This window comes from Rhodococcus sp. IEGM 1351 (genome assembly GCF_030056875.1).
Taxonomy (GTDB): Bacteria; Actinomycetota; Actinomycetes; order Mycobacteriales; family Mycobacteriaceae; genus Rhodococcus_F; species Rhodococcus_F opacus.
Genome location: NZ_JASHKU010000005.1, coordinates 282,806 through 340,476, shown reverse-complemented (window position 1 = coordinate 340,476; position 57,671 = coordinate 282,806). Strand labels below are relative to the sequence as shown.

51 protein-coding genes and 1 pseudogene (2 of these 52 running past the window's edge) are annotated in these 57,671 nt (G+C 68.8%); 30 read left to right on the top strand and 22 right to left on the bottom strand.

The window, feature by feature from the left end:
• Positions 1-55: the 3' portion of a serine/threonine-protein kinase PknD gene (locus tag QM806_RS11625; protein WP_133985957.1), read on the top strand. 1,751 nt of this gene lie to the left of the window's left edge; only the last 55 of its 1,806 coding nucleotides appear in the window; the start codon falls outside the window, past its left edge; it ends in the stop codon at positions 53-55.
• Between the two features lie 10 nt (positions 56-65).
• On the opposite strand, the gene QM806_RS11620 is transcribed toward QM806_RS11625, so the two are convergent.
• Both QM806_RS11620 and QM806_RS11615 read right to left on the bottom strand, forming a co-directional pair.
• The gene (locus tag QM806_RS11620; RefSeq protein WP_054245890.1) at positions 66-401 is read right to left on the bottom strand and encodes a WhiB family transcriptional regulator; all 336 of its coding nucleotides are present in this window, start codon (positions 399-401) and stop codon (positions 66-68) included.
• Entirely contained in the window at positions 386-1,390 is a 1,005-nt protein-coding gene (locus QM806_RS11615; protein ID WP_005562100.1) for an ROK family glucokinase, read from the bottom strand. Before QM806_RS11615 ends, QM806_RS11620 begins: the two co-directional genes overlap by 16 nt.
• Positions 1,391-1,619: 229 nt before the next feature.
• Here QM806_RS11615 and QM806_RS11610 point away from each other — a divergent pair, with 229 nt between their 5' ends.
• The gene (locus QM806_RS11610; RefSeq protein ID WP_005253435.1) at positions 1,620-2,702 is read left to right on the top strand and encodes an ABC transporter ATP-binding protein; all 1,083 of its coding nucleotides are present in this window, start codon (positions 1,620-1,622) and stop codon (positions 2,700-2,702) included.
• A gap of 2 nt (positions 2,703-2,704) precedes the next feature.
• On the opposite strand, the gene QM806_RS11605 is transcribed toward QM806_RS11610, so the two are convergent.
• Entirely contained in the window at positions 2,705-3,721 is a 1,017-nt protein-coding gene (locus tag QM806_RS11605) for a LacI family DNA-binding transcriptional regulator (RefSeq protein ID WP_039951819.1), read from the bottom strand.
• Positions 3,722-3,904: 183 nt separating this feature from the next.
• Between QM806_RS11605 and QM806_RS11600 the strand changes: the two genes are divergently transcribed.
• Genes QM806_RS11600 through QM806_RS11585 form a run of 4 tightly spaced genes read left to right on the top strand, consistent with a single transcriptional unit; the run spans position 3,905 to position 8,793 of the window.
• A complete protein-coding gene (locus QM806_RS11600) occupies positions 3,905-5,590 on the top strand; it encodes a glycoside hydrolase family 13 protein (RefSeq protein ID WP_283291421.1) in 1,686 nt (561 codons plus the stop codon).
• Positions 5,587-6,852: an ABC transporter substrate-binding protein gene (locus QM806_RS11595; RefSeq protein WP_169692777.1), complete on the top strand. Its 1,266-nt coding sequence runs from the start codon at positions 5,587-5,589 to the stop codon at positions 6,850-6,852. The genes QM806_RS11600 and QM806_RS11595 overlap by 4 nt, the downstream gene beginning before the upstream one ends.
• A gap of 12 nt (positions 6,853-6,864) precedes the next feature.
• Positions 6,865-7,902: a carbohydrate ABC transporter permease gene (locus QM806_RS11590; protein WP_005253431.1), complete on the top strand. Its 1,038-nt coding sequence runs from the start codon at positions 6,865-6,867 to the stop codon at positions 7,900-7,902.
• 3 nt (positions 7,903-7,905) lie between these two features.
• Positions 7,906-8,793 (top strand): carbohydrate ABC transporter permease, encoded by an 888-nt coding sequence (locus tag QM806_RS11585; protein WP_054245886.1) that lies wholly within the window; start codon positions 7,906-7,908, stop codon positions 8,791-8,793.
• A 52-nt stretch (positions 8,794-8,845) separates the two neighbouring features.
• Here QM806_RS11585 and QM806_RS11580 read toward each other — a convergent pair whose 3' ends face one another.
• On the bottom strand, positions 8,846-9,904 hold the full coding sequence (locus QM806_RS11580; protein ID WP_212635900.1) for an AraC family transcriptional regulator: 1,059 nt from the start codon (positions 9,902-9,904) through the stop codon (positions 8,846-8,848).
• A 91-nt stretch (positions 9,905-9,995) separates the two neighbouring features.
• Here QM806_RS11580 and QM806_RS11575 point away from each other — a divergent pair, with 91 nt between their 5' ends.
• The 3 genes and pseudogenes from QM806_RS11575 to QM806_RS11565 all read left to right on the top strand — a co-directional run.
• Positions 9,996-11,456: a flavin-containing monooxygenase gene (locus QM806_RS11575; RefSeq protein ID WP_210461441.1), complete on the top strand. Its 1,461-nt coding sequence runs from the start codon at positions 9,996-9,998 to the stop codon at positions 11,454-11,456.
• The gene (locus QM806_RS11570; RefSeq protein WP_283291417.1) at positions 11,453-12,382 is read left to right on the top strand and encodes an alpha/beta hydrolase fold domain-containing protein; all 930 of its coding nucleotides are present in this window, start codon (positions 11,453-11,455) and stop codon (positions 12,380-12,382) included. Before QM806_RS11575 ends, QM806_RS11570 begins: the two co-directional genes overlap by 4 nt.
• Positions 12,379-12,989, top strand: a pseudogene (locus tag QM806_RS11565) (SDR family oxidoreductase); the annotation flags it as partial. The gene QM806_RS11570 and the pseudogene QM806_RS11565, both read left to right, overlap by 4 nt.
• 42 nt (positions 12,990-13,031) lie before the next feature.
• Here QM806_RS11565 and QM806_RS11560 read toward each other — a convergent pair.
• Both QM806_RS11560 and QM806_RS11555 read right to left on the bottom strand, forming a co-directional pair.
• Positions 13,032-13,361 carry an SHOCT domain-containing protein gene (locus QM806_RS11560; RefSeq protein ID WP_005565517.1) on the bottom strand — a complete coding sequence of 110 codons (330 nt, stop codon included), beginning with the start codon at positions 13,359-13,361 and terminating at the stop codon, positions 13,032-13,034.
• Between the two features lie 16 nt (positions 13,362-13,377).
• Positions 13,378-13,827 carry a DUF6325 family protein gene (locus QM806_RS11555; RefSeq protein WP_005565516.1) on the bottom strand — a complete coding sequence of 150 codons (450 nt, stop codon included), beginning with the start codon at positions 13,825-13,827 and terminating at the stop codon, positions 13,378-13,380.
• A gap of 438 nt (positions 13,828-14,265) precedes the next feature.
• Here QM806_RS11555 and QM806_RS11550 point away from each other — a divergent pair, with 438 nt between their 5' ends.
• From QM806_RS11550 to QM806_RS11530, 5 genes are all read left to right on the top strand, one after another.
• A complete protein-coding gene (locus tag QM806_RS11550) occupies positions 14,266-15,480 on the top strand; it encodes a low temperature requirement protein A (RefSeq protein WP_043789114.1) in 1,215 nt (404 codons plus the stop codon).
• A gap of 116 nt (positions 15,481-15,596) precedes the next feature.
• Complete coding sequence (locus QM806_RS11545) at positions 15,597-16,847, top strand: molybdopterin-dependent oxidoreductase (protein WP_064081039.1); 1,251 nt, start codon at positions 15,597-15,599, stop codon at positions 16,845-16,847.
• A gap of 1 nt (position 16,848) precedes the next feature.
• Positions 16,849-17,361, top strand: a complete 513-nt coding sequence (locus tag QM806_RS11540) for a hypothetical protein (protein WP_005567868.1) — start codon at positions 16,849-16,851, stop codon at positions 17,359-17,361.
• Between the two features lie 29 nt (positions 17,362-17,390).
• Positions 17,391-18,017: a methyltransferase domain-containing protein gene (locus QM806_RS11535; RefSeq protein WP_005567866.1), complete on the top strand. Its 627-nt coding sequence runs from the start codon at positions 17,391-17,393 to the stop codon at positions 18,015-18,017.
• An 89-nt stretch (positions 18,018-18,106) separates the two neighbouring features.
• Positions 18,107-18,775: a hypothetical protein gene (locus tag QM806_RS11530; RefSeq protein ID WP_043790333.1), complete on the top strand. Its 669-nt coding sequence runs from the start codon at positions 18,107-18,109 to the stop codon at positions 18,773-18,775.
• A 38-nt stretch (positions 18,776-18,813) separates the two neighbouring features.
• Here the strand turns inward: QM806_RS11530 and QM806_RS11525 are convergent, their stop codons facing one another.
• A complete protein-coding gene (locus tag QM806_RS11525) occupies positions 18,814-20,226 on the bottom strand; it encodes a hypothetical protein (RefSeq protein ID WP_182623499.1) in 1,413 nt (470 codons plus the stop codon).
• A gap of 20 nt (positions 20,227-20,246) precedes the next feature.
• On the opposite strand from QM806_RS11525, the gene QM806_RS11520 reads away from it, so the two are divergent.
• The 7 genes from QM806_RS11520 (at position 20,247) to QM806_RS11490 (ending at position 25,437) form a co-directional block, all read left to right on the top strand.
• A complete protein-coding gene (locus tag QM806_RS11520; protein WP_005567860.1) occupies positions 20,247-21,053 on the top strand; it encodes an S-methyl-5'-thioadenosine phosphorylase in 807 nt (268 codons plus the stop codon).
• The gene (locus QM806_RS11515) at positions 21,050-22,117 is read left to right on the top strand and encodes an NAD-dependent epimerase/dehydratase family protein (protein WP_283291410.1); all 1,068 of its coding nucleotides are present in this window, start codon (positions 21,050-21,052) and stop codon (positions 22,115-22,117) included. The genes QM806_RS11520 and QM806_RS11515 overlap by 4 nt, the downstream gene beginning before the upstream one ends.
• Positions 22,110-22,784 carry a glycosyltransferase family 2 protein gene (locus QM806_RS11510; protein WP_043790326.1) on the top strand — a complete coding sequence of 225 codons (675 nt, stop codon included), beginning with the start codon at positions 22,110-22,112 and terminating at the stop codon, positions 22,782-22,784. Before QM806_RS11515 ends, QM806_RS11510 begins: the two co-directional genes overlap by 8 nt.
• Positions 22,781-23,455: a TIGR04282 family arsenosugar biosynthesis glycosyltransferase gene (locus QM806_RS11505; protein ID WP_005567855.1), complete on the top strand. Its 675-nt coding sequence runs from the start codon at positions 22,781-22,783 to the stop codon at positions 23,453-23,455. The genes QM806_RS11510 and QM806_RS11505 overlap by 4 nt, the downstream gene beginning before the upstream one ends.
• A gap of 50 nt (positions 23,456-23,505) precedes the next feature.
• On the top strand, positions 23,506-23,736 hold the full coding sequence (locus QM806_RS11500) for a TetR family transcriptional regulator (protein ID WP_269591127.1): 231 nt from the start codon (positions 23,506-23,508) through the stop codon (positions 23,734-23,736).
• Positions 23,737-23,975: 239 nt separating this feature from the next.
• Positions 23,976-24,209: a hypothetical protein gene (locus tag QM806_RS11495; protein ID WP_242322301.1), complete on the top strand. Its 234-nt coding sequence runs from the start codon at positions 23,976-23,978 to the stop codon at positions 24,207-24,209.
• Positions 24,210-24,279: 70 nt separating this feature from the next.
• Entirely contained in the window at positions 24,280-25,437 is a 1,158-nt protein-coding gene (locus QM806_RS11490) for an alpha/beta fold hydrolase (RefSeq protein WP_133985952.1), read from the top strand.
• On the opposite strand, the gene QM806_RS11485 is transcribed toward QM806_RS11490, so the two are convergent.
• Positions 25,406-26,305, bottom strand: a complete 900-nt coding sequence (locus tag QM806_RS11485; protein ID WP_122975627.1) for a phosphatase PAP2 family protein — start codon at positions 26,303-26,305, stop codon at positions 25,406-25,408. The two genes, QM806_RS11490 and QM806_RS11485, sit on opposite strands and share 32 nt — an antisense overlap.
• 140 nt (positions 26,306-26,445) lie before the next feature.
• Complete coding sequence (locus QM806_RS11480; RefSeq protein WP_043790319.1) at positions 26,446-27,231, bottom strand: crotonase/enoyl-CoA hydratase family protein; 786 nt, start codon at positions 27,229-27,231, stop codon at positions 26,446-26,448.
• A gap of 79 nt (positions 27,232-27,310) precedes the next feature.
• Between QM806_RS11480 and QM806_RS11475 the strand changes: the two genes are divergently transcribed.
• The 3 genes from QM806_RS11475 to QM806_RS11465 are packed head-to-tail and all read left to right on the top strand — an operon-like array spanning position 27,311 to position 30,584.
• Entirely contained in the window at positions 27,311-27,922 is a 612-nt protein-coding gene (locus tag QM806_RS11475) for a TetR/AcrR family transcriptional regulator (protein ID WP_005567845.1), read from the top strand.
• A complete protein-coding gene (locus QM806_RS11470; protein ID WP_054247989.1) occupies positions 27,919-29,556 on the top strand; it encodes an acyl-CoA dehydrogenase family protein in 1,638 nt (545 codons plus the stop codon). Before QM806_RS11475 ends, QM806_RS11470 begins: the two co-directional genes overlap by 4 nt.
• Positions 29,553-30,584: a crotonase/enoyl-CoA hydratase family protein gene (locus QM806_RS11465; protein WP_283291401.1), complete on the top strand. Its 1,032-nt coding sequence runs from the start codon at positions 29,553-29,555 to the stop codon at positions 30,582-30,584. Before QM806_RS11470 ends, QM806_RS11465 begins: the two co-directional genes overlap by 4 nt.
• Here the strand turns inward: QM806_RS11465 and QM806_RS11460 are convergent.
• Genes QM806_RS11460 through QM806_RS11445 form a run of 4 tightly spaced genes read right to left on the bottom strand, consistent with a single transcriptional unit; the run spans position 30,551 to position 33,332 of the window.
• Complete coding sequence (locus QM806_RS11460; protein ID WP_064079895.1) at positions 30,551-31,240, bottom strand: cation diffusion facilitator family transporter; 690 nt, start codon at positions 31,238-31,240, stop codon at positions 30,551-30,553. The two genes, QM806_RS11465 and QM806_RS11460, sit on opposite strands and share 34 nt — an antisense overlap.
• Positions 31,240-31,569: an ArsR/SmtB family transcription factor gene (locus tag QM806_RS11455; RefSeq protein ID WP_005253404.1), complete on the bottom strand. Its 330-nt coding sequence runs from the start codon at positions 31,567-31,569 to the stop codon at positions 31,240-31,242. Before QM806_RS11455 ends, QM806_RS11460 begins: the two co-directional genes overlap by 1 nt.
• A 57-nt stretch (positions 31,570-31,626) precedes the next feature.
• On the bottom strand, positions 31,627-32,886 hold the full coding sequence (locus QM806_RS11450; protein WP_283291399.1) for an RNA polymerase sigma factor: 1,260 nt from the start codon (positions 32,884-32,886) through the stop codon (positions 31,627-31,629).
• A 5-nt stretch (positions 32,887-32,891) separates the two neighbouring features.
• Positions 32,892-33,332: a YciI family protein gene (locus QM806_RS11445; protein WP_005253402.1), complete on the bottom strand. Its 441-nt coding sequence runs from the start codon at positions 33,330-33,332 to the stop codon at positions 32,892-32,894.
• Positions 33,333-33,552: 220 nt separating this feature from the next.
• Here QM806_RS11445 and QM806_RS11440 point away from each other — a divergent pair, with 220 nt between their 5' ends.
• On the top strand, positions 33,553-35,376 hold the full coding sequence (locus tag QM806_RS11440) for an NAD(P)/FAD-dependent oxidoreductase (protein ID WP_005567837.1): 1,824 nt from the start codon (positions 33,553-33,555) through the stop codon (positions 35,374-35,376).
• A 61-nt stretch (positions 35,377-35,437) separates the two neighbouring features.
• Here the strand turns inward: QM806_RS11440 and QM806_RS11435 are convergent, their stop codons facing one another.
• Positions 35,438-36,835 carry a wax ester/triacylglycerol synthase family O-acyltransferase gene (locus QM806_RS11435; RefSeq protein WP_005567835.1) on the bottom strand — a complete coding sequence of 466 codons (1,398 nt, stop codon included), beginning with the start codon at positions 36,833-36,835 and terminating at the stop codon, positions 35,438-35,440.
• A gap of 435 nt (positions 36,836-37,270) precedes the next feature.
• Here QM806_RS11435 and QM806_RS11430 point away from each other — a divergent pair, with 435 nt between their 5' ends.
• Entirely contained in the window at positions 37,271-38,179 is a 909-nt protein-coding gene (locus QM806_RS11430) for a glycosyltransferase family 2 protein (RefSeq protein WP_005567833.1), read from the top strand.
• Between the two features lie 62 nt (positions 38,180-38,241).
• Here QM806_RS11430 and QM806_RS11425 read toward each other — a convergent pair whose 3' ends face one another.
• Both QM806_RS11425 and QM806_RS11420 read right to left on the bottom strand, forming a co-directional pair.
• Complete coding sequence (locus tag QM806_RS11425) at positions 38,242-38,676, bottom strand: SRPBCC family protein (RefSeq protein ID WP_005567831.1); 435 nt, start codon at positions 38,674-38,676, stop codon at positions 38,242-38,244.
• A 9-nt stretch (positions 38,677-38,685) separates the two neighbouring features.
• Positions 38,686-38,985, bottom strand: a complete 300-nt coding sequence (locus QM806_RS11420; RefSeq protein ID WP_005248611.1) for a DUF4193 domain-containing protein — start codon at positions 38,983-38,985, stop codon at positions 38,686-38,688.
• Between the two features lie 467 nt (positions 38,986-39,452).
• On the opposite strand from QM806_RS11420, the gene QM806_RS11415 reads away from it, so the two are divergent.
• A complete protein-coding gene (locus tag QM806_RS11415; protein ID WP_283291396.1) occupies positions 39,453-39,833 on the top strand; it encodes an ABC transporter substrate-binding protein in 381 nt (126 codons plus the stop codon).
• Positions 39,834-39,841: 8 nt separating this feature from the next.
• On the opposite strand, the gene QM806_RS11410 is transcribed toward QM806_RS11415, so the two are convergent.
• The gene (locus QM806_RS11410; protein WP_283291394.1) at positions 39,842-42,226 is read right to left on the bottom strand and encodes a glutamate--cysteine ligase; all 2,385 of its coding nucleotides are present in this window, start codon (positions 42,224-42,226) and stop codon (positions 39,842-39,844) included.
• Between the two features lie 15 nt (positions 42,227-42,241).
• A complete protein-coding gene (locus QM806_RS11405; protein WP_009477291.1) occupies positions 42,242-42,433 on the bottom strand; it encodes a hypothetical protein in 192 nt (63 codons plus the stop codon).
• A gap of 111 nt (positions 42,434-42,544) precedes the next feature.
• On the opposite strand from QM806_RS11405, the gene QM806_RS11400 reads away from it, so the two are divergent.
• Positions 42,545-43,555, top strand: a complete 1,011-nt coding sequence (locus tag QM806_RS11400) for an LLM class flavin-dependent oxidoreductase (RefSeq protein WP_265146926.1) — start codon at positions 42,545-42,547, stop codon at positions 43,553-43,555.
• 18 nt (positions 43,556-43,573) lie between these two features.
• Here the strand turns inward: QM806_RS11400 and ggt are convergent, their stop codons facing one another.
• The 3 genes from ggt to QM806_RS11385 form a co-directional block, all read right to left on the bottom strand.
• On the bottom strand, positions 43,574-45,544 hold the full coding sequence (ggt, locus tag QM806_RS11395) for a gamma-glutamyltransferase (RefSeq protein WP_043790318.1): 1,971 nt from the start codon (positions 45,542-45,544) through the stop codon (positions 43,574-43,576).
• 37 nt (positions 45,545-45,581) lie between these two features.
• Positions 45,582-47,147 carry an FUSC family protein gene (locus tag QM806_RS11390; protein WP_283291390.1) on the bottom strand — a complete coding sequence of 522 codons (1,566 nt, stop codon included), beginning with the start codon at positions 47,145-47,147 and terminating at the stop codon, positions 45,582-45,584.
• Between the two features lie 125 nt (positions 47,148-47,272).
• Positions 47,273-47,710, bottom strand: a complete 438-nt coding sequence (locus QM806_RS11385) for a DoxX family membrane protein (protein ID WP_005253393.1) — start codon at positions 47,708-47,710, stop codon at positions 47,273-47,275.
• Positions 47,711-47,795: 85 nt separating this feature from the next.
• On the opposite strand from QM806_RS11385, the gene QM806_RS11380 reads away from it, so the two are divergent.
• A complete protein-coding gene (locus QM806_RS11380; protein WP_005574586.1) occupies positions 47,796-48,482 on the top strand; it encodes a helix-turn-helix transcriptional regulator in 687 nt (228 codons plus the stop codon).
• Between the two features lie 28 nt (positions 48,483-48,510).
• Here QM806_RS11380 and QM806_RS11375 read toward each other — a convergent pair whose 3' ends face one another.
• Positions 48,511-49,302, bottom strand: a complete 792-nt coding sequence (locus QM806_RS11375) for a putative protein N(5)-glutamine methyltransferase (protein ID WP_043793935.1) — start codon at positions 49,300-49,302, stop codon at positions 48,511-48,513.
• A gap of 349 nt (positions 49,303-49,651) precedes the next feature.
• On the opposite strand from QM806_RS11375, the gene QM806_RS11370 reads away from it, so the two are divergent.
• Positions 49,652-57,671, top strand: partial view of a type I polyketide synthase gene (locus QM806_RS11370; protein ID WP_283291386.1) — the 5' portion only. The gene runs 2,564 nt beyond the window's last position; 8,020 of the gene's 10,584 nt are visible here — the first part of the coding sequence; it begins with the start codon at positions 49,652-49,654; its stop codon lies beyond the right edge, outside the window.

Here is a 57,671-nt window from a genome sequence, read left to right as displayed (position 1 = left end):
GTACGTCGCGGACACCGACAACAGCAGAGTGGTCATGCTCCCGGCGGGCAGCTGACCGCAAGTGCTCAGGCCTGGCGCACCAGATCGAAGCCGAAGGATTCCGCCACGGCCTCGTCCACCCGGCCCTGGTGATTGGCGAGGAGTTCTTCGCGCTCGTTCGCGGAGAGTCCACCCCAGATGCCGTACGGTTCACCGACACTGAGCGCGTGCTCGCGGCACTGCACCAGCACGGGGCATCCGCGGCAGATCATCTTGGCGCGGAAGTCCCGCATCTCGCGTGCCCGGCCACGTTCGCGGTCGGGGTGGAAGAATGTGGACGACTCGTAGCCGCGGCATGCGGCGTCCCTCTGCCAGTCCCACACCTCGGCGACCGGAATGGGAAGACTCAACCGATTGGACATTGCACTCCTCCAGATACTCGTGAGCCGTTGTGTGCGAGCCCGAGAACTCGTTCCCGGGCCAGATCGGCGGCGCCGACGATGCCGACGTTCGCGCCGAGTTCAGCCAGTCGCACCTCGGCGACCGGTCGGTGTGCGCGTCCGGTGAGACGGTTCTCGAACGCGGCGGCGGCGGGACCGCGCAGCAGTTCGCCCGCCTCGCACACGCCCCCGCCGATGATGAACAGGTCGGGATCGAAGAACGCGGCGATGTCCGCCATGCCGTGCCCCAGCCAGGAACCGATCACCCGAAAACACTCGAGTGCGGCGGGGTCGCCCTCCTGCGCGGCCGCGGTGATGTGCAGGCCGGTGATGGCGTCCGCCCTTCCGCCGGCGCGGGCGAGGAGATCGGCGGCGAAACCGGGCGAGACGTTCGCGAGATCCTGCGCTTCGCGGACCAGCGCCCGCCCACTGGCGTAACGCTCCCAGCAGCCGTGGTTACCGCAACCGCAGCGGCGACCGTGCGGTTCGACGTTGAGATGCCCGAATTCCGCTGCCACACCGAACTTGCCGCGATGGAGAACGCCGTCGACGACGATGCCGCCGCCGATGCCGGTTCCGACCGTGAGCACGACGACGGTCTGCCCCGTCCGTCCGGCCCCGAAGCGCGCCTCGCCCCATGCCGCGGCGTTGGCGTCGTTCTCGACCACCGTCGGCAGTCCGCAGGAGGCCTGGACGACCTCGCCCAGGGGCTCGTTGCGCCAGGCCAGGTTCGGGGCGAAGAGCACGGTGCTGAGATCGGCGGCCACGAAGCCGGCCGCGCCGATACCGACCGCTTGCACGGGGTGCGTGTCCGCCAGTTCGCGAACGAGTTCGGCGATCGCGTTCTCGACCCCCCGCGCATCGTGGGACGGGGTGTCACGACGCACCATCCGGTGGATGACTCCGTCGGTGTCGACCACGCCGGCTGCGATCTTCGTGCCACCCACGTCGATGCCAATTGTCAGAGCCATGTCTCGTGTCCTCTTCAAATCTGCGAGTGAGGGGTGTCACGCTGACAGTAGAGGACCTTTGGATTTTCATCAATACACACTTCCGTCTTTTCGAGAACAAAGCCCGGTCATCTCCAAGTGGACAAGCACTGTGATCTAGGCCATAGTTCTTCCTCGTCGGCGTCTGCCGACACACCCCTAACACTCGGATCGTCCGGCACGTTCCTGCCGGTGGAGGGATTCATTTCTCATGGCAACAATCACCTATGACGGCGCGACCAGGCTCTTTCCCGGCTCGGACGTCCCGGCGGTCGATCAACTCGACCTGCATATCGAGGACGGCGAATTCCTCGTCCTCGTCGGCCCGTCCGGCTGCGGCAAATCCACCTCGCTGCGGATGCTCGCCGGACTCGAGGACGTCGACGGCGGCCAGATCCTGATCGGCGGCCGCGACGTCACGCACGCCGAACCCAAGGACCGCGACATCGCGATGGTCTTCCAGAACTACGCGCTCTACCCACACATGACCGTCGCGGAGAACATGGGCTTCGCCCTCAAACTCGCCGGCACCGACAAGACCGAGATCCGCACGCGCGTCGGGGAGGCCGCCGACATGCTCGACCTCGGCGACTACCTGGACCGCAAACCCAAGGCCCTCTCCGGCGGCCAGCGGCAGCGAGTCGCGATGGGCCGCGCCATCGTCCGGCAACCCCAGGTGTTCCTGATGGACGAGCCGCTGTCGAACCTCGACGCGAAACTGCGGGTGCAGACCCGCACCCAGATCGCCCAGCTCCAGCGCCGCCTCGGCACCACCACCGTCTACGTCACCCACGACCAGGTCGAGGCCATGACGATGGGCGACCGGGTCGCCGTCCTCAAGGGCGGGGTGCTGCAGCAGTGCGCGTCCCCGCGCGAGCTCTACCGCCGGCCCGCGAACGTCTTCGTCGCCGGTTTCATGGGTTCACCGTCGATGAACCTGTTCACCGTCCCCGTCACCGACGGCGGGGTGCGGATCGGCGACCAGCTGGTCCCCGTCCCCCGCGACGTCCTGACCGCGACGGGCGGGCGCGAGGTGATCTTCGGGATCCGGCCCGAGCACGTCGAGATCGCCGACTCCGGCGGGCTGAAACTCGAGATCGACGTCGTCGAGGAACTCGGCTCCGAGGCCTTCGTGTTCGGCCGCACCACCGTGGGCGGGCGGACCGAGAACCTGGTCGCGCGGGTCGACTGGCGCAACCCACCCGAGAAGGGCCAGGTCGTGCACGTCCGCGTCGACGAGGCCCATGCGCACCTCTTCGCCACCGACACGGCGGGCGAGCGCCTGGTGCGCTGACGTCAGAGTTCCGGAGGACGGGCGGTCGAGCCCCTGACCACCAGGTGGGTCGGGAGCACGACCGCCCGTTCCGCCGGTTCCCTGCCGCTGAGCAGTTCCACGACCGCCCGGCCGGCCGCCGCCCCCTGCTCTCCGACCGGCTGCCGGACCGTGGTCAGGTCGGCCAGCTCGGCCGTCGGGTGATCGTCGATCCCGATCACCGACATCCCGGCCGGAACGGGGATACCCGCACGTCGCAGCGTGCGCAACGCTCCGACGGCGACCTCGTCGGAATGACAGAACACCGCGGTGGGCACCTCGGCGCGGCTGAGCAGTAGTTCCATGCCGCGCTCGCCGCCCTCGATTCCCCAGGGAACGGTGACGGTGCAGTCGTCGTCGAGTCCGGCGTCGGCGAGGGCGGCGTGGAAACCCGCCACCCGGGCGATGTCGCCCTCCCAGTACTGGCCTTCCGGGTCCACAGTGCGGATCATGCCGATCCGGGTGTGGCCGATCCTGATCAGGTGCCCGACGGCCTGGCGCGCGGCCAGTTCGTCGTCGATCCGGACGGACGGGAACTCGCCGGCGTGCGCGCCGATGACGACCACGGTCACATCCATCTCCTCGAGCCGCGCCCGCTCCGGCCCGGTCAGAGGAAACGCCACGGCGATGACGGCATCGACCTTGCGGCGCAAGGGAAGCCGTTCGAAGAACGATTCGCGCTGGGACGACTCCTCGAGGCAGTACAGCAGCACGTCCAGATCCGCGGCGCGGAGTTCGTGTTCGATGCCGGCGAGAATCCGCGAATAGAACCAGGCGTCGATCCACGGCACCACGACGGCCACCCGCCCGGTCGCGCCCCCCGACAGCTTCGACGCCTCGGGTGAGATGACGTACGCCAACTCGTCCGCGACCCTCTGGATTCGCAGTCGCGTCGCTTCGGAGACACCCCGCTCGCCGCGCAACGCACGCGAGACGGTGGCGATCGAGACTCCGGTGCGGCGCGCGACGTCGGCCATGTTGACGGACTGCTTGGGGATCACGTTCCCACAGTAAGCGAGCAACGCAAATATTTGCGTAGATTCCTCACAGAATCCATGCCGCTGTAGTGCGCAAAAGAAATCACCCTGCCCGAGTTGACAGCCACCTGTGACGTGCCTCACGCTATTTACGCAAACGTTTACGCATCACATTCCCCCATCCCATCCCCGCACCGAGGAGATTCGATGACCCAGTCCGCGGAGTCGACCGCAACCACCGTCGCGAGCCGGCACCCCGAAGCCTGGTGGAAGACAGCCGTCGTCTACCAGGTCTACATCCGCAGCTTCGCCGACGGGAACGGCGACGGCGTCGGCGACCTCACCGGTCTGCGTTCCAAGCTGCCCTACCTCGCCGACCTCGGCATCGACGCCGTATGGATCAATCCCTGGTACCCGTCGCCGATGGCGGACGCCGGCTACGACGTGGCCGACTTCCGCGACATCGAGCCGTCGTACGGCACGCTCGCGGAGGGTGAGGCGTTCATCGCCGAGGCCCACGAACTGGGAATCCGCGTGATTCTCGACATCGTGCCCAACCACACCTCCAGCGAGCACCGCTGGTTCGAGGCCGCCCTCCGCGACGAGCCCGGAGCCCGCGACCGCTACATCTTCCGCCCCGGCCGCGGCCCGGCAGGCGACGAGCCGCCCAACGACTGGCAGAGCGCGTTCGGCGGTCCCGCATGGAGCCGCCTGGACACCGGCGAGTGGTACCTGCACCTGTTCGCCCCCGCCCAGCCCGACCTCAACTGGGAGCACCCCGAGGTCCGTACGGAGTTCGAGGACATCCTGCGCTTCTGGTTCGACAAGGGCGTCGACGGCTTCCGGATCGACGTCGCCCACGGCCTGGCCAAGGACCCCGCACTCCCCGATGCCGGTGAGCGCCTTCCCGGTTCGCAGCACACCGACCCCCACCCCGCGTGGGATCAGGATGCCGTCCACGAGGTGTACCGGGGCTGGCGCGCCGTTGCCAACGCCTACGCCGACCGCGTCTTCGTCGCCGAGGCCTGGGTGCCCGGCAACGACCGCCTGGCCCGCTACCTGCGCCCCGACGAGCTGCACACCGCGTTCCAGTTCGACTTCCTGCGCGCCCCGTGGCGTTCCGCGAGCATCCGCGCCGTGATCGACGACGCGCTCGAACAGGCGGCCACCGTCGGGGCACCCGCCACGTGGGTGCTCTCCAACCACGACGTTCCCCGCACCGTCACCCGCTACTCCCGCTCACAGCCCGACCACCTGGTCGAAACCGACTGGGAGCGCGCCCGCTGGGCGCTCGAGGAGCCGAACCACGAACTCGGCAGGCGTCGTGCCCGCGCCGCCGCCCTGCTGCAGCTGGCGTTGCCGGGCACCGCATACATCTACCAGGGTGAGGAACTCGGACTGGAAGAGGTCGAGGACCTTCCCGACGAGGCCCGTCAGGATCCGACGTGGTTCCAGACCGGCTTCACCGACTGCGGCCGGGACGGCTGCCGGGTTCCGATCCCGTGGTCGAACGACGCGGTGCCGTACGGCTTCTCCCCGTTCGACGCGGAGGAGAACACATGGCTTCCGCAGCCGGAACACTGGGCCCCGCACACCGCGGAAGCGCAGGCCGGCCACCCCGAGTCGTTCCTCACGCTGTACCGCGAGGCGCTGGAACTGCGCCGCGACTTCTTCGACACCCCGCATGCCGTCGAGTGGCTCGACACACCCCGCGACGTGCTCGCGTTCGCCCGCGGCGCGGTGCAGTGCTGGGTGAACACCGGTACCGAACCGGTCGCACTCCCCGAAGGACTGACCGTCGTGCTCGGTTCGGTCGCCGGCATCACCGGCGGAGTTCTCCCGTCCGACGCTGCCGTGTGGCTGTCGGAACCGGGCGCGGGTGAATCACGATGAAGCGCGTCGCCGCCTGCGCGGTGGCCGTCGGCGTCCTGTTCGCGGCGACGTCCTGCGCCGATCAGGGCATCGACGCCGCCGCGCAGGCGGAGAAGGAGAACCTCGACGGCCGCGGGCCCATCACCTACGTGCAGGGCAAGGACAACTCCAACGTCGTCCGGCCGCTGATCGACGAGTGGAACGCCACCCACCCCGGGGAGGAGGTGACGTTCAAGGAGCAGTCCGACCAGGCGGACCAGCAGCACGAGGACCTGGTGCAGCACTTCCAGTCCCGCGACTCCGGATACGACGTCACCGTCGTCGACGTCGTGTGGACCGCCGAATTCGCGGCCCGCGGGTGGCTGCAACCACTCGAAGGTCCGATGGCGATCGACACGTCCGGCCTGCTACCCGCGACGGTCGAGGGGGCCACGTACGGGGACGTCCTGTACGCGGCTCCGCAGACCAGTGACGGTGCCCTGCTCTACTACCGCACCGACCTGATGGATCATCCGCCCGCCACCTGGGACGAGCTCATCGGCGCGTGCGGGACGGCGCGGCACGCCGGAATCGGCTGCTACGCCGGACAGTACGCCAAGTATGAGGGGCTGACCGTCAACGCGTCCGAGGCCATCAACACGGCAGGCGGGTCGATCCTCGGCCCGGACGGCGTGACCCCGACGATGAATACCCCGGAAGCCAAGGCGGGGCTGCAATCGCTCGTCGACGCCTACCGTTCGGGTGCGATCCCCCGCGAGTCCGTCACGTTCCAGGAGGAACAGGCACGGCAGGCATTCCAGAGCGGCGATCTGCTGTTCATGCGCAACTGGCCGTACGCGTACAGCCTGATGGACGGACAGGGCAGTTCCGCGGTGTCGGGCAAGTTCGGGGTGGTGCCGCTGCCGGGGAAGAGCGGACCCGGTCACTCGACTCTCGGCGGGCACAGCGCCGCGATCAACGTGTACTCCGAGCACAAGGCCACCGCCTCGGACTTCCTGAAGTTCTTCCTGGAGAAGAAGTCGCAGGCGTTCTTCCTCTCGCAGGGATCGCTCGCCCCCGTGCGCGCGGACGTCTACGACGACCCGGAACTGGTCGAGCAGTACCCGTACCTCCCCACGTTGAAGACGTCGATCGAGAACGCCGTGACCCGGCCGGTCACCCCGTTCTATCCCGAGGTCACCCGGGCCGTGCAGAACAACGCCTACGCCGCGATCAAAGGCGAGAAGACGGTGGACCAGGCCGCCGCCGACATCCAGTCCGCGATCGCCGCGGCCGGGTCCTAGAGGAGACAGCCGATGACCGTTCACGAACTCTCACTCGAGAAGACAGCCGCTCCCCCACACCGAGGCGGCGCGAGATCCGGCGAACCGGTGCCGGCGCGACCGCCGAAGGGGCGCAGCAGGGCGGCGATGTTCCTGATCCTGCCGACCATGATCCTGCTGGGCATCGTCGTTCTGTACCCGGTGGTCAGCGCCATGGTGATGTCGCTGTTCAAGGACCCGACGATCGATCCCGCCACCGGCAAGTTCGTCGACCAGGGTTTCGCGGGACTGTCGAACTACACGCACTGGCTGTTCCAGCGGTGCACCGACACGACCGGAGCATCCGTGTCCTGCCCCGGCGGCACGCTGGGATCGCTGTTCTGGCAGTCGGTGTGGGTCACCGTGTTCTTCACCGTCGTCACGGTCGCCATCGAGGTCGCGCTGGGACTGTGGTTCGCCACCATCATGAACCGGGCGTTCCGCGGTCGGGCACTGCTACGTACCAGCATCCTCGTGGCGTGGGCCATCCCGACCGCCGTCACCGCGAAGTTGTGGTACTTCGTCTTCGCGTACGACGGCATCGCCAACAAGTTGCTCGGCACGGAGATCCTGTGGACCGGTGACACGTGGCCTGCCCGGTTCGCCGTCGTGATCGCCGACGCCTGGAAGACGACACCGTTCGTGGCGTTGCTGATCCTCGCCGGACTGCAGATGGTGCCCGCCGAGGTGTACGAGGCGGCGCGAATGGACGGCGCGAATGTCTGGCAGCGGTTCCGGTCGATCACGTTGCCGCTCATCAAGCCGGCCATTCTGGTGGCGGTCCTCTTCCGGGTGCTCGACGTCCTGCGGATCTACGACCTCCCGGCGATCCTCACCGGCGGCGGTGGCGGCGATGGCACGGCCACCACCACCCTGTCGATCCTGGTGATCGACCAGATGCGCCAGGGTTTCAACAGCGCGTCCGCCCTCTCCACGATCACGTTCCTGTTCATCTTCGCCGTCGCCTACGTACTGGTGAAGGTGATGGGCGTCAACGTGATCGACACCCAAGAGCAGCAGCGAAAGGCCTGATCCATGTCCACAGCAGTCGTCACACCGGGGATGTCCCGGCCCGCGGTGGTACACCGGCGCCGGGGACCGTCGCTCGCATCCATCCGCACCTACCTCGGCCTGGCGGTGATCGTCGTCTGGGGTCTGGCCCCCGTCTATTGGATGGTGGTCACCGCCTTCCGCCACTCCGACTACACGTTCGACACCACGCCGTGGCCCACCCACGTCACGCTGGAGAATTTCGCGAGCGTGTTCTCGACGGAGGCGGGCAACCACTTCGCCAGGGCGCTCGTCAACAGCACGATCATCGGCGCCGTGACCACCGCGATCGGCCTGATCGTCGGCATCGGCACCGCGTACGCACTGGCGCGACTGCAGTTCCGGGGAAAGCACGTCGTCCTCGGAATCATCCTGGCGGCGTCGATGTTCCCGGGTGTCGCCGTCCTGACGCCCCTGTTCCAGCTGTTCACGTCGATGGGCTGGTTCGGCACGTACCAGGCTTTGATCATCCCGAACATCTCGTTCGTGCTGCCCCTCACCATCTACACCCTCACGGCGTTCTTCAAGGAGTTGCCGTGGGAACTCGAGGAGGCAGCCCGGATCGACGGGGCCAGCAGGCGGCAGGCATTCCGAATGGTGTTGCTGCCCTTGGCCGCACCCGGACTGTTCACCACCGCGATCCTCGCGTTCATCGCGTCGTGGAACGAGTACCTGATCTCCAGTCAGCTGTCCAACGACGTGACCCAGCCGGCCACCGTCGCCATCGCGCAGTTCGCGGGTAGCAAGCCGCACGAGGAGCCGTTCACGTCCGTGATGGCAGCGGGAACGGTCGTGACCATCCCGCTCGTCATCATCGTGCTGCTGTTGCAGCGCCGCATCGTGTCCGGCCTGACCGCCGGTGGCGTCAAGTAATGCGGCTCCGCCGCCCGTGAGTACTTGTTAACCGCCCGACGTTAACAAGTACTCACGGGTGCAGGTCGGCCCGGTACTGCCTCGGCGTCTTCCCGAACCACCGCCTGCAGGAACGGTTGAGGGTGCTCTGTTCGGTGTAGCCGAGCAGTCCGGCGATCTGGCCGAGATGAAATCCCGGTTCGGCGAGGTATCTCGCCGCCTGGTCGCGACGCTCCCGTTCGATGAGGTCCTGGCATCGCACACCCTCCTCGGCCAGACGTCGTTGCAGCGTGCGCGGATGCATCGACAGTTGGTCGGCGATGGCCTCGGCGCTGCAATGACCGGTGGGCAGCAGGCGCCGGGCCAGCTCCGACACCCGTTCGGACAGCGCCGCGGTGCTCGGCAGGTAGTGGGATTCCAGGTATTTCGTGGCAATGCGCCGGGTCTCCGGATCTGCGCTGTCGATCCGCCGGTCCGCCAGGGCGCGGGGCAGTTCGAACCCGCACCACGACTGTCCGAACAGGACGGGGCAGTCCAGCGCATCCCGGTAGGCGGCGTCCGACCCGAGTTGGTCGTGCACGAACGAGATCATCGAGGGACGCGCGTCCGGTCCGCCCAGCAGCCGCAGGATGCGGACGCCGTTGGCCATGGCCAGCTCGTACCCCTGAGGCAGATAGGGCATGGACGGTTCCGTCATCTCGTAGACGAACCGGACGTCACCCCCTGCGGTGCGCGGCCGGACGGTCAGCTTCAGGGCGGGCGAATGCACGTAGAAGTAGCGGGCAATCGCCTCGAACGCGCCGTGCACGGTCTGCGCGTTCCGCGCGATCACGGCGACGGGCCCGAGGATGTCCAAGCCCTGCCAATGTGAGAGCCGAAGCCCGAAGTCCGGGCAGCCCAGGTCGGCGGCGCCGGCCTCCAGCACGTGCACGACCGCCTCGAACGACACGAACGCGTCCTCCTCGCGCTCGACTCCCGGTGGGATGTGGAAGCGCGCGAGGAACGATTCCGGGTCGGCGCCCAGCTCCCGGATCAGGTCGCCGCATCCCCAGAGGTTCGTGGCCCGGATCAGACTTCCCACGGGATCAACTCCCCTCTCGCCGGAAGCGGTGTCGGGAAATGCTAAAAGCATGTCCGGAAGTGTCAAGACCTGTGACGTGGCCCACAGTCATTCTGTTTGTACCCCATCCTGCAAACCCAGCAGGCAGAAGCGCGAGGAAGCCATGAGCACGACACATTTCGACGTTCTGATCATCGGTGCCGGACTGTCCGGCATCGGAACGGCCTGCCAGGTGGCAGCCGAGTTCCCCCACAAGACCATCGCCGTGCTGGAGCGCCGCGAGCAGCTGGGCGGGACGTGGGATCTGTTCCGCTACCCCGGTATTCGGTCCGACTCCGACATGTTCACGTTCGGCTACAAGTTCCGGCCGTGGCACGACTCGAAGGTGCTCGCGGATGGTGCGTCGATCCGCCAGTACATCGCCGATACCGCGCGGGAGTTCGGCGTCCAGGACAAGATTCGTTACGGCCTGAAGATCGTCGAGGCCGACTGGTCGACGGCCGAGGAACGCTGGACCGTGACGGCCCTGCACGAGGCAACCGGCGACATTCGCACCTTCACCTGCGGGTACCTGGTCAGCTGCACCGGCTACTACGACTACGACGCCGGCCACCTGCCGGACTTCCCGGGTACGGACCGGTTCCAGGGCCGGTGCGTCCACCCACAGCAGTGGCCGGAGGACCTCGACTACACCGGTAAGAAGGTCGTCGTGATCGGAAGCGGCGCCACCGCCGTTACCCTGGTCCCGTCGATGGCCGGCGATGCAGAGCACGTGACCATGCTGCAACGCTCACCGTCGTACATCTTCTCGATACCCGCACTCGACAAGATCTCCGAGGTACTGGGCCGATTCCTCCCCGCCAAGTGGGTGTACGCGTTCGGACGCAAGCGCAACATCGCCCTCCAGCGCGGGCTCTACCTGGCATGCCGGCGGTGGCCCCGGCAGATGCGGCGATTCCTGCTCTGGCAGGTTCGACGACGCCTCGGCCCAGGATTCGACATGAGCCACTTCACGCCGAACTACATGCCGTGGGACGAGCGCCTCTGCGCGGTGCCGGACGCGGACCTCTTCACCGCGCTGTCGTCCGGCGACGCGTCGATCGTCACCGACCACATCGACACGTTCACCGAGAAGGGCATCCTGCTGAAGTCGGGACGGGAACTGGAGGCGGACGTCGTCGTCACCGCCACCGGCCTGAAGATCCAGATGCTCGGCGGAATGGAACTGTCCGTGGACGGGCAGCCCCGCCCGCTGCACGGGCAGATGACCTACAAAGGGGTGCTCGTCGAGGGAATCCCGAACCTGGCCTGGGTTTTCGGCTACACCAACGCGCCGTGGACCCTGAAGTCCGACATCGCAGGCGCCTACCTGTGCCGGCTGCTCCGGTACATGGACGAGAGCGGTCACACCGTCGCGACGCCCCGCGACGTGGAGAACTCCGCGATGGACATCGGCATGCTCGACCAGTTGCAGTCCGGGTACGTGCAGCGCGGCAAGGATGTCATGCCCCGCCAGGGGTCCAAGGAGCCGTGGAAGGTTCTCATGCACTACGAGAAGGACTCCACGATGCTCCTCGAAGACCCGGTTCACGACGGGCTCCTGCAGTTCGGGGCGCCGGCATGAGGAACATCGACCGAGGTGTCATCCGGACCTGTCTGCGCAGCGCACGACCGCTGTTTGCGTCCCACCGCGTGCCCGTCGGGACGAAGCGCCTCATGGTCGAGATGGTGACGGCCGCCGCGCGCCCGCCTCGCGGCACCCGGTTCGAGCGCGACACGGTCGCCGGTGTCCCCGTCGTCCGGGTGCGGCCGGCGCACGCCACCGGCGGGACGCTGATCTACCTCCACGGCGGCGGATACGCCCTCGGGAGCGCGAAGGGGTACCGCGGCCTGGTCGCGCACCTCGCCGCGGCCGCCGGGACGGCCGCGGTGATCCCCGCCTACTCACGCTCACCGGAATCCCGCTACCCGATTGCGCTCGAGGAAATGGTCGCGGTCTACTCCCGGCTACTCGACGACGGACTCGACCCGAACACCACCGTCGTCGCGGGTGATTCCGCCGGCGGCGGACTGACGCTGGCGCTCGCGATGACATTGCGTGACCGTGGCCTCCCGGCCCCGGCCGCGCTCGGCCTGATCTGCCCGTGGGCCGACCTCGCGATCGACGTCGACAGGACGCGCCCGGTGCTGCGCGATCCCCTCATCCTGCCGTCCATGACGGCGGAATGGGCCCCGCGCTATGCCGGACAGCACGATCCGCGATCGCCGGGGATCTCCCCGGTGTACGGCGACATGGCGGGTCTGCCGCCGATCGTCGTGCACACCGCCGGCGACGATCCGATCTCCGTCGACGCGGAGAAGATCGAAGCAGCCGTCGCCGCCGCGGGGGGCGTCCTCGACCATCTCCGGTTCGACGACCTCTGGCACGACTTCCACCTCCAGGTCAGCATCCTCGCCGAGGCACGCCAGGCGGTCACCGACCTCGGCGCAGCCCTGCGCCGGCACGTCCTGAAGATTCACCCCGACACAGCACAGGTTGCATCCACATGAGTACGTTCGACGGCAAAGTCGCCGTCATCACCGGAGCAGATCCGGCATCGGCCGGGCCCTCGCCCTCGATCTCGCGAACTACGGCGCCAAGCTCGACGTCGCCGAACGGGAAGCAGTGCTTGCCTACGCGGACGACGTCGTCGCACACTTCGGCACGGTCCACCAGATCTACAACAACGCCGGCATCGCCTACAACGGCAGCGTCGAGAAGTCCGAGTTCAAGGACATCGAGCGGATCATGGACATCGACTTCTGGGGCGTCGTCAACGGGACCAAAGCCTTTCTGCCGCATCTGATCGCGTCCGGCGACGGACACGTCGTCAACATCTCGAGCCTGTGCGGGCTGATCGCAGTGCCCGGCCAGAGCGCCTACAACGCCGCGAAGTTCGCCGTCCGCGGCTTCACCGAGTCGCTGCGTCAGGAGATGCTGATCGCCAAGCACCCCGTCCAGGTGACGTGCGTGCATCCCGGTGGCATCAAGACCGCCGTCGCCCGGAACGCCACTGTCGCCGAGGACGAGGACGCGCAGACCTTCGCGGAGTTCTTCGACAAGCGGCTCGCCCTCCACACCCCGGAGATGGCCGCGACGACGATTCTCGACGGAGTACCTTCCATGCCGTGGATGAAGTAGGAGACTGCCGCGGTCGTCCTAGGACGCCAGGATCTTCGCCTTCTCGGCGTTGAATTCGGCTTCGGTGAGCACACCTTGCGCTCGGAGTTCTCCGAGATCCTTCAGAGCGGCGATCCGGTCGACGCTCCCTCCTCCCGAGGAGGGGGTGGGGGCGGCCTGCGGCGGGGGTGCCTCGGCGTAGGCCGGGGCCTCGTTCTGCGGTGCTTGCGGTTGCTGCTGCGGTTGCTGCTGCGGTTGCTCTTTCGCCGCCCACCGCTGGCCCTGACGTCGAGACACTCGATTCGACACGGACGTCGCGGTTCCGGCGATGACAGCGGTGCGGGCGATCCCGCGGAGAAGTCCAGGCATGGTGTTGTCCTCGGTATCAGTTTCTGGCTTCGAGAGCGTCGAGTGACGCCAGGATGCCCTGTACAGGGATGCGGCCCGACGCCACGAGTTGCGCTCCGGTGCGACGCAGGGCGGTTGCGAGCGGTGCGGCCCAAGTGTTCTCGTAGACCAGTACCGCAGCCGAAGCACCTGGCTCGAGCACGGATCCGGCGTCGGCGATGTCCGTCAGGTCGAGTAGGCCGGTCGAGGCCTCGGCGAAGAGCGACACATCTATATCGCCCACGAGTCCGACGTCGACGACGTCGATCGCCACGACGGAGCCGTCCGTTTCCTTGCGAAGGAAGACCAGGTCGAGCACTCGCACGGTGCCCTGCTCGACGAGTTCGCGGAGGATCGCCAACGCTGATCCGTCCGGTCGTCGGTCGGCAGGGAACTCCACCACGAGATAATCGATGGGTCCGCTATCCTCCGGATCGATATCGTTCACCGGAAACCTCTCTTCGTGCATGCCAACCGGATCCGCAGATGCCACCCCGGATCCGGGCTCGGTCACGGTAGTCCGGGATCTCCCACGAGAATTCCGGCCATCGTCCGAGCATAAACCGGTTCGAGGCCCTCTCACGGGCTTTCCGTGATCCCACCGTGGTGGGTTCACCCGACACACAATTGGCCGCGGCCCTGGAGGAGGCGTCGGTCCCCGACACCACCGCCCAGGGCGTCCTCGACATCAATTCCGGCGCGCGACTCGAGGCGCTCCGGGGGCGTACGCCGTCACCGCACTGCTCGTCACCACGGCGTTGTTCTCAACCGCGCGGATCCCCCGCACCCCGTCGGTACGCCCGAACGAAAGGCTGCGGCCGCCCCCACGGGTCGCCGCCGTTCGTAGGACTTTCCCGCGTCGCTGTCCGGTGGCAGCATTCTCCCCGTGACTTTTGCTCATCGTTTGCGTCCCCGTCTCGTCGAAGAGCGAGCGTCGGTATCGCCGCTCGAGCTGTTCTTCGACCTCGTCTTCGTCTTCGCGCTCACCCGCGTCACCGACCTGATGGCCGAGGACCCCACCGGGGTGAACCTGCTGCGCGGCGCACTGGTGATGGCCGTCCTGTGGTGGAGCTGGGTGGGGTACGCCTGGCTCTGCAACCTCGTGCGCGCCGACGAGGGCATCGTGCGGGTGGTGATGTTCGGCGCGATGGGCGCCATGTTCATCACGGCCCTGACGATCCCCGAGGCGTTCGACGACCTGGCCGGCGGACTCGACGGCCCCGTCATCTTCGCCCTCGGGTACTTCGTCGTCCGCCTGCTGCACCTGGTGATGTTCTGGGTGATCAGCCGCACCGACCCCCAGCTGCGCGGTCAGGTGCTGCGCTTCGCACCGAGCATGATCACCGGCACCGTGTTCCTGCTCATCGCGTCGCAACTCACCGGCACCGCGCAGACGGTGATGTGGATCCTCGCCCTCGCCGGCGACTACCTCGGCACACTGATCGGCGGCACCGACTGGCGGTTGCGGTCGGTGAGCCACTTCGCCGAACGGCACGGCCTCATCATCATCGTCGCGCTCGGCGAGTCGATCGTGTCGATCGGCATCGGTGTGGCGAGCCTGCCGATCTCCTGGGCGATCATCGTCGCCTCGCTGCTGGGACTGGCAGTGTCGGGGCTGCTGTGGTGGTCGTACTTCGACGTGACGTCGCTGGCCGTCGAGCACGCCTTCGAGGAGGCGACCGGTGCGCGTCAGATCAGGATCGCCCGGAACTGCTACAGCTTCCTGCACCTGCCGATGGTGATCGGGATCGTGATGCTGTCGCTCGGCCTGAAGAAGATCCTGTCGTACGTCGGCGACGGCAACCATCACCGGCTCACCGACCCGCTGTACGGCTGGCCGCTGATCGCACTGTTCGGCGGCGCGGCGCTGTACCTCCTCGCGCTGGTCTCGTTCAAGGCGTACGCGACGAGGTCGGTCACCGTGCCGCGCGTCGTGACAGCGGTCGTGCTGATCGCGCTGCTCCCCGTCGTCTGGCACATCCCGGCCCTCGCCACCCTGGGCGTGCTCACCGCGGTCCTGGTCGCGATGATCGGATACGAGATGGTCCGGTACGACCAGCCCCGCGACGAGATCCGCCACGGAGGTGCTTCGCACCCGTGAGTACTTGTTAACGTCCGGCGGTTGACAAGTACTCACGGGCGAAGCAGTCCTGCACGGTGGCGGCACCGAATTACCTCTGAGGCCCGAGATGATCGAGCCGGAGGGATTGACACACCATGACCGACAACTCTCGCGGCCCACGATTACGCAGTCCACTGCGCGGACCGTGGCTGACCTCGGTATTCGGCCTCGTCCTGCTCATCGGACTTCCGGTCGTCATCGTCACGGGACTGCTCTCGTACATCGCGTACGGTCCGCAGTTCGGGCAGGCCCGACCCGGCGACGTCGGGTGGTTGCACCTTCCGTACTTCGCGTGGCCCACCCGGCCGTCGTGGTTGTACCGGCTCACCCAGGGGCTGCACGTCGGGCTCGGACTGATCCTGGTGCCGATCGTGCTCGCCAAGCTGTGGTCGGTGATCCCCAAACTGTTCGTGTTTCCGCCGGTGCGGTCGCCGGCGCAGGCGCTCGAACGTCTGTCGCTGATCGCCCTGGTGGGCGGTGCGCTGTTCGAGATCATCACCGGGGTCCTGAACATTCAGTACGACTACATCTTCGGCTTCGACTTCTACACGGCGCACTACTGGGGCGCGTGGGTCTTCATTGCCGGGTTCGTGACGCACACGATCCTCAAGGTGCCGTTGATGGTGAGGTCGCTGCGTTCCCGGTCGTTCCGGGAAGTGCTGCGCACGTCCCGCGCGGACACGCGCCCCGAACCGCCGGACGAGAACGGCCTCGTGGCCGAAGACCCCACCCCGCCCACGATCAGCCGCCGCGGCGCCCTCGCCCTGGTCGGTGGCGGCGCCGCCCTGGTCGCCGTCCTGTCGGTCGGGCAGACCACCGGCGGGTTCCTGCGCAGCGCCGCGCTACTCCTCCCCCGCGGCCGCTCGTATGGCGACGGTCCCAACGACTTTCAGATCAACCGCACCGCCGCGGCCGCGCAGATCACCCCGGAGCAGATCGGCGACACCTGGCGGCTCTCGGTGACGGGTGGCGCGGAACCCGTGCAGCTGAGCCGAAGTCAACTGCGCGCGATGCCGCCGCACACCGCGTCCCTTCCGATCGCGTGCGTCGAAGGATGGTCCACCACCGAGACGTGGACGGGCGTGCGACTGCGTGACCTCGCGGACGCCGCCGGGGTGACGGCGTTCACGTCGGCGAAGGTGACGTCGCTGGAACGGTCCGGGGCGTTCAACCAGGCGGTGCTGACGTCCGATCAGGTGCGCGACGCCGACGCCCTGCTCGCCCTCGAGGTCAACGGCGCGGACCTGTCCCTCGACCACGGCTACCCCGCCCGGATCATCGTTCCCGCCCTGCCCGGCGTCCACAACACCAAATGGGTGCGGGCCATCGAATTCCGGGAGGCGTGAGATGCGCCGATTCGCCCGCTTCTACGGCGCCAACCCGCTGCATCTGCTGGCGGTGCTGTTCACGTTCGCCCTCGCCGGCTATGCGGTGGCGGTGGTCGGTCCGCAGAATCTGTGGAATCAGGACGTGTGGTGGAAGTCCATCGCCGTGTGGTTCCTCGGCGCGGTGATCGCCCACGACCTCGTGCTGTTCCCGCTGTACGCGCTCGCGGACCGGTCCCTGACGTCCGGGCTGAACGCGTTGCGGGGCAGGAGACCGCCACGACCGCAGCCGGTTTCGGCGCTCAACTATATTCGCGTACCGGCGCTCGCGTCCGGGCTGACGCTGCTGCTGTTCCTACCGGGAATCATCGAGCAGGGTGCCGACGCGTATCTCGCTGCGACGGGGCTGACGCAGGAACCGTTCCTCGACCGCTGGCTGCTGCTCACCGCAACGTTCTTCGCGGTGTCCGCCGTCGCGTACGCCACCCGACTCGCGCTGTCCCGCAAGGACGGTGACACGGTGAGCGGCTCGTGAGGAGAGTCGACGTGTCCACGGACCTTCTGATGCGGCGCGCGTCGGCGGGACTCCCGTGCTGGGTGCGCGACGCACGGGGAACGCGTCGCCCCCTGCCGGTGGGCCGGTGGATGGGCGGGGATGCATCCTCACTCTCCGATCGGATCGCGGACCGGGTGATGCTCACCGGCTGTCACGGCGCCACCGTGGATCTCGGATGCGGACCGGGGCGCCTCACCGCGGCGCTCGTGTCGGCCGGCGTCGCGGCGCTGGGCGTCGATTCGTCGTTCACGGCAGTGCAACTCACGATCCGCCGCGGTGGACTCGCGCTGCACCGGGACATCTTCGCGCCGCTTCCACGGTCCGGGCACTGGGACCGGGTGCTGCTCGCCGACGGCAACATCGGCATCGGCGGAGAGCCGGTGCGGATACTGCGTCGCGCGCGAGAATTGTTGCAACCACACGGAATTGTGATCGCCGAGGTGGATCCGCCGACCACGACAGGAGTTCGTCACGAACTACTGCGCTGGGAGACGGAGCATCTCGCCGGCGAGTGGTTCGCCTGGGCGAGTGTGAGTGTCGCCGCGATGCCCGGGGTCGCACGCGCCGCCGGACTGAGCGTGATCGATGTTCTGCAGCACGCCAATCGGTACTTCGTGCGGATGGAATGGGCGTAAGAGCTCTCCCATCCGACGGCGAAGTCGCACCGAATACCTAGTGAACATCCACCCACCACCCCTTCCTCCGGAAAGGTTGTTTGATCATCATGTCGAACTATCGAAAAGCACTCGTAGCAGCGGCCATCGGCACCCTCGCCCTGACCCCGCTCGCGGCGTGCTCGAGCAACGATTCGAATGCATCGTCGAATGTCAGCGCAGCAGCAGCCACGCAACCCGCACCCGTCGCCCAGGTCGACAACCTGACCGGGGTGAGTACCGCTGTCGCACTGGATTCCGGCTTCACCGGAGCCCTGACGACGCTCGGCCTCACTCCCGGAGTGGTGGGTACGGCGGCCCTCGCCGACGGATCGGTCAGCTTTCCGATCACCGGCGGCAACGTCAAGTACTGGGAGCCGGGCACGGTCGATCCCTACGTACAGGGCGAGATCATGCACGACGGCAGTGGATTGTCGCTGGCGGCACCCGGCACCGTCGTCGAACTCACCGATTTCGTGATCGACCCGGGCACGTCGCTGCTCACCGGGGACGTGAGCGTCAACGGTGCGCCCGCGGCGGCCGATGCGGTGTTGTTCGATCTCAACGGCCGCACGTTGAAGCCGCTGCAGACAGGACCGAACGACACCGCGATCCTGCAGGGTACCGAGGTCAAGATCTCGGAGGACGCGGCCGGACTGCTGAACGAGACGTTCAAGACCGACGCCGTGAAGCCGGGGCTGCTGGTCGGAATCGCCACCATCACGATCGCGACCAAGTGACCGTCTGCCCCCGAACGGCACCTCGGATGCGCCGGCCGTCACCAGTTCGTGAACAGAAGATGGTTGACGGCCAGCGCACCGGCGGCCTGCACCGCGAGCCAGAACCGATGGCTTCCGCGCGGCAGGAGTGCGGGGGCGGCGAGAAGCCACACTGCGAACGGCAACCAGATCCGCTCGGTCTCCGCCTTGCTCAACGCGCTCAGGTCGGCGATCACCACCGCCAGCAGCGCGGAGAGTACGAGGAGGGGAACCGGCGACAGCGCCCGCACCCGCGACCAGGCGAACGCCCGGGGCAGCGCGGCGGGCACCGCCAACCCCACCGCGCAGACGAGCGACGCGAAGTTGGCCCAGCCCCAGTAGGCGAAGGGACGATCCGACGCGATGCCCTGGTAATACCGTTCCTGCACCAGTTGGTAGCCGTCGAACCACCAGAATCCGTACAGCGTGAACACAGCCGCCACCGCGAGCGCACCGACCAGCGCGCCGACCAGCGGGCGGGCCGTGCGCGCGATCACCAGGACGGCGACCGCCGGAATCGCCATCAGCGTGAGCCCGTAACTGAGGTAGACACCGAACCCGAGCAGCACGCCCGCCGCCACCGCGACGAGGGCGGGGACCGGGACGGCCCGAGTCGCCGACAGGGCCAGCAGGGCGATCCCCCACGCCACCACACCGGCGAACAGTGCGTCCGCCGACACCGCCACCCAGATCGCGGCGGGTGCGAGGACGAGGAATGGGGCCGCGCGGCGGGCCATGGCCTCGTCGCCGAGCGCACGGATGGCGACGCTCACCGCGGCCCCGGCGCTGGATCCGACCGCGACGCACAGCGCGGACGCCCAGGCACCGCCGTCGAGTCCGATCCGGTCGAGCCAGACGAACGTCAGGAGCGCACCGGGCGGATGCCCGGACACGTGGGTGGTCCACGAATCGGCCTGCAGGTCCAGGATCCGCCCCGCGAAACCGCGCAGCGTCGCGGGGATGTCCGTGACACGAGGGACCTCGTGGAGATACTCATCGGTGGAGGTCAGGCGCCCGGCGAAGCCACGCTGCCAGCCGTCGACCAGCGCGAGCGCCATCGACCACAGGGCGGAAACGAGCCACACTCCCACCGTGAGGCGACGCCACGCCAGCGTCTGTGCCAGGCCCGGCCCCCACATCACGACCGCCGCCGCGACGGCGACGGCGACCGGCGTCCCCCACCCGAAGTGCACGTCGCGGAACCCGAACAGCGGCGCGGCGTCCGCGAAGTCCCGCACGCTCTCCGCGGTGCGGTTGACGATCGGGGTGATGGTCTCGTTTCCCAGGCGCGGGACGACGAACGCGACCACCACCAGGATCAGGGCGAGCGCGGCGCCCACGACGTCGCGGTACGGAATATTCCGCTCCTCGGCGCGCTGCGGGGATCCGATGACGTCATCTCCTTCGGCGAAAGTCGCACTCGCGCCCAGCATAACGACGGAGGATTGACTGCATGACCGCAATGAGTGCACGCGAACCGGCCCGCGCGGACGTCGCCGTGATCGGCGGGAGCGGCTTCTACTCGTTCTTCGACGAGGACGCCGCGGACGTCACGATCGACACTCCGTACGGCCGCCCCAGCGCCCCGATCACGGTCGGCGACGTGGAGGGCAGGCGGGTGGCGTTCCTCCCCCGCCACGGCGCCCGGCACGAATTCGCGCCGCACACCATCCCGTACCGCGCGAACCTGTGGGCGCTGCGCACGCTGGGCGTGCGGCAGGTGTTTGCACCCTGCGCCGCCGGCAGCCTCACCCCGGACCTCGGACCGGGCTCGATGGTCGTGCCCGACCAGTTGGTCGATCGCACCAGCGGGCGCACCCAGACGTACTTCGACGGAGGCGGCGTGCACGTGCAGTTCGCCGACCCGTACTGCTCGGACCTGCGCAAGGCCGCCGCCCGGCCGGGCACCGTGGAGGGCGGTGTGCTGGTGGTGGTCGAGGGACCGCGCTTCTCGACCAGGGCGGAGAGCCTGTGGTTCGCCCGGCAGGGCTGGACCCTCGTCAACATGACGGGCCACCCCGAGGCGGTCCTCGCCCGGGAACTCGAGATGTGCTACGCCACCATCGCTTTGGTCACCGACCTCGATGCGGGGATCGAGGCCGGCGGCGGTGTACGCGCCGTGGACGTGTTCGCCGAGTTCCAGCGCAATCTCGGGTCGCTGAAGACGCTGGTGCGGTCCGCGATCGCCGCCGCGCCCGAGGGCGCCTGCGAAGCCTGCCGCGTCCACGAGGGTGTGACACTGCCGATCGAGCTGCCATGACGGGAACACGCGTACTGCTCACGGGTGCGGCCGGATTCATCGGCAGTCACGTCCGCGCCGCGCTGACCGGAGCCGGCCACGACGTCGTGGCCGTGGATGCGCTGCTCCGCTCCGCGCACGGTGCCGACGTCGAGCCGCCAGACGGTGTGCGACGCGCCGACGTCCGCGACCTTCCCGCTCTGATCGAACTGCTGCGGGGTGTGGACGTCGTGTGCCATCAGGCCGCCGTCGTCGGTGCCGGTGTGGATGTGAGCGATGCCCCGGCCTACGCCAGCCACAACGATCTCGGCACCGCGACGCTGCTCGCCGCGATGCACGAGTCGGGTTGCGAGAAGCTGATACTCGCGTCGTCGATGGTCGTCTACGGAGAAGGCCGGTACCGCAACGGGCGGGGCGAGTTCGTGGAACCGGCCGGCCGCCGGGAGAAGGACCTGGCAGCCGGAATCTTCGACGAGACGGATCCCGATACCGGAGAGCGTCTGGAGTGGGCACTCGTAGAGGAGAACTCGCCACTACGGCCGCGGAGTCTCTACGCCGCAGGCAAGGTCGCGCAGGAGAACTATGCGCTCGCCTGGGCACTGGCCACCGGCGGTTCCGTGACCGCTCTGCGCTATCACAACGTGTACGGCGATCGCATGCCGCGCAACACCCCGTACTCCGGGGTGGCCGCGATGTTCCGTTCCGCCCTCGAGAACGGCGACCCACCGCACGTGTTCGAGGACGGCAGGCAGACGCGGGATTTCGTGCACGTCCACGACGTCGCGGCGGCGAACGTGGCTGCGGTCGAGGCGGCGCTGACCGGATTCTCGGCGTTCAATGTGTGCTCGGGACAACCGATCACGATCGGCGAGGTGGCCGCGACGCTCGCGCGTTCGTACGGTGGCCCCGAACCCGTCGTCACCGGCGAGTACCGTCCCGGCGACGTGCGGCACATCGTCGCCGACCCCCGGCTGGCCCGGGAGCGGCTGGGGTTCCGGGCGCAGATCATGCCCGCCGAGGGGATCGCGGCGTTCGCGCACGCACCCCTGAGGAACGCGGCGCCGGCGGGACCTCCCCGTGTCTGAGCGCGCACCGATCCGTGCACGGGACGTCACCGTCGTGATCCCGTGCATGAACGAGGCCGGATCCCTGCCCGGAGTGCTGGCCGCGGTGCCACCCGACTACCGGACGGTGGTGGTGGACAACAACTCCACCGACGACACCGCCGCAGTCGCCGGCGCGCACGGTGCGTCGGTGGTGCGGGAGCAGGTCCCGGGATACGGTTCGGCCGTGCACGCCGGCGTGCTGGCGGCGCGAACACCGGTGGTCTGCGTGCTGGACGGCGACGGCTCGATGGACCCGGGTGAACTCCCCCGGCTGGTCGCCGCGCTGGACTCGGGCGCCGATCTCGCCGTGGGACGGCGGCGAGCTGATCGGCGCGGCACGTGGCCGCTGCACAGCAGGACCGGCAACGCCGTCCTCGCCGCACGACTCCGGCGCCGGTACGGCCTGCCGATCCACGACCTCGGGGCGATGAGAGCCGTGCGCAGACAGGACCTCCTCGACTTGGGCGTCGACGACCGCAGGTCGGGCTACCCGCTGCAGCTACTGGTGCTCGCCGGCCGCGCCCACTGGCGGGTCGTGGAGCGTGACATCACGTATCGCCCGCGCACCGCCGGCGCGTCGAAGGTGTCGGGTTCGCTGAAAGGCACCGTCGTCGCCGTCCACGACTTCTGGAAGGTGATCGGGTGACTCTCGACGTCGCGGTGCTCGTGGTCGCGAAGGCGCCGGTGCCCGGGTTCGCGAAGACCCGGCTCGCGCGGGACGTCGGCGACGCCCGGGCCGCCGACCTCGCCGCCGCCTCGCTGCTGGACACCCTGGACGCCGTCACCGGTGCGGGTGCCGCGCGGCGGGTGGTGGCGATGACCGGCGACCTCGGCCGGGCGGTCCGGGGCACCGACATCGCGTCGGCGCTCGACCGTTTCACGGTGCTGCCGCAACGGGGTGAGGATTTCGCGGAGCGATTGGTGAACGCCCACACCGACACGTTCGACGCGTTCGGCCTGCCGGTCCTCCAGATCGGCACGGACACACCGCAGGTGACGGCGGGACTGCTCGCGGAATCGGCGGACCTGCTCACCGAGAGGAAGGGCCGATGCGTCCTCGGACTCGCGGAGGACGGCGGGTGGTGGATCCTCGGAGTGCCCGACGCCGTGGCGGCGGAGGCGATCCGCCCGGTTCCCACGTCGAGTCCGGACACCGGACGCCTCACCCGGGAGGCGCTCCTCGCGGCGGGCGCCGAGGTGCTGTCGCTGCCGACGCTCCGCGACGTCGACTACGCGGCCGACGTCGCCCCGGTCGCCGCCCTCTGTCCGGAGTCCAGCCGCTTCCGCCGTGAGTACTTATTAACCGCCCGCGGTTGACAAGTACTCACGGGGCGTTGATGCGGGCAAGTGCGAGGCAGCGAGGTTCGGTGGGATCGAGTTCGATCCCATGGCTGGCCGGGGTCGCGTCGACGATCTTCGAGTCCGTGTCCGCCGAAGTCTCCGACGTCCGGTTCACCGCCCGCGCCGCGGTCGGGATCATGGTCTCGACCACCGACCTGTGGCTCGAGTCGTCGAAAGACTCCGGAAAACCGGACACCGGGTACTTCGTCGGCCAGCCGGTCGGTGAGGTCGCGCTCGACATCGAGGGACAGGGCTGATCCCGCGCCGTCCTGTTTCAGCTCGCCGTCCGCCAGGAAGCGGAAGACGTTCGGGTGCTCGGCGACTGCCGACGTCTACAAGCTGGTGGCGCCCAAGTTCAACTTCCTGCTCACCACACCGCACAAGGCGCTGCACCATGCCAGCACCGGCGACTGGGTGGTGCGGTCGGCGATGGTCTTACCAACCTGTCGCTGGTCAAGAGCAACTCCGTCGGCGCATTCGCCGGACAGTATTCGCAGTGGCGTCGAACCTGCGGGACATGATCGTCCAGTACCAGGCCACGTCGTCCGCCCAGATCGTGCAGGCCGGGCTGGCGAGCGGCGATCAGGACGCCGCCGAAGTCCTGGTGTTCCTCGACCAGACGGTCACCAACTCCAACTCCCCGGACCCTCGTGTCGACCGGAACCGCATGCAACTGGCGCTGGTCCACGAGGGCAGCGGCTGGAAACTGGCGAATGTCCAACTGCTGTAACGCACCGTAACTTCCATGCCACCGGGCCCCTCTGCTCCCGCGCGTACCATCGGAGTGGATGTCGGAGAGAATGACACGCCATCCGTCCACCGTGGCCGACTGGAGCAACGATCGCCGCAAGGCGCGTCTGCACGCGACACGGCTCGGTCACCAGTGGCAGAAATTCGGTCGCACCCGGCGCCTCCTCGCCGCGGTCGCGCTCGGGACCGTCCCCCTGCTCCTGGCCGGCGGCCAGTACTGGGTTCACGACGTGCAACCCGAACGCGAGCGACTCGCACTCACCCAGCCACAGATCCACGAGGTGTACGACGCGCAGTCGCCCGCAGACCACGACACCGCCGTCGTCGACCTGGTCGGGTTGGGCAACAAGGATGCCACCGACACGGCCCGCACCCTGTCCTCGTACGACCGCATCGGGCGGGTATGGGCGGTCCAGTACGACAACGGCGGCATCGACACCAAGGTGATCAGCGAACTGATCGCCGCCCGCGCGGCCGACGAGGGCATCGACAACATCGTCCTGTCCGGGCACAGCATGGGTGGCGTCGTCGCGCTGGAGGTCGCGCAGCACATCTACGAGGACACGGACGCCAACCTCATCGGAGTGGTACTCGACTGCACCCCGGTGGACCTGCACGCCGTCCGGGCCGGGAGCCGCGACAGCGGCGAGGACATGCTGCGGTGGATCGGCTGGCTCCCCGGCGCGCGGGAGAGCCGGACGATGCGCCTGCTGGTGGAGACCGCGGCCCGGCAGAGCAGGTTCCTCGACACGAAGTCGGACTGGTATCCGCACGTCGACGTCGACGAGTTCCGCGACGTCGTCGACGAGGTCCTCACCGAGAAGGTCCTGTCGGAGGACGTGGCGAGCAACGGGCTGATCGAATCGCAGTTCAAGACCATCGTCGCGTCCGGTGCGATCGACAACCTGAAGTCGCTGGCGGTGGAGACGGAAGACAAGCCGCGGCCCGGGATCGTCTTCGTGCGTCCCCGCGCGGGGTGGAAGGACCAGGTGGTCGACGTCGACTACACGCAGAAGATCCTCGTCGAACAGTCCGGCGGGACCGACGGCGCGCTGCTGGTGGCGAAGCTCGACGGGACCGGTCACGCGAATCCGAATCAGCAACCGGTCGCGTACAACGAGGCGATCGTAGGCCGCATCCTGCCTTTCCTCCAGCCCATGTTCGACGAGGTGTCGGTCACCAGCGACGCCGCGGGCGGCCGGCGGTGACGGCCCGGCCGGGCCATACCGTCGTGCGGGACTCCCACGCCCGTGCCAGCAGGACCGCCAGGCCCAGGTACGCCCAGCCCGCCAGCACGTCCACGACGTAGTGCTCGCCGCCGTAGACCAACACGAACGCCATGGCGAGCGGGTAGGCGACCAGCAGCGCCCGCGACCACAGGTTCTTCGCGAACGGCCAGAGAGCGACGGCCACGAGCAGGGCGAACGCCGCGTGCAGGGACGGCAGCGCGGCGACGGGGTTGCTCTGTGCCTCCAGCCACCGTGTGCTGACATCCGTGGGGACCACACCGAATCCGAAACCGGCGACGCGGCCCACGCTGCCCGAGATCACGTCCCCCTCGGCGGCCAGCCACGGCGGAACGGACGGAAGCAGGATGTAGGTGAGCAGGCCGAGATACGACAACAACAGCACCCGCCGCATGTACCCCGACCACAGGTCGCGCGAGTACACGTAGAAGACGGCCGCGACGACCCACGGAACGATGAAGTGGCTGGTGTAGACGATTCCCGTGAGCAGAGTCCACCACGGCAGCTCACCCGTCGGGGACAGCAGATTCTCCTGCAACCACACCGTGGGGATCGTGCCGCCGAACAGCCAGGTCTCCACGGACACCAGTTCCTCCGCCCGCACCGGCATCCCGAGTTCGTGGGCAAACCCCCGGCTGAGGTCGTACACGACGAGAGCGGCGATGAGCGGCAACCAGTCCCGCACGACGCGCAGATGGTCCTGCCACGGCCGGTCTATCGTGAAGGCGACGAGGCCGGCGACGATCCACGTCGCCTGGTAGATGCGGTCGGTGGGGAGCCCCAGCGTGTAGATCGTGACGGCCAGCGCGAGCAGGTACGCACACCACACCGCGCGCCGGAACCGCACTCGTCGCCAGGAGGCACCCGGCGTCCCCGGCGGCAGCGTGTTCGCGGGTGAGGACCGCTCGTCCGACCAGTCGTCCACGCGCACAATGCTATCGCCCGTGAGTGCTTATTAACCGCCCTTGGTTAATAAGCACTCACGGGCGCAGCATCACCGTGCCTGCCTGCCCCGGCGGCGAAGCGTGCGGCACCCTCGACCGTTCCGTTGGCCAGAGAGATTGCACCGTGCCGGAATTCGTTCAGCAGGGCCTGATCCTCGGTGAGCCCCGACTGCTCGAGTAGCGACAACCGGTCCTGCCGCAGGCACACCTGAGGCAGACCGGCGATCTCGGCGGCCAGCTGCCGAGCCGCGGTGAGGGCCTCCCCGGCCGCGACCTTCCGGTTGATCAGCCCGATGCTCAGGGCTTCGTCGGCGTCGACGGGCCGGCCGGTGAGGACGAGGTCCATCGCGCGACTCTCCCCGATGAGCCTCGGCAGGCGGACGGTTCCGCCGTCGATGAGCGGCACGCCCCAGCGGCGGCAGAACACTCCGAGGACGGCGTCCGCACCAGCGACCCGCAGGTCGGCCCACAGCGCCAGTTCGAGCCCGCCTGCCACCGCGTGCCCGTCGATCGCGGCGATCACCGGTTTGGACAACCGCATCCGGGAGATCCCCATCGGAGCGTCACCGTCGGGTGCGACCCGGTTCCCGTTCCCGGAACTGATCGACTTGAGATCCGCTCCCGCACAGAATGTTCCACCCTCACCGTGGAGCACCGCGACGGACGCGTCCTCGTCCGCGTCGAATGCGCGGAAGGCGTCGGCGAGCGCGTCGGCGGTGGGCCGGTCGACGGCATTGCGGACTTCGGGCCGGTTCAGGCTGATGGTCGTGACCGGGCCGTCCTTGCGGACGAGTACCACGTCGGAAGTCATCGAGTGCGCCTTTCCTCGCTGGTGCAGCCGACGCTAGCACCCTTGACGGAAGAACGGAACGGGTGTTCACTCCTTGAATATGGCCTACCGGCGCACACCCGCCGTCCAGGAACGCCTGGACGCGCTCCGCACCACCCTCATCGATTCCGCGATCGGGCTGATCGCCCGCCACGGATACGCCGGGTGCTCGATCTCCGCGGTCGCGGCCGAGGCGGGGGTCGGCACCGGCACCGTCTACCGGCACTTCGCGAACAAGGGCGAACTGTTCGCGGAAGTCTTCCGCATCGTCTGCAGTCGCGAGGTGAGCGCCGCCGTCGAATCCGGCAACGCCGCCCGGGGCGCCGAGGGCCGCTGCGTCGCCGCGGTATCCGCCTCCGTCAGCACGTTCGCCGAACGCGCGCTGCGCGCACCCACCCTGGCCTACGCGCTGCTCGTCGAGCCCGTCGACCCGCAGGTCGACACCGAACGCCTCCTGTTCCGCGAGTCGTTCCGCGACGCCCTCGCGGTCGCGATTGCCGCCGCCGTCGAGGCCGGGGAGATCCCGGAACAGGACGCGTCGGTGACCGCCGCCTGCATCGTCGGCGCCATCGGCGAAGCCCTGATTCTGCCCCTGGCCCGCGGTGCCGCCGACGGCGCGATCATCCCCGCCCTGCTCACCTTCACCCTTCGATCCCTCGGGAGCCCGACATGAGTGCCACACACGAGGTCGTCAACCAGGTGCCGCCGCTGGTCAGTTTCGACGCGGCCGATTACGCACCGATCCTCGAAGCGCTGCAACGCGAGGGCGCCCACGACGCGCTCGAGGAACTGCATGACGTCGGCCGCCTCGCCGGAAGCGAGGAGGCGCAGCGCTGGGGCGATCTCGCCGAGGCGCACCCTCCCGTCCTGCGCACCCACGACCGCTACGGCAACCGCATCGACGAGGTGGAGTACGACCCCGCGTACCACCAATTGATGACTACTGCCGTCGAGATGGGCCTGCACGGCGCGCCGTGGGCCGACCCCAACCCGCGCGCCCACCTGGTCCGGGCCGCGAAGATGGCGGTGTGGGGCCAGGTCGACCCCGGTCACGGCTGCCCGATCTCCATGACGTACGCCGTCGTCCCCGCCCTGCGCCACAACCGTGAGCTGGCGGAACAGTACGAACCGTTGCTCACCGCCCGGGTCTACGATCCGGCGCTGCACCCTCCACTGACGAAGGCCGGGCTGATCGCCGGGATGTCGATGACGGAGAAGCAGGGCGGCTCCGACGTCCGCGCGGGCACCACCCGCGCCGTGCCGCAGTCCGACGGCAGTTACGTCCTGACCGGGCACAAGTGGTTCACGTCGGCGCCGATGTCCGACGTGTTCCTCGTGCTGGCGCAGGCCCCCGGCGGACTGTCGTGTTTCTTCCTGCCCAGGGTGTTGCCGGACGGCACCCGCAACCGGATGCACCTGCAGCGACTCAAGGACAAACTCGGCAACCATTCCAACGCCAGCAGCGAGGTCGAGTACGACGAGGCCGTGGCGTGGCTGGTCGGCGAGGAAGGCCGCGGCGTGCGGACGATCATCGAGATGGTCAACATGACCCGCCTCGACTGCACCATCGGCACGGCCACCGGCATGCGTGTCGGCACCGCGCAGGCCGCGCACCACGCCGTGCACCGCAGCGCATTCGGCGCTCACCTGGTGGATCAGCCGCTGATGCGGAACGTGCTCGCCGACCTCGCCGTCGAGTCGGAGGCGGCCACGACCGTCGCCCTGTGGCTGGCCGCGCTCACCGACCGCGCGACCGCGGGCGACGAGCACGCGAACACCCTGCGTCGCATCTCGCTGGCGGTCAGCAAGTACTTCGTCTGCAAACGCGGCCCGATCCACGCCGCCGAGGCCCTGGAATGCCTGGGCGGCAACGGGTACGTGGAGGAATCACGGATGCCGCGGCTGTACCGGGAGGCTCCCCTGCTGTCGGTGTGGGAAGGTTCCGGCAACGTCGCCGCCCTGGACACCCTGCGCGCGATGGCGAAACAGCCGGAGACGCTTCAGGTCTTCTTCGACGAACTCGATTCCGCTGCCGGAGCCGACGCGCGACTCGACGCCGCCGTCGCGGATCTGAAGGCGAGTTTCAGCGACGTCAGCTCACTCGAGCACCGGGCGCGGCGGGTCGTTGGCGACATGGCGCTCGCCCTGCAGGGTGCGCTGCTGATCCGCCACGGGCATCCGGCGGTGGCCGACGCGTTCTGCGTCAGCCGGCTGTCCGGCGACTGGGGCACCGTGTTCGGGACGCTGCCGACCGGCGTCGACACCGCCGCCATCATCGACCGCGCCACACCCAAGGTGGGGTCGTGACCGGCCACGACGACCACGCCGGCACCCGTCCGGCGGCCTGGCGCGACGGCTGGGACGAGGGCGACGACTCCCTGTTCGCGGGTCGGGAACCGGATCGGCCGGACGCCCCGGCGGAGTATCGGACCCTCACCTACGAGGTGACCGGACGCATCGCCCGGATCACGTTCAACCGTCCCGACCACGGCAACGCGATCACCGCCGACACTCCTCTGGAGCTCGCCGCCACCGTGGAACGCGCCGACCTCGATCCCCGCGTCCACGTGATCCTGCTGGCGGGGCACGGAAAGGGATTCTGCGGCGGATACGACCTGGGCATCTTCGCCGAGCACGGCGGCCACACCGGCGAGGGGCCGGACCGCACGACGGGCACCGTGCTCGATCCGATCGTGCAGGCGCGCAACCACAATCCGTTCGGCAACTGGGATCCGATGGCCGACTACGCGATGATGAGCCGGTTCAACCGCGCCTTCGCGAGCCTACTCCACGCGAACAAGCCGACGGTCGCGAAGATCCACGGATTCTGCGTGGCCGGCGGCACCGACATCGCGCTGTACTGCGACCAGATCGTCGCCGCGGACGACACGAAGATCGGCTATCCCCCGACCCGGGTGTGGGGTGTGCCTGCCGCGGGCATGTGGGCGCACCGCCTCGGCGACCAGCGGGCGAAGCGACTCCTCCTCACCGGCGACTGCATCACGGGACGGCAGGCTGCCGAGTGGGGTCTCGCGGTGGAGTCGGCGCCCGCGGAGGAACTCGACCGGCGCACCGAGGACCTCGTCGAGCGGATCGCGAGGATGCCCGTCAATCAGCTGATGATGGTGAAACTCGCACTGAACAGCGCACTGCTGGCGCAGGGCGTCGCGAATTCGACGATGGTGAGCACCGTCTTCGACGGCATGTCCCGGCACACCCGCGAGGGATACGCGTTCCAATTACGCTCGGCCACAGCCGGATTCCGTGAGGCCGTCCGCGAACGCGACGAGCCGTTCGGCGATCACAAGTCGCAGCAGTCGCCGCCGGGATCCTGATCCGCGGCGCGAGCACCGACCCGCGCGGGGCAGCAGGTGTCGCCCTTCCACGCGTCGACGCCTTCCTTCACCGCGATGACCGCGATCACCAGGCCGGCGATCGGATCGGCCCACGACCAGCCAAGGGTGCTGTTGAGCAGCAACCCGACCAGCAGCACCGCGGACAGGTACGTGCACAACAGGGTCTGCTTGGAATCCGCCACCGCAGACAGGGAACCGAGTTCACGACCGGCCCGCCGCTGCGCCCACGACAGGACCGGCATCACGACCAGACTCGCTGCGGCCAGCACGATTCCGACCGTCGAGTGCTGCGCTTCGCCGACCCCCAGCAGTGACCGCACCGCGTCGACGCTCACGTACGCGGCGAGCCCGAAGAACGAGAACGCGATGACGCGCAGCGCGACCTTCTCCCGTGACTCGGGATCGCGTCCCGCGAACTGCCACGCGACCGCGGCCGCCGACGACACCTCGATCACCGAATCCAGGCCGAACCCGATCAACGCCGTCGACGACACCCGCGCACCCTCGGTGAGTGCCACGATCGCTTCGATCACGTTGTAGGTGATCGTCGCGGCCACGAAGAACCTGATCCGGCGGGACAGGACCTGCCTGCGTTCGCCGGACGGCCTGGTGGGCATGCCGAGTTCGGACGCCATCAGCAACAGCCTTCGGTCTCCGCGTCCGGGCAGCAGGACGGATCGACCGCGAGCACCAGGCCGAGCAGGTCGTCGAGGGCACGTCCGATCCGCGGGTCGGCGAGTTCGTACCGGCTCCGCCTTCCCTCCGGCACCGCGGCGACCAGACCGCAGCCACGCAGGCACGACAGATGATTCGACAGGATCTGCCGGGACACCCCGATCTTCTCGGCCAACTCCGACGGATACCCAGGCCCGGACCGCAGGCTCAGCAGAATCTGTGTGCGGGTGGTGTCCGACAGCGCGTACCCGAAACGCGCGAGGGCGTCCCGGTGGACCAGTGTCTCCACGATCCTGACTGTACATCGGTTTCTGTATTCAGGAAATCATGAATCAACGGTCGAGACTCACGGCTCGGCGTGCTCCGACGCGGCGGCGGCGCGGGCCATGAGGAGGTTCCGTTCACGGTGGGTGGGTGCGGTCGCCGCGGCGTCCTCGAGGGTCCGGGCCGCCTCGTCGTAACGACCGAGGCGTTCGAGGACTTCGCCCCGCACGGCGCCGTAGAGGTGGTGGCGCGCCAGCCGAGGGTCGTCCCGTACGGCGTCGAGAGCAGCGAGCGCCGCCTCGGGTCCGTCCGAATGCAGCAACGCCACCGCACGATTGAGTTCCACCACCGGCGACGGCGCCACCTGCGCCAGCGCGTCGTACAGGGCGACGATCGCCTCCCAGTCGGTGTCCTCGAAACGTGGCGCCCGGGCATGACACCCGGTGATCGCGGCCTGCAGCGAGTAGGGGCCGAGCGGGCGGCCGAGCCCGACTGCCCGTTCCAGCGCGGCATTGCCGTGCGTCAGAAGGGTTCGGTCCCACCGCGACCGGTCCTGATCCTGCAGCAGGACCGGCTCACCGTCGGGACCCACCCGGGCGGCGAACCGTGACGCCTGCAACTCGGTGAGCGCCACCAGTCCGTGCACCTCCGGTTCCCGGGGCAGCAGGCCGGCGAGGACACGGGCGAGCCACATCGCCTCCGACGCGAGGTCACGCCGAATCCAGTCCTCACCCGACGTGGCGGAGTACCCCTCGTTGAACACCAGATAGACCACCTCGAGCACCGCCGACAACCGTGCCGGAAGTTCCTCGCGTGCGGGCACTTCGAATGGGACCTTCGCCTCCGACAGCGTCCGCTTGGCCCTGCTGATCCGCTGCCCCATCGTCGCCGAGGGGACCAGGAACGCCCGCGCGATCTCGTCGGTGCGCAAACCCCCGACCAGTCGAAGGGTCAGTGCCACACGCGATTCCCGGGGAAGCACCGGATGACATGCCACGAAAACCAGGGTCAGCAGGTCGTCCTCCACGCCGTCGACGGCGTCCGACGCGGGCAGGGCGCTCGGCGGTTGCGCGGACGGATCGACGGCGATCTCCGTATATTTCGACTGCCGCGATCGTTCACGGCGAATGCGATCGATCGCCTTGTGCTTGGCCGTGGCCGTCAGCCACGCACCCGGTTTGCCGGGGATGCCCTGCTCCGGCCACTGTTCGAGCGCGAGCACGAACGCGTCCTGAGCGATCTCCTCGGCGATCCCGACGTCACGGACGAGGCGGGTGAGCGACGCAATGAGGCGCGGAGACTCCATGCGCCACACCGCCTCGACCGTGCGCTGGACGTCCACCGGACTCAGCCGTTCGGGTGCTGCTCGCGGATCCGCGCCGCGAGTGCCTCTTCCTTCTCCCGCAGCTCCGGAGTGAACTCGTCCCCGAAGTCCTCCGACTCGAAGATCGGCCGCACCTCGATCAGCTGGCGCATTCCGGTGCCGGGGTCGGCGGGGCACTTCTTGACCCACTCGATCGCCTCTTCGAGGGATCGCACCTCCCAGATCCAGTAGCCCGCGATGATCTCCTTCGACTCGGTGAACGGGCCGTCGACCACCGACGTCGTGCCGCCCTCGAACACCACCCGCGCCCCTGCGCTGGTCGGCTTCAGACCCTGGCCGTCGAGCATGATGCCCGCGTTCACCAATTCCTCGTTGTACGCGCCCATCGCGGCCAGCATTTCCTCGGTCGGGGCGATCTTGTCTTCGTCGGCACCTGCACCCTCGATCATCACCATGACCCGCATGATTTCCTCCTCGATTGTGGTCGGTCCAGGCCTTCTTGCCGTGGACTCACACAGTACGTCGAACGGGCCACCACGGATTTCGACATTCGCCCCGTGAGTACTTATCAACCGCGGGACGTTGACAAGTACTCACGGGCGGGATTGCAACACGATGCAACGCTTGCCGCCCGCCCCACTCCGGAGTGTGCTGTATGTCACATACCAAGCGAAGGAGAGGTACATGACACAGACGGTCCAGCCGACTGCGGTGCAGACGTCCCTGACACCTCAGGAACGAGTCGACCTGTGGTTGGCGAGCTTCGAATCCGCTCTCGCCGCGCGCGACGTCGACCGCGCCGCGGGCATGTTCGCAGTCGACAGCTTCTGGCGCGACCTGGTGGCGTTCACCTGGAACCTCAAGACGGTCGAGGGACGCGACGCCGTCGCCGCGATGCTGCACGCACGCCTGGACGACACCGACCCCGTCAACTTCCGCACCACCGAGACACCGGACGAGGCCGACGGCGTCACCTCGGCGTGGATCGAATTCGAGACCGCGACGGGCCGGGGCAAGGGACACCTGCGCCTGAAGGGTGACGAGGCGTGGACCTTCCTCACCACACTGCAGGAGTTGAAGGGCCACGAGGAACGCCGGGGACGGAACCGCGTCAAGGGTGCAGTTCACGGCTCCGGCGGCGAGACCCTGAGCTGGGCGGAGAAACGGGAGATCGAGGAGCGGGAACTCGGTTACACCCGCCAGCCGTACGTTCTCGTGATCGGCGGTGGCCAGGGCGGCATCGCGCTCGGCGCGCGGCTGCGCCAACTCGGGGTCCCGGCCATCGTCGTGGACAAGAACGAACGCCCCGGCGACCAGTGGCGCAACCGCTACAAGTCGCTGTGCCTGCACGACCCGGTCTGGTACGACCACCTGCCCTACATGCCGTTCCCGGACAACTGGCCGGTCTTCGCGCCGAAGGACAAGATCGGCGACTGGCTGGAGATGTACACCAAGGTGATGGAGATTCCGTACTGGTCGTCCACCACCTGCACGTCCGCGACGTTCGACGAGGAGACCGAGGAGTGGACCGTCGTCCTCGACCGCGACGGCGAGGACGTGGTACTCCACCCGAAGCAGCTGGTGCTCGCCACCGGCATGTCGGGCAAGCCGAACATCCCGTCGTTCCCGGGTCAGGACGTCTTCCGGGGCGAGCAGCACCATTCGAGTCAGCACCCCGGTCCGGACGCCTACGTGGGGAAGCGCGTCGTCGTCGTGGGAGCCAACAACTCGGCTCACGACATCTGCAAGGCGCTCTTCGAGAACGGCGCCGACGTGACGATGCTGCAGCGGTCGTCCACGCACATCGTGAAGTCGGAGTCCCTGATGGATCTCGGCCTCGGCGACCTCTACTCGGAGCGCGCTGTCGCGGCGGGAATGACGACGGAGAAGGCCGACCTCACGTTCGCGTCGCTGCCGTACAAGATCATGCACGAGTTCCAGATCCCGATCTATCAGAAGATCGCCGAACGGGACAGGGACTTCTACGACCGACTGGAAAAGGCCGGATTCAAGCTCGATTTCGGTGACGACGGGTCCGGTCTGTTCATGAAGTACCTGCGCCGTGGGTCCGGCTACTACATCGACGTCGGCGCGTCCGACCTCGTCGCCGACGGCAGCATCCACCTCGTGTCCGGACAGGTCGACCATCTCATCGAGGACGCCGTGGTTCTCACCGACGGGACGGAACTGCCGGCCGACCTCGTCGTCTACGCCACCGGCTACGGGTCCATGAACGGCTGGGCCGCCGACCTCATGGGTCAGGAAGTGGCCGACAAGGTCGGAAAGTGCTGGGGCCTCGGCTCCGACACCACCAAGGACCCCGGACCGTGGGAGGGCGAGCAGCGCAACATGTGGAAGCCGACCCAGCAGGAAGCGCTGTGGTTCCACGGCGGCAACCTGCACCAGTCGCGGCACTACTCGCTGTATCTCGCTCTGCAGCTCAAGGCCCGGCACGAGGAGATCCCGACACCGGTCTACGGGCTGCAGGAGGTGCATCACCTCAGCTGATCGCCCCCGACATGCAGCGGCGCCCCGCATCACCGGTGCGGGGCGCCCAGGCGCGCACCGGTCATATGGTCGAGGTCGATGCCCCCACTGCCGCCGCCAGGGAGTCGAACTGTGCGTGGATCAGCGCCACGTAGCGCTCGGGGTCGTCCATCATGTTCGGAGTCGTGAGAACCGAGATGGTCAGTGTGTCGCCGAGCGAATGGATCGCATGTGTGAGACCCTGTCTGTCCGTCAGCGCCGCGGCACCGTACGTCGACACGGCCTGCGCGTCCCGCAGCCACAGATCAACGCCACCGCGTGCGACGTTGGTCGTCACGACGTTGAAGTATGGAACCGACGAGGTAGAGGACGGCAACCGTGATGCGATCCAGTTGATCGCCCGCACGACGAAACCTGGAGTCACGTCGACCAGCGACTCGGAACGCAGAACCTCGGCGCGCTGTTTGCGGTCCCGCTCCGCCGCTGTGGAGGTGTGGATCGCGCGGAGCCGCTCGAGGGGGTCGTCGATGTCGGTGTGAAGATCGACCTGCAGGACCGTGATCTGGTTTGCCGACTCCAAGTGTCCGAGCGACCGGAGCGACATGGGAACATTCGCCGCCAACGATTCTTCGGTTTCCTCGCCGACTTCCCGTAGGTAGTCGCGGAGGGCGCCCGAGACCACCGTCAATGCCACGTCGTTGACCGTCGCGTCCCCTGCGGCTCGGATGGCCCGGACGTCGTCGAGCAGGAACGAAGCGGCGTCGAACGTCCGCTCCGGGCCCACGCTCCCGTTGAACCTCGTGGCCGGTCGCGTCCTCGGTGGCATCCGGACGTCTCCGCTGTCGACCGCGGCCTTCACTTCCTTGCCCGCGGCCGAGACGTGCCGGATGCCTCGCACGAACGCGCGCAACTGCCGTGAGATCGTCGGTATCGCCTGCCTGACCGATTTCGGCCCGACTGGCGTTTGCGGCCCCGTCACCTGCTCTCGGTCAACCTGAGCGGCGAAGAGTCGTCGGGTCATCTCCAGGGTGGCCGTGCCATCGCCCACCGAGTGGTGGAACTTCAACAGCACCGCCGACGCGTCCGCGACACCATCGATGTCCGTCAACCCGGTAACGACTTGCATCTCCCAAGGCGGACGCTGCAGATCCAACCCGCGGCCAACGAACTCCGAGGCGATGCGGCGGAGCTCGCCCCACCCTCCGCCTCGCGCATCGGTGACCTCGAGGTGGTTGTCGATGTCGAAGTCGTGGTCCGCCACCCAGCTCGGGTGGTCGAGATCGAGGGGCACACGCTGCAGTCGACGCGTGAACACGTCCACCGTGGTCACCCGCTCGGCAACGAACGCCCTGACCTCGCCCGGGGTCATCGAACCTCGCGGATCCGTCGACGTGTCGAAGACGTACATCGCGATGCTGAGTAACGGGGTGTTCTCCTGCTCCAGGTACACCCATGCGGCGTCGCGTGGTGCCAACTTCACTTTCTCAGCGCTCCTTCTGCGTGGACGACGTTCGATCGACTGGGGATCCGGCCCCTTCGAGCAGTAGCACGGGAGCCGACTGCAGCGCGAGTCCCCCGCGAAGGATCCCTCGCCGATCCGCCGTGGGAAGTGATTGAAGAATCGAGCAGTCTCGGAGAGAGTTGGCGGATTGTCGGGGGTCACGAACCCACCGGGCGATCCCGGCGGGGACCGCGCGCACACCGCGAAACATCTTCGCGGTCTACCCACGGTAGACCCCGGTGGGCGGACGATGCCGGCACGCGCTCCACACTCCGAAACATCACCGATAGATCGGCGCCATCCTGCACTCGTGCCTCGGCGGTCGTATCGTCGGTCGTGTTCCCACCTCAACCACAACCAAACCCGTGAGTATGTAGAGTGCTCTTCGACCACCCTCCACCAAAGGATCGTGCGATGACGCAGCCCCCCACCGATGGGCAGCAGCAGAACCCACCGGAGAACGAGCCTCGACCTGCACCAACACTGACCGTCGTCATACCGGTCTACAACGAAGAGGCCACCATCGGTCGAGCGCTCGACGCGCTCGTTGCACAGGGCGACCAAATCGACGAGATCATCGTCGTCGACAACAACTGCACCGACGACACCGTCGCCGTGGCCCAGGCACACGAAGCCGCGGGCAGACTTCGCATCATCACCGAGGAACAGCCCGGCCTGATCCCCGCCCGCAACGCAGGTATCGCAGCAGCGAAGACGCCGATCGTCGCGCGCATCGACGCCGACACCGTCGTGCAGCCGGGTTGGGCGCACTCGATCCGCGAGTTCTTCGCCGCCGCCGACCCGGAGTTCGGGGCCGCACTCGGCCCGTTCGAGCAGTACGACATGCCACTCCAGGGCGTCCAGCGATTCATGGTGCGCGTGGCATCCGACACGAAGAAGGACGCCGGGGTTCAGGAAGCTCGCGGCGTGTACGGGGCGAATATGGCGGTGCGCAAGAGCGCGTGGGAAACCATCCTTCCCGCACTGCACGAGGGCCGGGGCATCTGGGAAGACTCGGACATCTCGCTCTCACTCCAGGGTGCGGGAATCAAGATCGCAATGCTGCCCGGGATGAAGGTACAGGTGTCCGGCCGGCGGATGCTGTCGTCTCGCAAGTCGTATTTCGAGTACACGGCATCACTCCCCCGCACGCTGCGCGCCCACGGGTTGACGAAGCAGGCACGCGTCTCGTGGATCGGTGTGTGGCTGGTCCGGGCGATGTACTTCGCGGTCTGGATACCCACGCGCAGTTTCGACCCGGTCACCCGCAAACACAGTGTGCGGCGGATCTTTTCGGATCACGAGGACCGGATCATACCCTGATCCGAGGGGACGAAGCGCCCTCACTCGTCGAGAGTGAGGGCGCTGGTGAATCGTGGTACCGCTTACCTCGCTTCGAGAACCCCGGTCATCTGTTTGACGGTCTTGGCCGCGAGCACCTCGAATGCGAGGCGGGCGACGGGGTCGGCGAATCGCGCCAGGCCGGTGAAGTGGAGTTGCGCGCGGTAGGTGATCGACGTGGAGGCGTCGTCCACCTTCTCGAACGCCAGATCGTCCGACGTGGCTGCGGTCTTGTTGCGACCTTCGAAGACGACGTGATCGGGGTCGTCGCGGGTCATGCGGTAGGTGAGTTCGGTGGTGCGTCCGAAGAACGACGACACGTTGTGCCATTCCGTGCCCACCCCCACCGGGCCGGGGGTGGTCTGCTCGCACTTGTCGGTCCCGGGATCCCAGGCCGTGGTGTTCGCGAAGTCGCGCAGGTACGCGACGACTTTCTCGAGCGGTGCGGCGACGGTGAACGTTCTACTGACCTCGGCCACTCGGGCCTCCTATGCGCAATCGCGGCAAATCAGCTGTCCGCCCTCTTCGGACGCGAGACGCGACCGATGATGGACCAGGAAGCAACTGCTGCAAGTGAATTCGTCGGCCCTCTTCGGGACGACGCGGACCGTGAGTTCCTCACCGGACAGGTCGGCGCCGGGCAGTTCGAAAGACTCCGCCGTGTCGGTCTCCTCGACGTCGACGACGGACGACTGCGAGTCGTTCCTCCGTGTCTTCAATTCTTCGAGCGAGTCCGCGGCGAGTTCGTCGTCGACGGTAACCCGTGGTGCGTCGTAGTCGGTTGCCATGACTTCCTCCCTTTGGCTCATGTTCCCCGTGTCGTGAAATTCCACACTTGCGGGGCACGGTTGCTAGACAACGCACCGATCCCGCGTTTTGTTCCCGGGCGGCCACAGCTCGTCCCGTGATTGCGGGATGCCCGTTCCGGGTACCACTCAATCAGCCGATCAGAAGGTGGTCAGTTGATGACGAGTGCCCACGACGAGCTCGGCAATCCCGTGCCGGACCCGGAGCCGGTGCCGCCGGATCCAGGCCCTCCTCCGGTGCCGCCGACGCCGACGCCGCCTCACCCGTTTCCGCCCGAGCCGGGCCCCGAACCTGCACCTCCCGAGCCCGGACCACAGCCGGAACCGCCGGGACCTCCGGGACCTCCGCCGACGCCTCCGATTCCCGAGCCGACTCCCCCGTTTCCGCCGCAGATGCACGGCCGGGACCGCTCCCTGTAGGTCAGCCTCACCTACAGGGAGGCGTGTGGATGCGAACGCTCGACCGCCGCAAGTTCCTGACGGTGAGTGCCGGGGTCGGCCTGGCCGACGCCACGTGGCTCTGGGCCCAGGACGCGCTCGGCGGGACGCACCCCGAAGTCTTCAACCGCGGACAGTTCACCGGTGAGGCCGTTTCGCGTACGAGGCGAACGTTCTACGTCCGCTCCCCGAACGACCCGCGCTCTCTGATGACGTCGCTCGGGTTCGTCGTCCCGGAGCAGATCGCGCAACTCGCAGCCGACCAGGACGCGTTCACCATCAGCAAGGAGCAGTTCGACATCGACGTCCTCGTCTGGAATGTCCTCAGCCTCCCGTACGCCGTCGAGGCGACGGTGCCGAAACTGGCGGATGCCGCCGCCAAACCGGCCTGACGCCGCGGTCACCCGGACTGGTCTTCGAGCCGGGTGAGCGCGACCAGCGTCCGGACCCCGTGGATCATGGCGCGTTCGTCGAGGTTGAACCCCGGCTGGTGAAGCTCTTGCCGGGTGCCGATCCCGTCCCACACGCCGAGTCTGGCCATCGCGCCCGGAACCTTCTCGAGGTACCACGCGAAATCCTCGCCGCCGCTGGACTGATGGGCCTCGGCCAGGTGGTCGAAGCCGACGACCGATTCGATCGCCTCCCGTAGGTCGGCGGTGCAGTCGGGATCGTTGACGACGGGCGGGACGCCCTGCAGGTAGGAGAGTTCGTACCGCACGTTGTACGGCGCGAGCAGGTGACCGATCGTGTCCGTGACCAGCGGTTCGAGCGAGGCCCACGTCTCGCGGGACGCGCTGCGCAGGGTGCCGACCAGTTCACCCGATTCGGGAACGGAGTTCGCGACCTGCCCGGCGGCCACCTTCCCCCAGGTGAGGACGGTCGCGGTCCGGGCATCGATCCGGCGGTCGAGCACGGACGACAGACCGGTCACCAGGACGGCCGCGGCGTGGATCAGATCGCCGGTCAGATGGGGTCGCGCGGTATGTCCCCCCGCCGACCACAACCGCACGGTGACGGAGTCGTTGGACGACGTGATCGGCCCGGTCCGGGTGGCCAGTTTGCCGACTTCGAGATTCGGGTCGCAGTGCAGTGCAAAGATTTTCGACACCCCGTCGAGTGCGCCCGCGGCGATCGTGTCGACCGAGCCGCCGGGGGTCGTCTCCTCCCCGGGCTGGAAGACGAGCCGGACCCGGGACGGCGGCGGGTATTTCGCCAGGACGGATGCCGCCCCCATCAACATGGTGGTGTGGGCGTCGTGACCGCACGCGTGTGACACCCCGGGCACCCGCGACTCGAACGGGAGACCGGTCGTCTCGGCGATCGGCAGCGCGTCGAGGTCGGCGCGCAGCGCAATGCACTCGCCGGTGTCCGGACCGACATCGCACCACAGGCCCGTTCCGCCGGGCAACAGGACGGGTGCGAGCCCGAGACCGACGAGGTGGGCGCGCACGACGCCGGTGGTCCTGCGTTCCTCGAACGACAGTTCCGGGTGCGCGTGCAGATCCCGGCGCCACTCGATCAGCTTTTTCTCGTCGAGCTCCGTCGACTCCGTCCAGTTCATGTCGGCGGTGTCGCCGCGGTCCCAGAACCGCGCGCTCCAATATCGCCGGGTTCGGCCGGCACCGGTCGACCTCGGGCCGAGCTCGCGCGGCGCGGGTGGCGTCTCCGCTTCGGGAAGGTGCTCGGAGCGGCCCGCCGTCTCCGCGAGCAGCAGATCGACCACGTCGGTGAGCCGGCCACGGCGACCGAGCGCCTGACGTTGCCGGGCGGCGGAGCTGCCGTGGGCGGTGGCCTCGGCGGACAGCTCCACCACGGTGTCCCAGTCGCCGGTCTCCTCGAGCTGCGGCCGGAGCGAATTCACGAAGTCGCCGACGAGTTCCGCCGCAGGACGGGCCTGCGGAACCGTCACGTCGACGAGGTCCTCCTCCAACCCCGACCGCGCCGCCCGCCACAGTGCCGCCCTGGTCAGGGTCGGGACGACCTCGACGCCCTTCGTCCCGGCGCGCAAACCCTCCACCTCGCGTTCCACGAGCGCACGGAACAGTGCGGTGACGAGCACGACCGTGTCCAGTCGCGGGCAGCTGTCGCACACCCGCAACTCCAGGGTCGGAAGTTTCACCGACGGCCGGACGTCGAAATACGCCATACCGGGGTCACTGATCACCCCACTGGCGACCAGGTCGTCGATCAGGGTGCCGTATTCGGCAGCCGAGGAGACCGGCGCGGCCGGACCGGTGCTCGGCCAGCGCAACCACAGAAGCGTCCGCGCGCTGGCATAGCCGGTGTCCGCACCGTCGGACCGGAACGGGGAACTCGCGCTGAGCGCCAGGAGGACTGGCATGTGCGGAGCGACGCGGTGCGCGACCTGCACGGCCTCGTCGCGGTCGGGCAGGTCGACGTGAACCTGCGTGCCGCAGATCAGCTGCTCGCGGGCGAGCACCTGGTAGTCCGCGAGCATGCGCCGGTAACGCTGCGTCCCCGTCACGTGCATCTCGGCGGGCAGCGCCAGCGGCATCGAGCCCGCGGCCGCCACGCCGATGCCGAGCCCCTCGGCCGCGTCGATCAGCACTCTCCGATGCCGCTCCAGGTCGTTCCGCAGGCCGTCGAGGTCGGCGTACACACCACTGTTGACCTCGACGACGCACTGCTGAAGTTCATCGACGAACACCCCGTCGGGAAGTCGTGCCAGCAACTCCGGCGCGCGGGTGGTCAGGCGCCGGGTCTTGCGATCGATGAGGTGGAATTCCTCCTCGACGCCCACTTTCCGTGGGTCGCTGGCGAGCACGATGTGCCTCTATTTCTATTTCTCTGTGGCACCCTCGGTGTCGTCGAAGAACGCCCAGGTGCCGTCCTCGTCGACTTCCATCCGCCATCCGAGTTCGGAATTGTCTGCGCGAACGTCGACGAACCATGCGTGCGCGTCACCGGCGCTCGGGATCTCCTTCGTCTCGACGACACTGCCCTGGGGATCGATCACTCGGTATTTCGCCATGGTCGACGGGTTCCCCGCCCGCCCCGGTCTGAACCATCGGATGGAATATCCCGTCCACCCGCGCAGTTACATCATTTAATTGATGGTTCAACTATCACGAGGAGTGGTGGCATGGAACTCGGGTTGACGACGTTCGCCGAGGTCGGTTCCGGCGGAACCGGGGCGGTGTCCCCGCGGCAGCGCCTGAAGGATCTGCTCGAAGAGGTCGTCCTCGCCGAGCAGGTGGGCCTCGACGTGTACGGCGTCGGTGAGCACCACCGCGCGGACTTCGCCGCGTCGGCACCCGCGGTCGTGCTGTCGGCCGCCGCCGCCCGGACGTCCCGCATCGCATTGACCAGCGCGGTCACCGTCCTGAGCTCCGACGACCCGGTGCGGGTGTTCGAGGAATTCGCCACCCTCGACCTGATCTCCGACGGGCGTGCCGAGGTGATGGCCGGTCGCGGCTCGTTCACCGAATCGTTCCCGCTCTTCGGTTACGACCTGGCCGACTACGACGACCTGTTCGTCGAGAAACTCGGCCTGCTACTCGCCCTCCGCGACTCCGAGACCGTGAACTGGTCGGGACGGCACCGGGCGGCGCTGACGGACCAGTCCGTCTACCCACGGCCCGAACGTCCCCTTCCCATCTGGGTCGGGGTCGGCGGCAATCCCGAGTCGGTGGCCCGCGCCGGACTCCTCGGCCTGCCGATGGCGCTCGCGATCATCGGCGGACAACCCGCCCGATTCGCACCGCTGGCCGACCTGCACCGTCGTGCCGTGTCGGAGGGTGGGCACGAACCGCAGCCCATCGCCGTCCACGCGCACGGTTACGTCGCGGACACCGAGGACCGGGCGGTTTCGGAGTTCTACCCGTCGTACGCCGCGGCCATGACCGGCCTCGGACGCGAACGCGGGTGGGCGCCGATGAACCCGCAGGCATTCGACGGTCTGCGCGGACCCGGCGGTTCGCTCGTGCTCGGCAACCCCGAGCAAGTGGCGGAGAAGATCGCCGGCATGCGCGACACCCTGGGCATCGAGCGGTTCATGCTGCACCCCAGCGTCGGGCCGCTGCCCCACAACCAGGTGATGCGCGCGATCGAACTGCTCGGCACCAAGGTGGCCCCGCTCGTCGAGCAGGCATAATTCCTGCGGTGGCGGTGCCTAACCCGTACCGTCACCCATCACCGCGCCCTCCCGGCGTGGGTCCGCGCCGCCGACCCAACCCGCGTCCTGGCGCTGCAGCGCGCTGAGCCCGCTGGACTGCGGCGCGACCGACACCTGGTGACCCATCGCCCGCAACTGCACGATCAGGGGGTCGTCGGCGCCGTCGTTGGCCGCATTGATGTTCGGATGCTCCCCGCCGACGCCGGTGACCGGGGTGTTGGCCGCTCCGAAGTCGACCGCCGACACCGCCTGCTGCGGGTTCAGACCCCAATCCAGCATTCCCACGAGCGTTTTCACGACGAACTGGATGATCACGGAACCGCCCGGCGACCCCGTCACGTACTGGACGTCCCCCAGCGAACCGTCGCTGCCGCGGTCGAAGACGAGCGTCGGGGCCATCGAACTGCGGGGCCGCTTACCCGGTTCGACACGGTTGGCGAGCGGCGTCCCGTCCGGCCCGACGGGCTGGGCCGAGAAGTCGGTGAGCTGATTGTTGAGCACGAAGCCGTCCGTCATGTGGAACGAGCCGAACGCCGATTCCACCGTCGTCGTCATCGACGCGACGTTGCCGTACTTGTCGGCGATCGAGATGTGGCTGGTGCCGTGTTCCTTGTCCTGCGGTTGCACACCGAGCGGGACCGGCCCGAAGTTGCCCGGTTGCGCGGTGCCCATGCTCTTGCCGGGGTCGATGAGGCCGGCCCGCTGCTTCAGGTAGTCCTCGCTCAGCAGCGTGTCGAGGGAATTGCCCGGCAGCGGAACGAAATCGGAGTCCGCGACGTACTTGTCCCGGTCGGCGTACGCCAGTCGCTCCGCCTCGGAGATGAGATGCACGGCCTCCGCCGTCGGCTTGCCGCCGTTGTCGTCGAGGTTCGTGGGCCCGTATTCGGACAGGTCGAAGTTCTCCAGGATGCCGAGCGTCGCCGCGACCGCCGTGCCACCGGACGACGGGTTGGGCATGCCGCAGATCTCGTGATCCCGATACGGCGTGCACAGCGCCGTCCGCTTCTTCGCCTGGTAGTTCGCGAGGTCGTCGAGAGTCATCTGTCCGGGAGTGCGCCCACCCGACGCCGTCGCCGTCGCATCGACGATGCCCTGGGCGATGGCCCCGGTGTAGAAGGCGTCGGCACCGCCCGCCGCGATCGCGCCGAGCGTCTTGGCCATGGCCGGGTTGGTCAGCTTCGTGCCTGCCGGCTTGGGGCTGCCGTCCGGGTTGAGGAAGTACGCCTTCGACGGCTCGTCGAGCGCCAGATCGGGAGCGGACTCGGCGATCTGCCCGGCCATCCGGGGGCTGACCTCGAGTCCCTGGTCCGCGAGCGAGATGGCCGGGTCGAACAGTTCCCGCCACTGGTCCCGGCCGTGTTCGCGGTGCGCCAGCTCGAGCATCCGCACCACCCCGGGAACCCCGATGGACCGGCCACTCGCCCGGGCGTCGGGCTTGGGCTCGGTGCGGTCGGTGTCGCTGATCCAGCGCAGGTAGTTCTCCGTCGCCGCCATCGGCGCGACCTCGCGCCCGTCGTACGCCTCGACACTCTTCTGCCCGGCGTCGTAGTAGAGCAGGAACGCCCCGCCCCCGATTCCGGACGACTGCGGTTCGACGAGGCCGAGAACGGTCTGGGCCACGATCAGCGCGTCGGCGGCCGTGCCCCCGTCCCGCAACACCTCGCACGCGGCTTGCGTCGACACGGGATTGGCGGTGGAGACCGCATACGACGCGGTGCTCACCGGCACCATCCCGGAGCGGTACACGGTGGCGATCTCGGGGTTGGTCGCGAGGTTCTGGGTGGTCGGCGCCGGACCGGGGGGCGGCGGTGCCTTGGCGATCGGGGTGCCGTTGGGAACGTCCGCACAGGTGGCCGCCGGATCGCTCTGCGGTTCCTCGTCCGACGCGCACGCGGCCAGCATGCCGACGCAGAGAGCCGCGGCCAACGAGGCCCGAATAGCTGTTCCGATTCCCGTCACAGGACCCATCACCGAACCCTAACAGCGGAGATCCGGTGCCGACCGGCTAAAGACGAGGTCCGAAGTGCCGGGTGAGGATTCGGTAGCCGAGCTCGTGGAGGTGGTGGTGCTCGGGCCACCGGTCGCGGGTCCACGCCGGGTCGGTGTGGGCGGCGGTGATCGCGGCAGTGGTGGACGCATGCAGATCGAACTCGAGATCCCGGCCGAGTTCCGCGACGGCATCCGGTTCCCGCGCATCGCCGAGCCGCCCGATCGTCCCGGCCACCTGCTCGTCCGCGTCGCGCAGGATCCGCCGATACGAACCCGGAAGCACGGTCCACAACACGAGCAGCGCCACCGCCACACCGAGGACGGTCTCGAGAAGCCGGTCCCGGGTGACGGCGACGAGGTCGACGTGCGTTCCGAGACCGCCGAGAACCAACGCGAGCGGGGTGATGAACACCATCGCCAGGCCGTAGTTGCGGACGAGGAACGCTTCCGTCCCCGCCATCAGGAGCGCCACGACGAGTACCAGCGCCGCCGCCGACAGGTCGAGCGTCGCGAGCGTGGCGAGCAGAACGAGTCCGAGCACCGTTCCGAAGAACCGGTGCAGCCCGCGGTACGTCCCCAGCACCCGATCCGGGCCCTGATGCAGGATCATCGCCGCGGTGATCACGGCCCAGTCGGGACGGGCGACACCGAGACCCAGCGCCAGGAGACCGGCGGCGGGGCACGCGACCAGCAGTCGGGCGACGATCGTCCAGGACCGGCCCCGGAGGTGAGCCGCCCGCGCGAGCCGGTAGCGGATCGACGGCCTGGGCAGCGGGACCTGCGGCCGCAGGTCGTCTTCGTCGGAGGCGTGGTCCGCGCCGAAACCGTGCACCGTGGCCGCGCACCGCAGGTGAGCCGCGCGCAACGTGCGGGTCAGTGGATGGTCACGCCCGACGAGGGCGGCGTCGTGCAGGCACTGCCACGCGGCGTGCAGCGACCGCACCGCGTCCCGACGGGAATTCGGTGCGGGGGTGTCGGAGAGTGCGGCCTCGACTGCGGCGACCGCGGTCGCGACTGCGGCACGCTCGGGGGTGCGTGGACGCGCGAGCAGCCCCGACATCGACACGAGCAACGCCGACACCGCGCCGGCCGCCGCCCAGGACGTCACCTCGGCCACGGAGACACCGAGGGCGGGCAGCGCGGACGAGATCTCCACCGTCAGCAGCGGGAGGAAGGCACCGGGCGCTCCCAGCCGCAGCCCGTCGACGACGAAGGCGCAGACGGCCACGACGACGGTCATCGTGAGGACGAGCGCCATCCCCCACCGCGCGGAACCGCCCGCCGACGTCGCGTCGTGCACGAGTGCACCGACCGCCGCGCCCACACCGGCGAGGAGCACCATCACGGCGGCGGCGATCGAGACCACCCGCCACCGCACCCGGTACGCCCTGCCCTCGCCGTAGACGACGGCGAAGGCTCCCAGCGTCGCCGTCGCGGCGACCGCAGAGTGTCCGAGCGCGACGCCCACCAGCGCGGGCAGGCACACGGCCACCGCGGCGCGGACCACGCTCGGCCAGCGCCGACCCTGTTTGGGTACCCCCAGGAGCAACGAGCGTGCCGGCGCCGGCGCAGGGATCGGCACACCGTGATCCCGAGACCCGGTCCCCTGGTCCTGCGCTCCTACCGACACGACCACACAGACTACGAGCGGTCGAGTCACTGGAAACAGTCGATGAGGTGCATCTCACGTGCGGTGCGCGGTACCGATCAGGTGTGGGGGCGGTGGAGCGGGCGCCCGTACTCCGCGGCGAGCAGGCCGAGAGCGACGGCACCGGCGAGCAACCCGAAGTCGCGCAGTGCGACGTCGTAGTACCCGGACAGCGTGACCAGGTTGACGATGATTCCGGCCAGCCAGGCCGCGACGACCCAGGCGCCGATCCGCGGCGCCACGGCGACGAGGATTCCTGCGATCACTTCGATCACGCCGACGGCGTACATGCCCTGCTGCGCGGTTCCCGGCAGGATGCCGTCGATCCACGGCGCGAGGTAGGCCGGCCAGTCGGTGAGCCAGTTCGTGAACTTGTCCAGCCCGAACACGATCGGCGCCACGGTGAAGACCGTGCGCAGCACGAGAAAGGCCTGATAGCCGGGGTCGGCCAGGGTGTGCGAACCGTGGCTGACCTCGTGGGGTGTGTTGGTAGCCATGACGACTCCTTCTAAAAACTATGTGTATTGACTATAGAATTTCCCGCACAATTAAGTCAACGGTTCTCGGTTTTACAATGGGTCCATGGGTGACACTCCACGCTCGGACGTCTCGGCCGTCTCCTCCCTCGACGAGCCGGTGCGCAGGCGGGTGTACGACCACGTGCGTACGCAGACGACGCCGGTCAGCCGCGACGACGTCGCCGAGGCGCTGGGACTCGCTCGCTCGACGTCCGCGTTCCATCTCGAGAAGCTGGCCGACGAGGGGCTACTGGCGGTCGAGTTCGCGCGGCGCGGGGGGCGGTCGGGTCCGGGCGCGGGGCGGCCCGCCAAGCTCTACCGACGATCCGACCGTGAATTCTCCGTACACCTGCCCGAGCGGGCGTACGCACTCGCCGGCGAGTTGTTCGCCCGGGCGATCGAGGACGCGGACGCCACCGGCGCATCGCCGCGGGCGGCCCTCTCCGCGCGTGCCCACGACTTCGGGCGCGGCCTCGGCGCCGACACCGGCTGCACGGACGACGATCTGCTCGCGGCGCTCGCGACGTGCGGTTACGAACCGCGCCGCAGCGACGGCACCATCGTCCTGGTCAACTGCCCGTTCCACACGCTCGCCCGGCAGCACACCGACATGGTGTGCGGAATGAACCTCGCGCTGCTCTCCGGACTGCTCGACGGCGCGGGATGCGAGGATCGCCGCGCCACACTGGCACCCGCCGACGGGTACTGCTGCGTGCGGATCGAAAGTGAGCAGCCACCCGCATGTGAGTGACAAAGCGTGCCCCGGGACGCTTCGGCACTCACCTGGGGTTGGCGCCCACGACGACGGTGGCGTCCATGTCGTCCGAGATCTCGATCCGGGTGATCAACCCGGCCTCGGCGAAAGCTTCGGCGGTGAGCGCGGCCTGGCTCGCACTGGTCTCGATCAGTAGATGACCGCCCGGCGCGAGCCAGTCGCGCGCCCCGAGGGTCACCCGCCGCTGGGTGTCGAGTCCGTCCGCGCCGCCGTCGAGCGAGACCCGTGGTTCGTGGAACCGGGCCTCCGGCGGCATCAACCGGATCGCGTCGGTGGGCACGTACGGTGCGTTGGCGACCAGGACGTCGACGCTTCCCCTCAGCGTGGTGGGCAACGGTTCGTACAGGTCGCCCTCGAACACCCGGCCGGGGTCTGGGACGTTGCGTCGCGCGCACCGGACCGCGGCGGGGTCGATGTCCACCGCATACAACTCGATGCCGTCCCCCAGCGTCTCGGCGAGCGCGGCACCCACCGCGCCCGAACCGCAACACAGGTCGACCACGACAGCGCGCGGGCACGCGAGGGCGCCGGCCTGCTCGACGAGGAACGCGGTGCGGCGGCGCGGAACGAACACCCGCGGATCGACCGCGATCCGGAGCCCGCAGAATTCGGCCCAGCCGAGGACGTGTTCGAGGGGGACGCCTGCGACGCGGCGGTCCAGCATCGACGCGAGTTCGTCGGACGTCCTGGCCGCGGAGACGATCAAGCGGGCCTCGTCCTCGGCGAACACACAGCCGGCGGCGCGAAGCCTCGTGACGAGAACGAATTCGAGGGACGGTGAGAGAGACATTGACATGGGAGAGCCTTCCGGAATGCCGATGGGCGCTCTCCCGGTCACCTTATGTCGGTACGACCGCGCGGTCGCGGAGTGAGAGCACCCGAACTGAACGAACGGACACAGGTCTCACCTCCTCGATACGGATCCTGCTCGGAGTCGCCACACTACCTCCCTCAGCGGTCGCCGGGCAGCCGAATAACTGGAAGTGGTGTGGACCGGAGCAGTGGCGGGTATCCCATGTGACCTGCCCGAATTGACCAGGCAGATCGATCGAAGGTGATGCTCGGACCGCTGCCTCCGCATGGTGGTGGCGGATACAATCGAGGTTTCCGCGCTACCAGAGGCGGATCTCGGATAGGACCCCGATATGGCCGATCAGGCGAAGCTCCTCGACTATCTGAAGCGAGTCACCGCGGAGCTCTACCAAGCGCGGGAGAAGCTGCGCGAGGTCGAGGGTGTGAGCCGTGAACCGATCGCCGTCATCGGGATGGGCTGCCGGTTCCCCGGCGGGGTGCGATCGCCGCAGGACCTGTGGCGCCTGGTGGAGTCCGGCACCGACACCGTCGCCGGGTTCCCCGAGGACCGGGGCTGGGGCCTGGCGGACCTCTACGATCCGACGGCCGAGCAGGCCGGCAAGACATACACGGTGCAGGGCAGCTTCCTCGACGACCCGGCGGGGTTCGACCCCGAGGTCTTCGGCATCTCGCCGCGCGAGGCGCTGGCGATGGACCCGCAGCAGCGACTTCTCCTCGAGACGAGCTGGGAGACGTTCGAACACGCCGGCATCGATCCGCGGTCGGTGCACGGCCGCCAGGTCGGCGTCTTCACGGGGCTGTCCGGCATCGACTACGCGGCGCGGGCGGGCGGCATGCCGCCCGAGGACCTCGAGGGGTACTTCATCACCGGCAACGCCATGAGCGTCGCGTCCGGCCGAGTGGCCTACAGCTTCGGCCTGAACGGACCCGCGATCACGGTGGACACCGCGTGCTCGTCGTCGCTGGTGTCCATCCACCTCGCCATGCAGGCGCTGCGCAGCGGCGAGTGCGAACTGGCGCTGGCGGGCGGGGCGACCGTCATGGCGACCCCCGCGGTGTTCGTGGAGTTCAGCCGCCAGCGCGGACTGGCCCGGGACGGCCGGTGCAAGGCATTCTCCGCCGCTGCGGACGGAACGGCGTGGGGTGAAGGTGCGGGGATGGTCGCGTTGGAACGGCTGTCCGACGCAGAGCGCAAGGGTCGCCGGATACTGGCCGTCATCCGCGGCAGCGCGGTGAATCAGGACGGCGCCAGCAACGGCCTGACCGCCCCGAACAGGCAGGCTCAGGAGCGGGTGATCGCGCAGGCGCTGGCCAATGCGGGACTCGGCCCGGGCGATGTCGACGTGGTCGAGGCGCACGGCACCGGCACGAAACTGGGCGATCCGATCGAGGCGTCCGCCCTGCTGGCCGGCTACGGCCGCGACCGCCCCGCCGACCGGCCGCTGTGGCTCGGCTCGGTGAAGTCGAACCTCGGGCACACCCAGGCGGCCGCCGGCGTGGCCGGGGTGATCAAGATGATCATGGCGATGCGGCACGGTGTCCTGCCGAAGACGCTGCACGTCGACCGGCCGACCCCGCACGTCGACTGGTCCGCCGGTTCGGTGTCGTTGCTCACCGAGAACCGGGAGTGGCCGGGGTCCGATCGGCCCCGGCGGGCGGCGGTCTCGTCATTCGGCATCAGCGGCACCAACGCGCACGTCGTCCTGGAGGAGTCCCCACCGGTCGAGCCGACAACTTCCGAATCAGCTACTCCCCCGGACGAAGTCGTGGCCTGGTTCCTTTCGGGCCACACCGAGCTCGCGCTGCGCGCCCAGGCCGAGCGGCTGCGCGACTACGTCACCGAGCACCCCGAGCTGACGCCCGCCGCGGTGGCAGGCGCACTACTGGGTTCCCGTGCCGCGTTCGATCACCGCGCCGCCGTGATCGGCGCACGGCCCCAGAGTCTGCTGAGCGGCCTCGACGCACTCGGCCGAGGTGCGCCCAGCGCCGACGTCGTCACCGGTGTGGCGTTGGAAGCGGGCGACCGGCCGGTGTTCGTCTTCCCCGGCCAGGGTTCGCAGTGGGTGGGCATGGCCACCGAGTTACTGGACACGTCGCCGGTGTTCGCCGACACCGTGCGGGAGTGCGCCGACGCGCTGGCCCCGTACACCAACTTCTCGCTGCTGGACGTGCTGCGCGACCGCGATCCCGCGGCGCTGGACCGGGTCGACGTGGTGCAACCGGCGTTGTTCGCGATGATGGTCGGTCTCGCGGAGCTGTGGCGCTCCCACGGCGTCGAACCGGCGGCCGTCGTCGGACATTCACAGGGCGAGATCGCGGCCGCGTATGTCGCGGGTGCGCTGAGCCTTCCGGACGCGGCACTCGTCGTGGCCGCGCGCAGCAGGGTGATCGGCGCGTCGGCCCGGCGGGGCGGGGGAATGGCCTCGGTGGCTCTGCCGGCGGACATCGTGCGGGAAACGATTCAGCCCTGGGCCGGCGCCGTCGAGGTCGCGGCGATCAACGGGCCGTCCGCGACGGTGATCTCCGGACCCGTCGACGCCCTCGACCTCCTGGTCGGGCAGTTGCAGGGCGACGGCGTCCAGGCCAGGCGGATCGCGGTGGAATACGCGTCGCATTGCGCGGACGTCTCCGTTCTGCGGGAACCCATTCTCGACGTCCTCGCCTCCATCACGCCCCGCCGGTCGCGAATTCCGTTCTACTCGTCGGTGACCGGTGGTGTGCTGGACGGCACCGCATTGGACGCGGACTACTGGTACCGGAATCTGCGACGGACGGTCCGGTTCGAGCAAGCGACGAGATCACTGGCCGCGGACGGGTATCGACTGTTCGTCGAGTCGTGCAGCCACCCCGTCCTCACCGTGCCGTTGCAGGAAACCCTCGACGCGGCGGGTGTCGCCGGCCGCGCCATCGGCACCATCCGGCGCGACCGCGCGGGCCTCCGCCAGTTCACCGCCGCACTCGCCGAGGCACAGGTGCACGGGCTGCACGTCGAGTGGGATCGGGTGCGCTGGGCTCGACACGACGATCGGCAGCAGTGGGTGGACCTCCCCACGTACGCCTTCCAGCACCGCCGCTACTGGCTGGAAAGTCCGGTTCCACAGGGCGATTTCGCGTCGACGGGCATGGAAACGGGTGGACACCCGATGCTCGCCGCGTCGGTCGAGCTCGGCGACGGCCGGGGCGCGGTGTTCACGGGACTGCTGTCGCCACAACGCCTTCCATGGCTGAGCGACCACGGCGTCAGGGGCACCGTCATTCTGCCGGGCACGGCTTTCGTAGAGCTCGCCCTCCACGCGGGGAACCGCGTGGGGTGCGGCCGGCTCGAGGAACTCGCCATCGAGGCACCCCTGGTGATCCCCGCCGAGGGTGAGGTGGCATTGCAGGTGAGCGTGCTCGCCGACGGTGCAGCGGGCCGAACCACGGTGTCGGTGCACTCCCGGCCTGCCGATGCCGCGCAGGACACCCCGTGGACCCGGCACGCCACCGGCACGCTCGCGGCGGCCGTGGACACCGCCGACTCCCCCGAACAGCCCTGGCCGCCCGCCGATGCCACGCCGATCGACGTTCGAGGCCTGTACGACGTGCTCGACGAGGCCGGCTACGAGTACGGCCCCGCCTTCCGTGGTCTCCGCGCGGCGTGGCGGCGCGGCGACGACCTGTACGGCGAGGTGCGGCTGAGCGGAGAGGACCCGGCTGCGGCGGTCGCGGGATACGGGATCCATCCGGCGGTGCTCGACGCAGCCCTGCACGTGATTGCGCTGGGAGCCGCAGACTCCGGTGTCCGGCTGCCGTTCGCATGGGACAAGGTGCAACTGCACGCCGTAGGCGCCACCGCCTTGCGCGTGCACGTCAACACGACCGGACCCGAGCGCTACCGGATCTCCGCGTACGACGCGGCCGGCAGACCGGTGCTGACCGCCGAATCGCTAGCGCTGCGGCCGCTCGGGGACGCGGGCGTGCCTGCCGCCGGGGTGCGAGACAGCCTCTACCGCGTGGAGTGGATGCCGGTGGGTGCGTCCAGCACCGCCCCGGCAGACCTGATGCCGCTCGAGGAGGCGCTTGCCGGCGGTGATCCGGAGGGTCGCGTGCTGTGGCTCGACGGCGAACCGGGCGACGAGCCGGACACGCCGGCTCGGGCGCACGCCGCCGCGGAGGCGACGTTGCGGGCGGTCCAGTCCTGGCTCCGCGACGATCGCCTGGCCGAGACCCGCCTGCTGGTCACGACGAGGCTCGCGGTGGCGGTCCGCGACGACGATCCCGTCGACGACGTGTCCGCCGCCCCCGCGTGGGGACTGATCGGCGCGGTGCAGAACGAGCACCCGGACCGCATCACCCTGGTGGACCTGGACGCACACGCCGGTGACCCTTCGTTGATCTCCATGGCCCTGGCCTGCAACGAGCCTCAGCTGGCCATCCGGGACGGCGTACTGCTGGCGCCCATGCTCGCCGCGGTGACACCCGTTGCGGCGGCACCCGAACCGGTACCCGCGATCTTCGGCCCGGACGGCACAGTCCTGATCACCGGCGGCACGGGAACCATCGGCAGACTGATCGCCCGCCACCTCGTCGCGCGGCACGGGGTGCGCCGGCTGCTGCTGACCGGACGGCACGCGCTCGATCCCGAGAGTGCGGCCGAACTGCGTGCCGAGTTCGCCGAGTCCGGGGCGGAGGTCAACGCTGTCGCCTGCGACGTGGCCGACCGCGCCGCGGTGGCCGCTCTCCTTGCCGGCATTCCCGACCTGTCCGGCGTGATCCACGCCGCCGGAGTGCTCGAGGACGCCACCGCCGCCACCCTGACCGAAGACCAGTTGCACGCCGTCCTTCGTCCCAAGGTGGACGGTGCCTGGCATCTGCACGAACTCACCCGGGACCGCGACTTGTCGGCATTCGTGCTGTTCTCCTCGGCGGCGGGTGTGCTCGGCGGCGCAGGCCAGGCGAACTATGCGGCGGCGAATGTCTTCCTCGACGCACTCGCGCAGCACCGCCGCGCCCGCGGGCTGCCCGCGACGTCCATGGCCTGGGGACTGTGGGACCGGCCCAGCGGCATGACGTCCCATCTGAATGCGGCCGACCTCGACCGGTTGCAGCGCAGTGGCATCGACACCATCAGTCCGGAGTCGGGTCTGGCCCTGTTCGACGCTGCCCTTGCCGTGAACCGTCCGTTGATCGTGCCGATACGGCTCTCGACGAGGGCCTCCCGATCCGACGGTGAGTCGCTGCCGCCGATCCTGCGCCGAGTGCTCGGCGTCCGCCGTCGCCGCGCCGCTGCCGCCGATTCCCCGACCGGACTGGCCGAGGAGTTGCGGGCGCTGGACCCCGCCGAGCGGCACAGCCGCGTGCTCGACATCGTCACCACCCACGTGGCGGCCGTGCTGGGTCACGAAGGCAAGGAGGCGATCGACCCGGAACGTGCCTTCAAACAACTCGGTTTCGACTCGCTGACCGCGGTGCAACTGCGCAATCAGCTGGCGACCGCCACCGGTGTGCGACTGGCCGCGACAGTGGTGTTCGACCATCCCACCGCGGACGCGCTGACCCAGGAGCTGGTGGCGCGCCTGCTCGGCGACGATGCGGCTCCGCAGCCGGCCGGGCCGACACGTGCCCGCAGGGACGACGACCCGATCGTGATCGTGGGAATGGCGTGCCGATACCCGGGCAAGGTGTACTGCCCGGAGGACCTGTGGCGGCTCGTCCGGGACGGCCGCAACGCCGTGGGCGCGTACCCCCACAACCGGGGCTGGAATCTCGACGAGGTGTACGACCCCGACCCCAACCGGGCCGGCACCACGTACATGAAGGAGGGCGGGTTCCTCTACGACGCAGACGAGTTCGACGCCGCGTTCTTCGGGATCAGCCCGCGCGAGGCGATCGCGATGGACCCGCAGCACCGGCTGCTTCTCGAGAGTGCCTGGGAAGCCTTGGAGCAGGCGGGAATCCGGCCGACCACGCCCGGCCTCACCGACACCGGCGTGTACGTCGGGCTGATGGGCGGCGACTACGGCTTCCACCTGATGACTCAGCGCAACGTCGACGCCGAGGGTTATCTGATGACCGGGACGAGCAACAGCGTGGCGTCCGGCCGGATCTCCTACTCCCTCGGCTTCACCGGTCCCGCGGTCACCGTGGACACCGCCTGCTCGTCGTCGCTGGTGGCCATGCATCTTGCGGCGCGGGCGCTCCGCGACGGGGAATGCGCGCTGGCGCTGGCCGGCGGGGCGACGGTGATGTCCACACCCGGTGTGCTGATCGAGTTCAGCCGCCAGCGCGGGCTCGCCTCGGACGGACGCTGCAAGCCGTTCTCCGACCGGGCCGACGGCACCGGGCTCAGCGAGGGCGCGGGAATGGTGGTGCTGGAGCGGCTCAGCGACGCCCGGCGCAACGGCCACCGGGTGCTGGCGATCATCCGCGGATCGGCGGTCAATCAGGACGGGGCGTCCAACGGATTGACCGCCCCGAACGGGCCGTCCCAGGAACGGGTCATCCGCCAGGCGCTGGCGGACGCCGCGCTCGGCCCCACAGACATCGACGCCGTGGAGGCACACGGCACCGGCACCACGCTCGGCGACCCGATCGAGGCGCAGGCACTGCTGGCGGCGTACGGGCAGGGCCGGGAGGGCCGGCCGCTGTGGCTCGGTTCCGTCAAGTCGAACATCGGCCACTCCCAGGCGGCGGCGGGCGTCGCGGGCGTGATCAAGATGGTGATGGCGATGCGGCACGGGATGCTGCCACCGAGCCTGCACGGCGACGTCCCCACCCGGCACGTCGACTGGACCGCGGGCGAGGTCTCGCTGCTCGCCGAATCGGTTGCCTGGCCGAAGACCGGACGACCCCGGCGGGCGGCCGTCTCGTCGTTCGGTATCAGCGGCACCAACTCGCACATGATCCTCGAACAGCCGCCCGAGGACACGGCGCCGGAGGTCTCTCCGTCGGCGTCGCCGCTGGTCTGGGTGATCTCCGGAAAGACCGGGGATGCGCTGCGGGCGCAGGCCACCCGGCTGGCGGAGTTTCTCGACACGGACGAGTCCGAACTCCCGGATCCGGCCGACCTCGCCTACTCACTGGCCACCACCCGATCCGGATTCACCCACCGCGCCGCGGTGATCGGCGAAACACTGGCCGACCTGCGCGAGGGTCTCGCCCGCATCGTCACGGGGCGACCCGGCGGCAACGTCGTCACCGGCACGAGCGCCCGCGGCAAGACGGCCTTCATGTTCACCGGCCAGGGTGCGCAGCGCATCGGGATGGGCCGCGACCTCTACGAGGCGTACCCGGTGTTCGCGAGGGCACTGGACGAGGTCTGCTCCGCACTCGACGAGCACGTGGAAACCCCGGTACGGCAAGTGATCTGGGACGAGTCCGACGGCGGCGGTGCGAAGCTCGACAGCACCGAATACACCCAACCGGCACTGTTCGCCATCGAGGTCGCGCTCTATCGGCTGCTGCGGGACTGGGGCATCACCCCCGACTACCTGATCGGCCATTCGATCGGCGAGATCACCGCGGCACACGTCGCGGGGGTGTTCAGCCTGCCCGATGCCGCCGCTCTGGTGGGTGACCGTGGGCGGTTGATGCAGTCGACCAAACCGGGTCTGATGATCGCCGTACGGGCCCGCGAGGAGGACATCCTCCCGCGGATCGACGGGCGCGTCGATCTCGCGGCCGTCAACGGCGCCGAATCCGTCGTTCTCGCCGGCGCCGAACGCGACGTGCAGGCCGTCGCCTCCGAATTGTCCGCCGCCGGTCTGAAGACCACGAGCCTGCGGGTCGAGCGGGCCTTCCATTCGACCCTGATGGACCCCATCCTCGACCAGTTCGCCGCCGTCGTGTCGAGGCTGACGGCGCAGCCGCCGACGATTCCGGTCGTCTCCAACGTCACCGGGCGCGTCGCCACCGCCGAGGAACTCATGGCCCCGGACTACTGGACCCGGCACATCCGGCACGCGGTGCGTTTCCACGACGGCGTCTGCGCCCTCGACGAACTCGGCGTCACCCGCCTCGTCGAAGTCGGTCCCGGCGCGGCCCTGGCGGCACTCGCCGCCGAGGTCGTCCCGAACACGATCGCCACGCTGCCCGGACGCGGAGACGAGGCACACGGGATCATCGAGGCGGTCGCCGCCGCCTACGTGCAGGGGGCCACCATCGACTGGGATCGGGTGCTGCCCGGTCGCCGCCGGGTGGCCCTGCCCACCTACGCATTCCAGCGCCGCTCCTACTGGCCGACGGCGTCCACCCGACATACCGGCGACCCGACCGAGCTGGGTCTGACCCCGGCCGATCATCCGCTGCTCGGTGCCGCGGTGACGCTCGACGACGACGCGACCCTGTTCACCGGACAGCTGTCCCTGCACCGGG

Bases quoted from the DNA above. Each gene is read 5' to 3' on its own strand.
- QM806_RS11620 (WP_054245890.1), bottom strand. From the start codon at position 401: ATGTCCAATCGGTTGAGTCTTCCCATTCCGGTCGCCGAGGTGTGGGAC.
- QM806_RS11615 (WP_005562100.1), bottom strand. From the start codon at position 1,390: ATGGCTCTGACAATTGGCATCGACGTGGGTGGCACGAAGATCGCAGCC.
- QM806_RS11610 (WP_005253435.1), top strand. From the start codon at position 1,620: ATGGCAACAATCACCTATGACGGCGCGACCAGGCTCTTTCCCGGCTCG.
- QM806_RS11600 (WP_283291421.1), top strand. From the start codon at position 3,905: ATGACCCAGTCCGCGGAGTCGACCGCAACCACCGTCGCGAGCCGGCAC.
- QM806_RS11595 (WP_169692777.1), top strand. From the start codon at position 5,587: ATGAAGCGCGTCGCCGCCTGCGCGGTGGCCGTCGGCGTCCTGTTCGCG.
- QM806_RS11590 (WP_005253431.1), top strand. From the start codon at position 6,865: ATGACCGTTCACGAACTCTCACTCGAGAAGACAGCCGCTCCCCCACAC.
- QM806_RS11585 (WP_054245886.1), top strand. From the start codon at position 7,906: ATGTCCACAGCAGTCGTCACACCGGGGATGTCCCGGCCCGCGGTGGTA.
- QM806_RS11580 (WP_212635900.1), bottom strand. From the start codon at position 9,904: ATGCTTTTAGCATTTCCCGACACCGCTTCCGGCGAGAGGGGAGTTGAT.
- QM806_RS11575 (WP_210461441.1), top strand. From the start codon at position 9,996: ATGAGCACGACACATTTCGACGTTCTGATCATCGGTGCCGGACTGTCC.
- QM806_RS11570 (WP_283291417.1), top strand. From the start codon at position 11,453: ATGAGGAACATCGACCGAGGTGTCATCCGGACCTGTCTGCGCAGCGCA.
- QM806_RS11560 (WP_005565517.1), bottom strand. From the start codon at position 13,361: ATGCCTGGACTTCTCCGCGGGATCGCCCGCACCGCTGTCATCGCCGGA.
- QM806_RS11545 (WP_064081039.1), top strand. From the start codon at position 15,597: ATGACCGACAACTCTCGCGGCCCACGATTACGCAGTCCACTGCGCGGA.
- QM806_RS11540 (WP_005567868.1), top strand. From the start codon at position 16,849: ATGCGCCGATTCGCCCGCTTCTACGGCGCCAACCCGCTGCATCTGCTG.
- QM806_RS11535 (WP_005567866.1), top strand. From the start codon at position 17,391: ATGCGGCGCGCGTCGGCGGGACTCCCGTGCTGGGTGCGCGACGCACGG.
- QM806_RS11530 (WP_043790333.1), top strand. From the start codon at position 18,107: ATGTCGAACTATCGAAAAGCACTCGTAGCAGCGGCCATCGGCACCCTC.
- QM806_RS11525 (WP_182623499.1), bottom strand. From the start codon at position 20,226: ATGCTGGGCGCGAGTGCGACTTTCGCCGAAGGAGATGACGTCATCGGA.
- QM806_RS11520 (WP_005567860.1), top strand. From the start codon at position 20,247: ATGACCGCAATGAGTGCACGCGAACCGGCCCGCGCGGACGTCGCCGTG.
- QM806_RS11515 (WP_283291410.1), top strand. From the start codon at position 21,050: ATGACGGGAACACGCGTACTGCTCACGGGTGCGGCCGGATTCATCGGC.
- QM806_RS11490 (WP_133985952.1), top strand. From the start codon at position 24,280: ATGACACGCCATCCGTCCACCGTGGCCGACTGGAGCAACGATCGCCGC.
- QM806_RS11480 (WP_043790319.1), bottom strand. From the start codon at position 27,231: ATGACTTCCGACGTGGTACTCGTCCGCAAGGACGGCCCGGTCACGACC.
- QM806_RS11475 (WP_005567845.1), top strand. From the start codon at position 27,311: ATGGCCTACCGGCGCACACCCGCCGTCCAGGAACGCCTGGACGCGCTC.
- QM806_RS11470 (WP_054247989.1), top strand. From the start codon at position 27,919: ATGAGTGCCACACACGAGGTCGTCAACCAGGTGCCGCCGCTGGTCAGT.
- QM806_RS11460 (WP_064079895.1), bottom strand. From the start codon at position 31,240: ATGGCGTCCGAACTCGGCATGCCCACCAGGCCGTCCGGCGAACGCAGG.
- QM806_RS11445 (WP_005253402.1), bottom strand. From the start codon at position 33,332: ATGCGGGTCATGGTGATGATCGAGGGTGCAGGTGCCGACGAAGACAAG.
- QM806_RS11440 (WP_005567837.1), top strand. From the start codon at position 33,553: ATGACACAGACGGTCCAGCCGACTGCGGTGCAGACGTCCCTGACACCT.
- QM806_RS11430 (WP_005567833.1), top strand. From the start codon at position 37,271: ATGACGCAGCCCCCCACCGATGGGCAGCAGCAGAACCCACCGGAGAAC.
- QM806_RS11420 (WP_005248611.1), bottom strand. From the start codon at position 38,985: ATGGCAACCGACTACGACGCACCACGGGTTACCGTCGACGACGAACTC.
- QM806_RS11415 (WP_283291396.1), top strand. From the start codon at position 39,453: ATGCGAACGCTCGACCGCCGCAAGTTCCTGACGGTGAGTGCCGGGGTC.
- QM806_RS11405 (WP_009477291.1), bottom strand. From the start codon at position 42,433: ATGGCGAAATACCGAGTGATCGATCCCCAGGGCAGTGTCGTCGAGACG.
- QM806_RS11400 (WP_265146926.1), top strand. From the start codon at position 42,545: ATGGAACTCGGGTTGACGACGTTCGCCGAGGTCGGTTCCGGCGGAACC.
- ggt (WP_043790318.1), bottom strand. From the start codon at position 45,544: ATGGGTCCTGTGACGGGAATCGGAACAGCTATTCGGGCCTCGTTGGCC.
- QM806_RS11385 (WP_005253393.1), bottom strand. From the start codon at position 47,710: ATGGCTACCAACACACCCCACGAGGTCAGCCACGGTTCGCACACCCTG.
- QM806_RS11380 (WP_005574586.1), top strand. From the start codon at position 47,796: ATGGGTGACACTCCACGCTCGGACGTCTCGGCCGTCTCCTCCCTCGAC.
- QM806_RS11375 (WP_043793935.1), bottom strand. From the start codon at position 49,302: ATGTCAATGTCTCTCTCACCGTCCCTCGAATTCGTTCTCGTCACGAGG.